This window comes from Acinetobacter sp. ANC 3929, from assembly GCF_000369405.1.
Taxonomy (GTDB): Bacteria; Pseudomonadota; Gammaproteobacteria; order Pseudomonadales; family Moraxellaceae; genus Acinetobacter.
Genome location: NZ_KB849998.1, coordinates 57,672 through 115,342 on the forward strand (window position 1 = coordinate 57,672; position 57,671 = coordinate 115,342).

General features: G+C 41.1%; 66 protein-coding genes and 1 pseudogene (2 of these 67 cut by a window edge). 52 read left to right on the forward strand and 15 right to left on the reverse strand.

The window, feature by feature from the left end; genetic code table 11:
* The 7 genes from F909_RS16000 to F909_RS15970 all read left to right on the forward strand — a co-directional run.
* Positions 1–537, forward strand: the 3' portion of a protein-coding gene (locus F909_RS16000) for a GacS-like sensor histidine kinase (RefSeq protein ID WP_005146604.1). The gene continues 2,268 nt to the left of window position 1, outside the view; only the last 537 of its 2,805 coding nucleotides appear in the window; the start codon falls outside the window, past its left edge; it ends in the stop codon at positions 535–537.
* A gap of 128 nt (positions 538–665) precedes the next feature.
* Positions 666–1,454 carry a crotonase/enoyl-CoA hydratase family protein gene (locus tag F909_RS15995; protein WP_005146605.1) on the forward strand — a complete coding sequence of 263 codons (789 nt, stop codon included), beginning with the start codon at positions 666–668 and terminating at the stop codon, positions 1,452–1,454.
* Positions 1,455–1,475: 21 nt separating this feature from the next.
* Positions 1,476–2,342, forward strand: a complete 867-nt coding sequence (locus F909_RS15990) for an NAD(P)-dependent oxidoreductase (RefSeq protein WP_032877667.1) — start codon at positions 1,476–1,478, stop codon at positions 2,340–2,342.
* Positions 2,343–2,372: 30 nt separating this feature from the next.
* Complete coding sequence (locus tag F909_RS15985; RefSeq protein WP_005146608.1) at positions 2,373–3,167, forward strand: hydroxypyruvate isomerase family protein; 795 nt, start codon at positions 2,373–2,375, stop codon at positions 3,165–3,167.
* Positions 3,168–3,248: 81 nt separating this feature from the next.
* Positions 3,249–3,647: a ribosome silencing factor gene (gene rsfS, locus F909_RS15980; RefSeq protein ID WP_004655709.1), complete on the forward strand. Its 399-nt coding sequence runs from the start codon at positions 3,249–3,251 to the stop codon at positions 3,645–3,647.
* A gap of 177 nt (positions 3,648–3,824) precedes the next feature.
* Entirely contained in the window at positions 3,825–4,445 is a 621-nt protein-coding gene (locus tag F909_RS15975) for an NUDIX hydrolase (RefSeq protein WP_032877739.1), read from the forward strand.
* Positions 4,446–4,628: 183 nt separating this feature from the next.
* Positions 4,629–5,450: an SDR family NAD(P)-dependent oxidoreductase gene (locus F909_RS15970; RefSeq protein ID WP_005146614.1), complete on the forward strand. Its 822-nt coding sequence runs from the start codon at positions 4,629–4,631 to the stop codon at positions 5,448–5,450.
* Positions 5,451–5,509: 59 nt separating this feature from the next.
* On the opposite strand, the gene F909_RS15965 is transcribed toward F909_RS15970, so the two are convergent.
* The 3 genes from F909_RS15965 to F909_RS15955 are packed head-to-tail and all read right to left on the reverse strand — an operon-like array spanning position 5,510 to position 8,431.
* Positions 5,510–6,964 (reverse strand): NAD(P)(+) transhydrogenase (Re/Si-specific) subunit beta, encoded by a 1,455-nt coding sequence (locus tag F909_RS15965; RefSeq protein ID WP_005146617.1) that lies wholly within the window; start codon positions 6,962–6,964, stop codon positions 5,510–5,512.
* 3 nt (positions 6,965–6,967) lie between these two features.
* On the reverse strand, positions 6,968–7,291 hold the full coding sequence (locus F909_RS15960) for a proton-translocating transhydrogenase family protein (RefSeq protein WP_004655717.1): 324 nt from the start codon (positions 7,289–7,291) through the stop codon (positions 6,968–6,970).
* A gap of 12 nt (positions 7,292–7,303) precedes the next feature.
* A complete protein-coding gene (locus F909_RS15955; protein WP_005146619.1) occupies positions 7,304–8,431 on the reverse strand; it encodes a Re/Si-specific NAD(P)(+) transhydrogenase subunit alpha in 1,128 nt (375 codons plus the stop codon).
* Positions 8,432–9,297: 866 nt separating this feature from the next.
* On the opposite strand from F909_RS15955, the gene F909_RS15950 reads away from it, so the two are divergent.
* Positions 9,298–9,717, forward strand: coding sequence for a RidA family protein (locus F909_RS15950; protein ID WP_032877670.1), 420 nt, complete (start codon positions 9,298–9,300; stop codon positions 9,715–9,717).
* A gap of 19 nt (positions 9,718–9,736) precedes the next feature.
* On the forward strand, positions 9,737–10,930 hold the full coding sequence (locus tag F909_RS15945) for an MFS transporter (protein ID WP_005146622.1): 1,194 nt from the start codon (positions 9,737–9,739) through the stop codon (positions 10,928–10,930).
* Between the two features lie 290 nt (positions 10,931–11,220).
* Here the strand turns inward: F909_RS15945 and F909_RS15940 are convergent, their stop codons facing one another.
* The 7 genes from F909_RS15940 to F909_RS15905 form a co-directional block, all read right to left on the reverse strand.
* Positions 11,221–11,505: a hypothetical protein gene (locus F909_RS15940; RefSeq protein ID WP_005146625.1), complete on the reverse strand. Its 285-nt coding sequence runs from the start codon at positions 11,503–11,505 to the stop codon at positions 11,221–11,223.
* A gap of 768 nt (positions 11,506–12,273) precedes the next feature.
* Positions 12,274–15,879, reverse strand: a complete 3,606-nt coding sequence (locus F909_RS15930; protein ID WP_005146628.1) for a transporter substrate-binding domain-containing protein — start codon at positions 15,877–15,879, stop codon at positions 12,274–12,276.
* An 8-nt stretch (positions 15,880–15,887) separates the two neighbouring features.
* On the reverse strand, positions 15,888–16,523 hold the full coding sequence (locus tag F909_RS15925) for a response regulator (protein WP_005146630.1): 636 nt from the start codon (positions 16,521–16,523) through the stop codon (positions 15,888–15,890).
* A 1,110-nt stretch (positions 16,524–17,633) separates the two neighbouring features.
* Positions 17,634–17,861 (reverse strand): hypothetical protein, encoded by a 228-nt coding sequence (locus F909_RS15920; RefSeq protein ID WP_005146633.1) that lies wholly within the window; start codon positions 17,859–17,861, stop codon positions 17,634–17,636.
* A 728-nt stretch (positions 17,862–18,589) separates the two neighbouring features.
* Positions 18,590–19,096: a hypothetical protein gene (locus F909_RS15915; protein WP_005146636.1), complete on the reverse strand. Its 507-nt coding sequence runs from the start codon at positions 19,094–19,096 to the stop codon at positions 18,590–18,592.
* A complete protein-coding gene (locus F909_RS15910; protein ID WP_005146638.1) occupies positions 19,096–20,091 on the reverse strand; it encodes a phage portal protein in 996 nt (331 codons plus the stop codon). Before F909_RS15910 ends, F909_RS15915 begins: the two co-directional genes overlap by 1 nt.
* A complete protein-coding gene (locus F909_RS15905; RefSeq protein ID WP_032877741.1) occupies positions 20,091–21,878 on the reverse strand; it encodes a terminase large subunit domain-containing protein in 1,788 nt (595 codons plus the stop codon). The genes F909_RS15910 and F909_RS15905 overlap by 1 nt, the downstream gene beginning before the upstream one ends.
* Positions 21,879–22,036: 158 nt before the next feature.
* Between F909_RS15905 and F909_RS15900 the strand changes: the two genes are divergently transcribed.
* From F909_RS15900 to F909_RS15775, 28 genes are all read left to right on the forward strand, one after another.
* Positions 22,037–22,864, forward strand: coding sequence for a GPO family capsid scaffolding protein (locus F909_RS15900; RefSeq protein ID WP_005146643.1), 828 nt, complete (start codon positions 22,037–22,039; stop codon positions 22,862–22,864).
* Positions 22,865–22,911: 47 nt separating this feature from the next.
* On the forward strand, positions 22,912–23,922 hold the full coding sequence (locus F909_RS15895) for a phage major capsid protein, P2 family (protein ID WP_005146646.1): 1,011 nt from the start codon (positions 22,912–22,914) through the stop codon (positions 23,920–23,922).
* Between the two features lie 11 nt (positions 23,923–23,933).
* Complete coding sequence (gene gpM, locus F909_RS15890; protein ID WP_005146648.1) at positions 23,934–24,680, forward strand: phage terminase small subunit; 747 nt, start codon at positions 23,934–23,936, stop codon at positions 24,678–24,680.
* 103 nt (positions 24,681–24,783) lie between these two features.
* The gene (locus tag F909_RS15885) at positions 24,784–25,248 is read left to right on the forward strand and encodes a head completion/stabilization protein (RefSeq protein ID WP_005146650.1); all 465 of its coding nucleotides are present in this window, start codon (positions 24,784–24,786) and stop codon (positions 25,246–25,248) included.
* Entirely contained in the window at positions 25,249–25,458 is a 210-nt protein-coding gene (locus F909_RS15880) for a tail protein X (protein ID WP_005146652.1), read from the forward strand.
* Between the two features lie 10 nt (positions 25,459–25,468).
* Positions 25,469–25,861, forward strand: a complete 393-nt coding sequence (locus tag F909_RS15875) for a putative holin (protein WP_005146654.1) — start codon at positions 25,469–25,471, stop codon at positions 25,859–25,861.
* The gene (locus F909_RS15870) at positions 25,858–26,151 is read left to right on the forward strand and encodes a phage holin family protein (RefSeq protein ID WP_005146656.1); all 294 of its coding nucleotides are present in this window, start codon (positions 25,858–25,860) and stop codon (positions 26,149–26,151) included. The genes F909_RS15875 and F909_RS15870 overlap by 4 nt, the downstream gene beginning before the upstream one ends.
* On the forward strand, positions 26,148–27,005 hold the full coding sequence (locus F909_RS15865) for an N-acetylmuramidase domain-containing protein (protein WP_005146657.1): 858 nt from the start codon (positions 26,148–26,150) through the stop codon (positions 27,003–27,005). The genes F909_RS15870 and F909_RS15865 overlap by 4 nt, the downstream gene beginning before the upstream one ends.
* Complete coding sequence (locus F909_RS15860; protein WP_005146660.1) at positions 27,002–27,529, forward strand: phage tail protein; 528 nt, start codon at positions 27,002–27,004, stop codon at positions 27,527–27,529. Before F909_RS15865 ends, F909_RS15860 begins: the two co-directional genes overlap by 4 nt.
* Positions 27,526–27,975 (forward strand): phage virion morphogenesis protein, encoded by a 450-nt coding sequence (locus F909_RS15855; RefSeq protein ID WP_005146662.1) that lies wholly within the window; start codon positions 27,526–27,528, stop codon positions 27,973–27,975. Before F909_RS15860 ends, F909_RS15855 begins: the two co-directional genes overlap by 4 nt.
* A 78-nt stretch (positions 27,976–28,053) precedes the next feature.
* Positions 28,054–28,704: a phage baseplate assembly protein V gene (locus F909_RS15850; protein ID WP_005146665.1), complete on the forward strand. Its 651-nt coding sequence runs from the start codon at positions 28,054–28,056 to the stop codon at positions 28,702–28,704.
* The gene (locus tag F909_RS15845; RefSeq protein WP_005146667.1) at positions 28,701–29,048 is read left to right on the forward strand and encodes a GPW/gp25 family protein; all 348 of its coding nucleotides are present in this window, start codon (positions 28,701–28,703) and stop codon (positions 29,046–29,048) included. Before F909_RS15850 ends, F909_RS15845 begins: the two co-directional genes overlap by 4 nt.
* Positions 29,049–29,059: 11 nt before the next feature.
* Entirely contained in the window at positions 29,060–29,974 is a 915-nt protein-coding gene (locus tag F909_RS15840) for a baseplate assembly protein (RefSeq protein ID WP_005146669.1), read from the forward strand.
* Positions 29,971–30,570, forward strand: a complete 600-nt coding sequence (locus F909_RS15835) for a phage tail protein I (protein WP_005146671.1) — start codon at positions 29,971–29,973, stop codon at positions 30,568–30,570. Before F909_RS15840 ends, F909_RS15835 begins: the two co-directional genes overlap by 4 nt.
* Positions 30,570–32,987, forward strand: a complete 2,418-nt coding sequence (locus F909_RS15830) for an SGNH/GDSL hydrolase family protein (RefSeq protein ID WP_005146673.1) — start codon at positions 30,570–30,572, stop codon at positions 32,985–32,987. The genes F909_RS15835 and F909_RS15830 overlap by 1 nt, the downstream gene beginning before the upstream one ends.
* Positions 32,988–32,998: 11 nt before the next feature.
* Positions 32,999–34,390 (forward strand): phage tail-collar fiber domain-containing protein, encoded by a 1,392-nt coding sequence (locus tag F909_RS15825; RefSeq protein WP_005146677.1) that lies wholly within the window; start codon positions 32,999–33,001, stop codon positions 34,388–34,390.
* A 10-nt stretch (positions 34,391–34,400) separates the two neighbouring features.
* On the forward strand, positions 34,401–34,685 hold the full coding sequence (locus F909_RS15820; protein WP_005146683.1) for a hypothetical protein: 285 nt from the start codon (positions 34,401–34,403) through the stop codon (positions 34,683–34,685).
* Between the two features lie 106 nt (positions 34,686–34,791).
* Positions 34,792–35,961 carry a phage tail sheath protein gene (locus F909_RS15815; RefSeq protein WP_005146685.1) on the forward strand — a complete coding sequence of 390 codons (1,170 nt, stop codon included), beginning with the start codon at positions 34,792–34,794 and terminating at the stop codon, positions 35,959–35,961.
* An 11-nt stretch (positions 35,962–35,972) separates the two neighbouring features.
* Entirely contained in the window at positions 35,973–36,488 is a 516-nt protein-coding gene (locus F909_RS15810; protein ID WP_005146686.1) for a phage major tail tube protein, read from the forward strand.
* Between the two features lie 71 nt (positions 36,489–36,559).
* On the forward strand, positions 36,560–36,931 hold the full coding sequence (locus tag F909_RS15805; RefSeq protein WP_005146687.1) for a phage tail assembly protein: 372 nt from the start codon (positions 36,560–36,562) through the stop codon (positions 36,929–36,931).
* Positions 36,932–36,966: 35 nt separating this feature from the next.
* Entirely contained in the window at positions 36,967–37,074 is a 108-nt protein-coding gene (locus tag F909_RS20705; RefSeq protein WP_228129391.1) for a GpE family phage tail protein, read from the forward strand.
* A 12-nt stretch (positions 37,075–37,086) separates the two neighbouring features.
* Positions 37,087–39,543, forward strand: coding sequence for a phage tail tape measure protein (locus F909_RS15800; protein ID WP_005146688.1), 2,457 nt, complete (start codon positions 37,087–37,089; stop codon positions 39,541–39,543).
* Between the two features lie 6 nt (positions 39,544–39,549).
* Positions 39,550–39,990 carry a phage tail protein gene (locus F909_RS15795; RefSeq protein WP_005146692.1) on the forward strand — a complete coding sequence of 147 codons (441 nt, stop codon included), beginning with the start codon at positions 39,550–39,552 and terminating at the stop codon, positions 39,988–39,990.
* Positions 39,990–41,306: a contractile injection system protein, VgrG/Pvc8 family gene (locus F909_RS15790; protein WP_005146693.1), complete on the forward strand. Its 1,317-nt coding sequence runs from the start codon at positions 39,990–39,992 to the stop codon at positions 41,304–41,306. Before F909_RS15795 ends, F909_RS15790 begins: the two co-directional genes overlap by 1 nt.
* A 145-nt stretch (positions 41,307–41,451) precedes the next feature.
* Complete coding sequence (locus tag F909_RS20710) at positions 41,452–41,697, forward strand: ogr/Delta-like zinc finger family protein (RefSeq protein WP_005146694.1); 246 nt, start codon at positions 41,452–41,454, stop codon at positions 41,695–41,697.
* Entirely contained in the window at positions 41,690–41,890 is a 201-nt protein-coding gene (locus F909_RS15785) for a TraR/DksA C4-type zinc finger protein (RefSeq protein WP_005146695.1), read from the forward strand. The genes F909_RS20710 and F909_RS15785 overlap by 8 nt, the downstream gene beginning before the upstream one ends.
* A gap of 57 nt (positions 41,891–41,947) precedes the next feature.
* Positions 41,948–42,328 carry a hypothetical protein gene (locus F909_RS15780; RefSeq protein WP_005146697.1) on the forward strand — a complete coding sequence of 127 codons (381 nt, stop codon included), beginning with the start codon at positions 41,948–41,950 and terminating at the stop codon, positions 42,326–42,328.
* Positions 42,329–42,544: 216 nt separating this feature from the next.
* Positions 42,545–42,874: a DUF2511 domain-containing protein gene (locus F909_RS15775; RefSeq protein WP_005146698.1), complete on the forward strand. Its 330-nt coding sequence runs from the start codon at positions 42,545–42,547 to the stop codon at positions 42,872–42,874.
* A gap of 25 nt (positions 42,875–42,899) precedes the next feature.
* Here the strand turns inward: F909_RS15775 and F909_RS15770 are convergent, their stop codons facing one another.
* On the reverse strand, positions 42,900–43,127 hold the full coding sequence (locus tag F909_RS15770; RefSeq protein WP_005146700.1) for a hypothetical protein: 228 nt from the start codon (positions 43,125–43,127) through the stop codon (positions 42,900–42,902).
* Positions 43,128–43,436: 309 nt separating this feature from the next.
* On the opposite strand from F909_RS15770, the gene F909_RS15765 reads away from it, so the two are divergent.
* From F909_RS15765 to F909_RS15755, 3 genes are all read left to right on the forward strand, one after another.
* A complete protein-coding gene (locus F909_RS15765; RefSeq protein ID WP_005146702.1) occupies positions 43,437–44,267 on the forward strand; it encodes a Rha family transcriptional regulator in 831 nt (276 codons plus the stop codon).
* Between the two features lie 112 nt (positions 44,268–44,379).
* Positions 44,380–44,577, forward strand: coding sequence for a hypothetical protein (locus F909_RS15760; protein WP_005146704.1), 198 nt, complete (start codon positions 44,380–44,382; stop codon positions 44,575–44,577).
* 145 nt (positions 44,578–44,722) lie between these two features.
* On the forward strand, positions 44,723–44,929 hold the full coding sequence (locus F909_RS15755) for a hypothetical protein (RefSeq protein WP_005146706.1): 207 nt from the start codon (positions 44,723–44,725) through the stop codon (positions 44,927–44,929).
* Between the two features lie 15 nt (positions 44,930–44,944).
* On the opposite strand, the gene F909_RS15750 is transcribed toward F909_RS15755, so the two are convergent.
* The gene (locus F909_RS15750) at positions 44,945–45,280 is read right to left on the reverse strand and encodes a transcriptional regulator (RefSeq protein WP_005146708.1); all 336 of its coding nucleotides are present in this window, start codon (positions 45,278–45,280) and stop codon (positions 44,945–44,947) included.
* Positions 45,281–45,377: 97 nt separating this feature from the next.
* Here F909_RS15750 and F909_RS15745 point away from each other — a divergent pair, with 97 nt between their 5' ends.
* The 10 genes and pseudogenes from F909_RS15745 to F909_RS15700 all read left to right on the forward strand — a co-directional run bounded on the left by F909_RS15745 (position 45,378) and on the right by F909_RS15700 (position 51,036).
* A complete protein-coding gene (locus tag F909_RS15745; RefSeq protein WP_004670204.1) occupies positions 45,378–45,569 on the forward strand; it encodes a hypothetical protein in 192 nt (63 codons plus the stop codon).
* Between the two features lie 50 nt (positions 45,570–45,619).
* Complete coding sequence (locus F909_RS15740) at positions 45,620–45,865, forward strand: hypothetical protein (protein ID WP_005146710.1); 246 nt, start codon at positions 45,620–45,622, stop codon at positions 45,863–45,865.
* Complete coding sequence (locus tag F909_RS15735) at positions 45,858–48,617, forward strand: toprim domain-containing protein (protein WP_005146711.1); 2,760 nt, start codon at positions 45,858–45,860, stop codon at positions 48,615–48,617. The genes F909_RS15740 and F909_RS15735 overlap by 8 nt, the downstream gene beginning before the upstream one ends.
* Positions 48,617–48,904 carry a hypothetical protein gene (locus F909_RS15730; RefSeq protein WP_005146712.1) on the forward strand — a complete coding sequence of 96 codons (288 nt, stop codon included), beginning with the start codon at positions 48,617–48,619 and terminating at the stop codon, positions 48,902–48,904. The genes F909_RS15735 and F909_RS15730 overlap by 1 nt, the downstream gene beginning before the upstream one ends.
* Positions 48,901–49,386 carry a hypothetical protein gene (locus F909_RS15725; RefSeq protein WP_005146713.1) on the forward strand — a complete coding sequence of 162 codons (486 nt, stop codon included), beginning with the start codon at positions 48,901–48,903 and terminating at the stop codon, positions 49,384–49,386. Before F909_RS15730 ends, F909_RS15725 begins: the two co-directional genes overlap by 4 nt.
* Positions 49,374–49,712: pseudogene (ssb, locus tag F909_RS15720) on the forward strand (single-stranded DNA-binding protein); the annotation flags it as partial. The gene F909_RS15725 and the pseudogene ssb, both read left to right, overlap by 13 nt.
* 26 nt (positions 49,713–49,738) lie before the next feature.
* Complete coding sequence (locus F909_RS15715; protein ID WP_005146717.1) at positions 49,739–50,005, forward strand: hypothetical protein; 267 nt, start codon at positions 49,739–49,741, stop codon at positions 50,003–50,005.
* A complete protein-coding gene (locus tag F909_RS15710; RefSeq protein ID WP_032877743.1) occupies positions 49,998–50,201 on the forward strand; it encodes a hypothetical protein in 204 nt (67 codons plus the stop codon). The genes F909_RS15715 and F909_RS15710 overlap by 8 nt, the downstream gene beginning before the upstream one ends.
* The gene (locus tag F909_RS15705) at positions 50,198–50,476 is read left to right on the forward strand and encodes a pyocin activator PrtN family protein (RefSeq protein ID WP_005146720.1); all 279 of its coding nucleotides are present in this window, start codon (positions 50,198–50,200) and stop codon (positions 50,474–50,476) included. The genes F909_RS15710 and F909_RS15705 overlap by 4 nt, the downstream gene beginning before the upstream one ends.
* A gap of 23 nt (positions 50,477–50,499) precedes the next feature.
* Positions 50,500–51,036 carry a helix-turn-helix domain-containing protein gene (locus tag F909_RS15700; RefSeq protein WP_005146721.1) on the forward strand — a complete coding sequence of 179 codons (537 nt, stop codon included), beginning with the start codon at positions 50,500–50,502 and terminating at the stop codon, positions 51,034–51,036.
* A gap of 93 nt (positions 51,037–51,129) precedes the next feature.
* Here the strand turns inward: F909_RS15700 and F909_RS15695 are convergent, their stop codons facing one another.
* Positions 51,130–52,275, reverse strand: coding sequence for a tyrosine-type recombinase/integrase (locus F909_RS15695; RefSeq protein ID WP_005146724.1), 1,146 nt, complete (start codon positions 52,273–52,275; stop codon positions 51,130–51,132).
* A 101-nt stretch (positions 52,276–52,376) separates the two neighbouring features.
* Here F909_RS15695 and dusA point away from each other — a divergent pair, with 101 nt between their 5' ends.
* Entirely contained in the window at positions 52,377–53,414 is a 1,038-nt protein-coding gene (dusA, locus tag F909_RS15690) for a tRNA dihydrouridine(20/20a) synthase DusA (RefSeq protein ID WP_005146726.1), read from the forward strand.
* Positions 53,415–53,674: 260 nt separating this feature from the next.
* Positions 53,675–54,154: a CHAP domain-containing protein gene (locus tag F909_RS15685; protein WP_005146727.1), complete on the forward strand. Its 480-nt coding sequence runs from the start codon at positions 53,675–53,677 to the stop codon at positions 54,152–54,154.
* A gap of 16 nt (positions 54,155–54,170) precedes the next feature.
* Here F909_RS15685 and F909_RS15680 read toward each other — a convergent pair whose 3' ends face one another.
* A complete protein-coding gene (locus F909_RS15680; RefSeq protein WP_005146728.1) occupies positions 54,171–54,935 on the reverse strand; it encodes a tRNA threonylcarbamoyladenosine dehydratase in 765 nt (254 codons plus the stop codon).
* 288 nt (positions 54,936–55,223) lie between these two features.
* Positions 55,224–57,671, reverse strand: partial view of an aconitate hydratase AcnA gene (acnA, locus tag F909_RS15675; protein ID WP_005146729.1) — the 3' portion only. The gene runs 309 nt beyond the window's last position; 2,448 of the gene's 2,757 nt are visible here — the last part of the coding sequence; its start codon lies off the right edge, out of view — the gene reads right to left on this strand; it ends in the stop codon at positions 55,224–55,226.

The following is a 57,671-nucleotide window of genomic DNA, read 5'->3' on the forward strand; positions in this document are numbered from 1 at the left end:
GATGAAAAGCAGAAACTGCTCAAAGTTGGTATGAATGATTATGTGACCAAACCGATTCAGATGGAGCAGATCATTCAAATTTTGACCCATTGGACCAAAAACAACTTCAGCACCCAACCCGCGAGCATCGAACCAAAGCGGCCAATTGAATCAATTGATCCTCAAATCCTGAACTGGCAACAAAGCGTGCAGCTTGCAGCCAACAAAGAAGATCTCGCACAAGATTTATTGAATATGCTGGTGGATAGTTTTGATACAGAACTGGCGGAAATGCAGCAATTGATTGAGATGGAAGATTTTCCACAACTCGAACATGTCTTACATCGCCTTTATGGTGCAACCCGTTATGTTGGTACGCCAAACTTACAGCAAGTGTCGGGTGAGTTTGAACAATTTGTCTCGACTTTACGCAAAGAACGCCGCAAAGCAGATGATGTGTTTATTCGTGAAACCACGCATCGTTTCAATGAACTCAGCACGGCGATTGAACAAGTGAGACAAGCAGCCAACTTAATCCTACATGCCCACGACTCGTAACACAGCAAGTTAGGACATGGGATAATCAATGATTAAAATACAGGCAGCTTTTTTGTGACTGCCCTGTCATGTTTCAACTTAAAGACTCATGCTATGCTGCCTCATCAAACACAATAAGAGTAAGGCAGATGACACTTTTACGCGTTGAAAAGAACAATGGAATCGCAACAGTTTTCCTAAACCGACCAGACAAACGCAATGCAATGAGTTTTGCATTATTGAAAGAATTGGTGGCAACTGCAAAAAAAATTGAAAAAGATCGTTCAATCCGTTGTGTCATCCTCACAGGTGAAGCACAGGTTTTTAGTGCTGGCATCGATCTTTCAGATTTAAACAATCCTAAAAATACGGCTTTTGCCGCATGGGAACTGATCAAACCAGGTCAAAGCCTGTTCCAAAAAGCCTTCTTGATTTGGCAGAACCTGCCGATCCCAGTCATTGCAGCAATCGAAGGCTATTGCTTCGGTGCAGGTATGCAGTTAGCACTCGCAGCGGATATTCGTATTGCGACACCAACAACCCAAATGTCAATCATGGAAAGTCGCTGGGGCTTAGTCCCAGATATGGGACTCACTCGCTCATTAAAAGGGCTGATTGGTGTTGATCTGGCCAAAGAGCTGACTTTGACCGCACGTATTTTTGATGCTGAATATGCAAAACAAATCGGTTTGGTAACCCATTTAGACAATGATCCTTTAGCGAAAGCAAACATCATTGCTGAGGAAATTTTACAACGTTCACCAGATGCCATCATGGCAGCCAAACGTGTCTTAGATGCGATGGAACACCAACCCGAAAAAGCATTACGTTTAGAAAAACTTTGGCAACTCAAGCTACTCTTAGGTAAAAATAGCAGTCTTGCGCGTAAGAAGGACAAGAATCCAGAGGTTCAATTCCTACCACGTCAATATAAATAATCACAATTTGGGTATATTCACATGCATGTTAATCAACAAATACCAATCGCATTTCTAGGGATGGGGTTAATGGGCACACGTATGGCCAGCCGATTATTACAAGCAGGTTATTCCGTCGCGGTATGGAACCGCAGCCCCCATGCATGTGAGCCACTCCTGCAACAAGGCGCAAGCTTATTAGCACTGAATGAAATTGCAAACTATCCAATCATTCTCACCTGCTTAGCTGATGATCAAGCCGTAGAAAATGTTTTTGACCAAATTCAACCTTATTTGAAAGCTAAACAGATCATCGTTGATTTCTCTAGCTTGTCTGTTTCTGCGACTCAACAATTGGCTTTATCAGCCCAACAGCAACAGGTTATTTGGATTGACTCTCCTGTATCAGGGGGAACTATAGGTGCTGAACAAGGAACCTTGGTCATTTTTGCTGGAGGGGATGCTGAGACCATAAGGCAACTGACCCCAATTTATAATGTTTTGTCGCAGCGCATTACCCGCATGGGTGAAACTGGCACGGGTCAAGCGACCAAAATTTGTAATCAATTAATTGTGGCAGCCAACAGCACACTGATTGCAGAAGCGGTCGCCCTTGCAGATCAAGCTGGGGTTGATACGACTTTACTTGCTCCTGCACTCGCAGGTGGTTTTGCTGACTCTAAACCCTTTCAAATTCTTGCTCCTCGTATGGCAACACATATTTTTGAGCCAATACAATGGAAGGTGCAAACCCTATCAAAAGATTTAAATAATGCGTTACATCTCGCACAAAGTTTTAACTTAAAGATACCTGTTGCACAAAAAGCTCTATTACAGTTACAAGCTCACCAAGAAAATGGCTTTGCTGAGAAGGATTTAGCGACTATCATCAAAATTATAGAACAATAAATAGGATCTATTGATTCAGGGAGTCCAAACATGAGCCATCTCGCAGTCAATTTATCAATGATTTTCACTGAAGTCCCTCTAATCGAGCGTTTTGCTTTAGCGCAAGCTCACGGTTTTCAGCATGTGGAAATTCAATTTCCTTATGAATTAGACATCATTGATATTCGGACCCAACTTGAACAATACAATTTATCCCTCTGCCTAATTAATGTTCCTGCGGGTGATTTAATGCAAGGCGGCAATGGGCTTGCGGGTGTACCTGGTCGCGAAGTTGAGTTTCATCAGGCACTTGAACTCGCCATTACCTATGCCAATGCTTTGAATGTTCCACGTGTGAACATTCTGGCAGGTAAACAGCCACTTGATGCTGATCTACTCCCTTGTCTTAATACCCTATCGAGCAATCTAAAACTGGCTTGTCATATGTTAACTGAACAAGGCATTCAACCAGTTTTGGAAATGATCAATGGCACCGATATGCCACGCTTTTTAGTTCAAAACATTGCTCAAGCGCAAGAAATGCTGGAAGCGGTTAACCATCCTGCGCTCAAAATGCAGTATGACTGTTATCACATGGCCATGATGGGTGAAGATGTATTAGCGGGATTACAGGAAAATATCGATCAGATTGGGCACATCCAATTTGCCGACTGTCCAGACCGCCATGAGCCCGATACTGGAAATATCGCTTATAAACAAATCTTTGACTGGTTACTACAAAGTGACTATCGAGGTCTTATTGCAGCAGAATACAGACCAAAAACCCAATCATATCAATCTTTTGCATGGAAAAAGAAATACTTCTCCAATGATGTGAATACATAAACTGTTACTGCTAAAATTTGAACTTTTTAGAGAAAAACGGTATATTTGATGATGAGTAATTGTCAGGAAAATATACCCTCTATGAATTTAGAACCATCGCCCAGCGCTTCTAATTCTCACGACCTAAAAATCAAAACAGCGAACAAAGATGTACAGGCTTGCCTAAACGTTGTACATGAAGCTCTCACTGATGTAAAAGCCAAAGATATTCTTGAACTTGACGTAAGTACGATCAGCAATGTTGCCGATGCAATTGTGATTGCAAGCGGTACTTCAACTCGTCATGTCAAAGCACTTGCAGACAATGTTGCTGATGAAGCACGTAAAGCAGGTTTCCGCCCAATCGGTGTCGAAGGTGAACGCGATGCTGAATGGATCTTAATCGACCTCGGTTTTGTTGTGGTACATGTCATGCTACCAACCGCGCGTAAGTTCTATGATTTAGAAAGCTTATGGCGTGCGCCAGAGTCTGTAGCGTAAAGCTCCTCAAAAAAGCGACCGAATAGGTCGCTTTTTTATTTAATATATTCAACTATAAAAAAGCGCTTCAATACAAAACCAATAATGCTTCAGCCAATCCAATTATCAGGCGACAAATTGTAAAATGCCACAATAATGCTAGTATTTAATCTACCCTTAGTTAGTCTAGTCAAAAAGATGAAAGATTCAGCTGAATGGATTGAAACACTCAATAAGATTACAGGATTAGCGCAATCAGGTTTGTACTACAGCAAAGACGTTTACGATAGAGAGCGTTATGAGCAACTACTTGATCACGTCCGCACCCTAATTGAATTAAAAGAAATTGATACAAGCAACTTTATTCCGAACGTTCTTCAAGATATTGGCTATGCAACACCTAAAATCGATGTGCGCGCTGTTGTATTTAAGGACAATAAACTTCTATTAGCCAAAGAGACACAGGATGGCTTATGGTCGATTCCTGGAGGTTGGGCCGATGTTGGGTATTCAGCAGCCGAGAATGCTGAAAAAGAAGTCCTTGAAGAAACAGGGTTAGAGGTGAAGGCGATTCAACTCCTCGCGCTCACAGATCGTAGAAAACATCCTCACCCAGCTATGTTCCTGCATGTTTATAAGGCATTTTTTTGGTGTGAGATTATAGGTGGGGACTTAAAGCCAAGCATTGAAACTTCTGAGGTAGGTTTCTTTGGTAAGAATGAGTTACCTCCGATTTCGACGGCGCGTGTTACAGAAGCACAAATCCATCATTTTTTTGAATTACGACACAGATTACCTGAGAATACTTATTTCGACTAATATCCAATTTTAAAAAAATTTATTAAAAACATACTCTCCAAAGAACAGTAGTTCTGCCATCTAAAGTTGAGCAAATACCAATCATCACTCAGCCTTAAATTTGACATGACAAATTGTCAAAACTACAGCACTATACAGATTCTTGAAATCCCACTAAGAAATAGCATAACTGGAGTACAGGAAGTGAAAATACTGATTACAGGTGCCAATACAGGCATTGGCTTTGCCACAGCAGAACAATTGGTTAAACAAGGGCAACATGTTATTCTAGCGTGCCGAAATCCACAAAAAGCACAACAAGCACAAAACAAATTACGTGCGCTCAATCAAGGGCAAGTCGATCTCATCTCCCTCGACCTCAACAGCCTTGAACTCACTCGAAAAGCAGCCGATGAAATTGCAGATCGCTATGGAAATCTTGATGTGCTCATTAATAATGCAGGCTTATTTGCCAAAACCAAACAACTGACTGCCGATGGTTTCGAACAACAATTTGGTGTCAATTATCTCGGTCATTTTTTATTGACACAAAAGTTGCTCCCTGTGTTACAACAATCTTCTCAAGCTCGTATTGTTCATTTAGCCTCGATTGCACACTGGGCTGGCTCAATCAAACCCAATAAATTCCGTGCAGAAGGTTTTTATAATCCGCTTTTCTATTATGGGCAATCCAAGCTTGCGAATTTACTGTTTAGCAATGCATTAGCAGAACAACTCGCAGATAGCTCAATCACCAACAATGCCTTACACCCTGGTGGAGTCGCCTCTGATATTTATCGCGACCTACCTAAACCTGTTTATGCAGCAATGAAAATCGGCTTGGTTCCAACCTCTGTTCCTGCAAATCTCATCACTAAAATGGCGATTGGAGATGAATGGGCAAAGCGTAATGGAGAATATGTCAGTGCCCATATGCCCGACTGGAAGTCTTCACATGCCAAAAATCAGCAATTGGCACGTGATCTGTATCAACAATCTCTTGAACTGGTCAAAAAGTTTCTTTAATAAAAAGCCAAATAAAAAGCCACCCAAGGGCGGCTTTTACAATCCTGATTAGGATCAGATTAGTGACCACCACCATTGATTGCTTTCGTCATATCTTCCACAACTTTCTTGGCATCACCAAAGATCATCATAGTTTTTTCATTGTAGAACAAGTCATTGTCTAGGCCAGCATAACCTGTTGCCATAGAACGCTTGATCACCATGATAGTACGTGCTTTGTGTGCTTCAAGGATCGGCATACCATAAATCGGTGACGTCGGATCATCTTTCGCCGCAGGGTTTACAACGTCGTTTGCACCAATGACAAGTACCACATCTGTTGCAGGGAAATCTGAGTTGATCTCATCCATTTCCAAGATGTCTTCATATGCAACATCTGCTTCTGCTAACAATACGTTCATGTGACCAGGCATACGACCTGCAACTGGGTGAATCGCGAAGCGAACTTTTACGCCCTGCTCCTTCAAGATTTCACACAATTCTTTCACCGCATTCTGTGCACGACCTTGCGCCATACCATAACCAGGTACAATCACAACGCTGTCTGCATTTGACATCAGGAAACCTGCGTCATCTGCTGAACCAGAACGGTGGTTACGCTGAACTTGCTCACCTTTATCTGCTGATGCAACTGCTGCACCGCCCATTGCACCACCAAACAAAACGTTGATGATTGAACGGTTCATCGCCTTACACATGATGTAAGAAAGAATCGCACCAGAAGAACCAACCAGTGAACCTGCAACGATTAACATATTGTTTTCAAGTGTGAAACCAATACCTGCCGCAGCCCAACCAGAGAAAGAGTTCAAAAGTGATACCACAACTGGCATATCACCACCACCCACTGGTGCAATCCATACCCAGCCAAATGCAAGTGCAAGTGCTGTCATTGCCCAGAACGCAGTCATGTTACCGGTAGTGAAGAAGTAGAAACCACATGCAAGCATTGCAATAAAAATCGTTGCTTGAACAGGCTTAACCCATGCACCAGAGATTGTTTTCGCCCATTTCTTTGCCGCTAATTTACCGTAAGCAAATACAGAAGCCGTAAATGTAATCGCACCAACGAAACAGCCTACAAACAATTCAAATAAATGAACTGAACTCATATGTGCATGTTGAACGCCAGCAGCGGTTAACGCAGCTTCATTTTGTTCAAATAATACATTGAGTTGGTTATTGTGCAGAATCGCAGCAATCGCAATCAATACCGCAGCCAAACCGACAAGAGAGTGCATCAACGCAACAGTCTCAGGCATTTGTGTCATTGGAACTGTTTTCGCACGCGCGATACCAACAACAGCACCTAATACCATTGCACCACCAATCATCCAAATCACTGGATGTTCAGCAACAAAGAAAGTAGTGACTACAGCAATCGCCATTGCGATCATACCGTAGCGGTTACCTGCAATTGCAGTCTTAGGACCAGACAAGCCACGTAATGTTAAGATAAAGAGGACAGCACCAATCAGGTAGAACCAATCCGCATAGTCTCGAATGAATTCCATTGCTTAGCCCTCTTTTTTCTTTTGCTTCGGCTTGAACATTTCAAGCATACGAGCAGTTACAGCAAAGCCACCGAAGATGTTGATACTTGCCAAGAACACAGCAATCGCACCTAGGATACTCACCACGTTTACACTTTGGAATGCAACGTTAGCATCTACACCAATCGCAGGCATACCAACTGTTTGGATCATCGCGCCAACAACAATAATTGAAGACAACGCATTCGTTACCGCCATTAATGGTGTATGTAATGCAGGTGTTACACCCCACACCACGTAATAACCAACGAAGATGGCAAGGACGAAAATTGTAATCGTTTCAACCATGAGAACTCTCCCTTAACCGCGCTTGAGCAGTACTTGACCGCCATGTGTTACAAGTAACGCTTTTTGGATTTCATCTTCTTGATTGATCGCAAAGGCTTTATCTTTGTCGAATAATGTCTCAAGGAAGTTAAAAACGTTACGTGCATACAATGCAGATGCTTCAGTTGCAACTGTGCCTGGAATGTTTGGAATACCCAAAATTTTCACGCCATTTTCAGTTGTTACCGTTTCGCCTTCTTTAGAACCTTCAACGTTACCACCCGTTTCAACTGCCATATCTAAAATGACAGAACCCGGTTTCATTTTGGCAACGGTTTCAGCTTTAATTAAACGCGGAGCATTACGACCTGGAATCAATGCAGTGGTGATGACGATGTCAGCATTTGATACGGCTTTATCGACAATCGCAGCTTGATCTTTGATGTATTGCTCACCCGGCTGCCAACCATAACCGCTTTTCGCAGCTTCAGCAGCACGTTGTTTTTCTTCATCGGACATTGGCACATCAAGCCATTTACCGCCTAAAGACTCAACCTGCTCTTTAGCTGTTGGACGTAAGTCAGTTGCTTCAACCACTGCACCCAAACGTTTTGCAGTCGCAATCGCTTGGAGACCCGCAACACCAACACCCATAATCACAACACGCGCAGGTTTCACAGTACCTGCAGCCGTCATTAACATTGGGAACATACGTTGATATTCAGCCGCAGCTAACAATACAGACTTATAACCCGCCAAGTTTGCTTGAGAAGAAAGTACATCCATATTTTGTGCACGTGAAAGTGTACGTGGAAGTAATTCTAGAGCAAAAGCAGACACTTGCTGATTAGCAAACTGCTCGAGTTCTGGATTGCGATAAGGGTCAAACATTGCTATTACAGTAGTATTCGCCGCAAGCTTTTGAATTTCATCGCCTTTAGGGGCACGTACCTTCAAAATAATTTGGCTGCCTGTATAAGCATCGTCCGTAATGGTTGCGCCAACTTGTTCATAAGCACTGTCAATATACGCAGCTTTAACACCAGCACCACGTTGAATGACAATACTATGACCTGCGTTAATCAACTTCTTAACTGTCTCTGGCGTTGCCGCTACGCGACTTTCACCGAGGATAGTTTCGGTTGGGATTCCGATCTGCATGAGCGTTCCTCAAGCTAGTTTTTCTTAAGTAAACATCGCAAATAGCAATGTTTCCCCCAGGAGTATTCTTTGTAGAAATTTGGATTCTAATGGAACTTTTTTAAAATTCCACCCAATATTTATTTAATAAATACCTATATTTTGAACTGATGATTCACATTCACATTTTTAGCTTGTATGATCCGCAGGTTTGCCTTTTGATCAGTCAAACCTTGTTTTCCTACTTTATGAATGTAAAAACTTGACCACTCTCGCTATCAATCCATCTATTTTTTATGCATTTCCCTTTCTGACATGAAAGATAAAAGCGGTATTCATTGAATAAATCGGCTCATCATCCCGATCATCGTCACAATTAGACTAAATCCGTTTCACCAGATTGGATCGCTTCTTTTAGCTTGTAACAATAGATCGGCTGAATCGGCATCATAATCATGCAGTTGCTGCGAAGGATTGGCTTCTCTGAACTTTTATTGGTCGTTTCGGCTACTTTTTATCAGCGAATTGGTAGGAAGTAATTGAATTAAGGTAATCCACAGTGATTTCGCCTTATCAATAAATCTGAATTGTATGCAGTGAATCATTCAGAAAAATCAAAAAGAGTTGAAAAAACTTGAATCGGCATTTTTTCAAGTGATATTTGTATGGTTTTGACTAGCAAAAGCTTCTTTATTGCACAATATTGGTGCAAAAATTAAACACCCTGAGCAATCCAAGTAACTTTTGATCTCCGCAAAAATTAAAATTCTAAAAAATCGTCTTTTTATTCCCATCAATCCCTGATTTAGATTCGAAATTCACTTGACCTAAAGCTAACTTGAGCTTTGATACTCAATAGTCTCAATCTCCAGCATGAAGTTATAGCGATGAATCTAATCAACACAGCTATATTTGAAATAATGAATCCAGATGAGCTTTATGACCCTCGTCCCAATGGCTATAGTCATATTACCGTTGTGCCACCGAATCTTCGCACCATTCATATTGCAGGCCAAGGTGGTGAAAATAAAAATGGTGAACTGTCAGAATATTTTGACCAACAGGTACAACAAGTCTTCTATAATATTCAACACGCCCTAGCTTCAGTCCATGCGCAAATTACGGATATCGCGGTTTTACGCATTCTTATTGTGAATCACAGTGCTGAAAAACATCAGGCTTTGATTCAAATCATGCAAAAGTTATGGAAAAAACACGCTTTCCCAGCATGTACCCTGATTCCTGTTCCTCGTTTGGCATTGGAAGGCATGCAAATCGAAGTTGAAGCAACTGCCTATACCGCATAAATCAGTGATCGAGAAAATTATGTCTGCCCCCCAAGATATTAGTCAGAATAGAACCTTATTATGGTTTATGGCTGCAGCATGTGGTTTATGTGCAGGTGCCAACTATTATAGTCAACCGCTGATTCATTCCATTCAGCAGTACTTTGCTGTGACCCAAGGTCAAGCTGCACTGACGGTGACCTTTGCTCAAGTGTCTTATGCATTAGGCTTATTGTTTATTGTGCCGATGGGTGACGTAGTTAATAAAACCAAGTTCATCCCTCTACTGATGGGATTATGCGCTGTAGGTTTATTTATCAGTGCATTCTCAGTCAATTTGCCAATGCTTTGGTTTGGAACCGTGATGGCCGGACTATTCTCAGTTGCAGCACAAGTTTTGATTCCACTTGCAACCATGACGGTAAAACCAGAAAAAACGGGAGAAGTAATTGGCTTCTTAATGAGTGGATTGCTAGTGGGTATTTTACTTTCAACCAGTCTGGCAGGTTTATTTTCGAATTTATTCCACTGGAAAGTTATTTATGTCGTCAGTGGCGTACTGATGCTGATCTTGGCCTACGCATTAAAAAGCCGTTTGCCATATGCTATGCGTATGAAAATGAATTATGGACAAGTCTTCGCCTCAATGGCGCAGTTGTTAAAGCAAGAGAAACGTTTGGTATTACGTGCGCTTGCGGGCGGTTTTGCTTTTGCTGCGGTCAGTATTTTATATTCTACTATTGCTTTACTACTCACCTCAGCACACCATCTTCAAGATCTTTTAATTGGTATGGTGCCTTTAGTTGGGATTTTTGGCGCGCTCTCAACACAGTACGTTGGTAAATATGCCGATCAAGGCTATACCAGCCAATTGACTTGGGTAGGCTGTGGCTTATTTATCGTGAGTTGGATTTGTTTCTATTTCGGACAAAGCGTCTTGTTCAGTTATATCCTAGGTTTTGCACTCATCCAGTTGGCACTAGCCTTAGTCCATACCAGTAATCAAAGTGTGATTTTCCGTTTACGCCCTGATGCGAAGTCTCGTATCAATGCGATTTATATGACGGCGTATTTCACTGGCGGTGCGTGTGGTTCGGCTCTAGGAATTTTTGCCTGGAATCACGGTGGATGGAGCATGACCTGTTTAGCAGGAATTAGCCTCGTTTTTGCATGTATGCTGTTTAGCCTACTTGATTACCTGCTGAATAAGAAAAATAGCATCCTAAGCACATGAATACTGATTCTCATCTCTAAAGACTCAAACTTTAGAGATGAGCGCTGTTTGTAAAATAGATCTAGAGATAATGTCTATTTAGTTCAATGATATTATAAGTAGAAGTCCTCAGACTTAGATCAGATACTCAGCTCCAATCTCAAGATTCAAATTATTATGATGTGTAACATAAAATCAGAAAGCAGTTCTACAACCACATGGAGCCACTCTAAGAGAATTTAAGGCTATGACGTATAACTTATAATGAATAGCAAAGATAAATTGGAAATATTTTTATTTAAAAAATCAAATCAGCATTCGCAAGTACCAAACATATTATAAATAAAATGCATTGGAGCACATTCAGGATAGACATCAACATTCAGCACTTTTGATACTTTTCCACTTGCTAATACTGTAATGAGATTGCCACGCTTACTTAAAACGACACCTCTAATAATATTGGTTTCAATATGTTCAAAAAATCGATTGATATGATTTTTATTTTTATAAAAATAAACCCGCTGCCCAGCTTTAATCTTTTTATGGTTAGCTCTTTGATATAAACCACATTCTTTACAAACCCACTTTTCCATTATTGCATCTCGAAATTTTAGCTATGAATTTCTGAACGGCACTAATGTGCGACCCGAAGTAATAGATGAGGTTTTTAGATCACACCTCCCCTATTTTGCTTAGAGCAAGATTATGAATAGGTTAAATAAGAGGGAATATCATCCAATGATATAAATCACGTAGTGCAATAACGATTTCACTGTAGGGGTTCGACTACAAAGCTGAAATATTCCTCAGTGATTAGAATGATCATTTTTTTTAATTTTAATTTGTCATCCATCCCCTACAAACATTTACGGCTTAGATTCAAAATAAAGACTTAAACCTGACAAATTAATTATCCACTTCCGATAAAGAAAACACCCTATTTCTACTACCATTCACTCCAAAATTGAAAGCCATAACCAATTGAGTTATTGACTCATTGGGTTGTTTATTTGGAAGTTTTATCATGCCCAGAATAGCACTCGCCCTTAGCTTAATATTATATTTTTTAATGACTTCATTTATCTTTGCAAGCTCTACAGGGGAGATTTATTTTCATGGTGCAGTTATCGAGGAATCTGATTGTCAGGTTTCGCAAATAAATCACAAAATGCAGTTAGATTGTTCAAGAACAGACCATACCATATCGGAATCTAAGGTTTTATCTGACTCAGAACTAAAATATCTAGATGAAGAGAACAATTTAGCGGTTATGTTCCTCACCTATCATTGAATGCGATCTCCATAAATGCATCGCCTAAATCGATTCAATCACCTAACTAAAGCAATATTTAAATCAGCTGTTAATCTGCTTTTCCATGGGCAATAAAATCTTCTATTGCATTGTTGAGCTGCATAACAAGCTCTAACACTTGACTAGATCTTTGACAAAGCAATTCAAAATCTGCCGTATTTTCAGCATAATTTTCAAGTTCACGACAATGTCTTTCAACACCTGATGCACCTAAAATCTGTGCCGCTCCAGCCATACGGTGAAAACAGTGAGCTAAACCAGCATTATCTTGCTTCTCAATCAGTAAACGCGCCTGTTGTATATCTTTCATATTTTCATTGTGAGTTGTTAGCAATAACTGATGCAACAGCTCAGTATTATCATTGACTAAATGACGTAAAGCACCCAAATCAACCAGACTCGCCAATTGCTTCTGTACTGGTTTATTTTGAACAACATGCCGAAATACTGTATTCAAAAGTGTTTCTAGTTGTGCGAGCTGTAATGGTTTAAATAGACAATCGTCCATCCCCGCAGCCAAATAACGCGCACGCTCTTCGGCTTGAGCATTTGCGGTGAGCCCAAAGATCGTCACTGGCCTGTTTCCTTCCTGACGTAACAACTGTGTCAAGGTCATTCCATCCATAACTGGCATATTGCAATCAGTAATTACTAAATCAAAATCATGTTTACGCCATAGCTGTAAGGCTTGCTCGCCATTCTCAGCTTCCATCACAAAATGTCCCAAGCGCGTGAGCTGAGATTTGAGTAATAATCGATTCGCAGGATGATCATCAACAGCAAGAATACTCAACGGTTGCATACGGTCTGCTATCGCTATAACGCTCTCAACTGATACGGGTTGAAATTGACGGTGTTCAACCGGAAGATGCACTGTAATATGCGTTCCTTTTCCTTGCTCGCTACTTAGCGTAATGACGCCACCCATCATTTTGACCAGTTGCATACATATTGCCAGCCCCAATCCTGTACCCACTTGCATTTTCCCAGCATCAGATTGCTTATAGGGCGTAAATATTTGCCCTTGATCTTCTTTTGCAATACCGACACCAGTATCGGAGACAACCAGCTCCAAAATCATATGTTGATCTTTCTTACGTAAGCATTTCATCCCGATCTCAATCGAGCCTTGCTCTGTAAATTTGATCGCATTGCTAATTAAATTAGAAAGCACCTGATGCAAACGCATCGGATCAATAAATATTTCATCTGGATGCCGGACATCAATATGACTAGATAAGGTCAAATTCTTTTGCCGTGCTAGTCCTTCAAATACGCGTACTATAGGCTGTACCAACTCATCAAAATCAGTCCATTTTGGCGCTAATTCGAGTTCTCCAGACTCAATTTTAGCCATATCTAAAATTTCACCAATTAAATCCATAAGTGATTTAGCTGACTCATAGGCAACTTGTACTGCTTCCATATCATTTTTAGTAAACGTTTTATTGGTCACTGTAAGTTCAAGTAAACCAATAATGGCACTGATTGGCGTACGGATCTCATGACTCATGGTCGCCAAAAATGTACTCTTAGCCCGACTTGCCTGTTCCGCCCTTTCTCGCGCAGACGACAGTTCGAGTAAAAGTGCCTCATGCTCAGTAATATCCTGCCAACTACAGATAAACCCAACAATTTCTCCATTTATCCCCATGTAGGGAACTGCCTGATGGATGATTACACTCATCTCATCACCATTCTTAATCGTATAACGATGTCTTAATAACGGTGATCCATACGTATCATTAAGCATCTCTTTTAGAGTCGAATATACGATCGCGAGCGGGTGCAAAGATGAGGTCAGTGCCAATGTGTCTAAATGCTTTTTGTCTAACTTAAAAAAATCCTCCCAAGCCTGATTGCGGCTTAGAATATTTCCATCTCGGTCAACCACATAAACTGGCACCAGCATACTATTGAATAATGTTTCTCTAAATTCGACCTGTTCCTTTAACTTCAATTGTGCTTTTTTACGTGTACTCATTTTTTTTCGTAAGTAGTAGTTCCAGCTCAACGAAATCAGGACTAAAGCAACAAAGATCCCTGCCAGCCAATAAAACTCCCGACGATATACGGTCCATGTATTCAACTTAACGGGAGGCGTTCCTTGCCACTTATACGCGATCATTGAAATATCTCGGGGTGAGATATCTGCTAAAGCCTTGTTGAGAATACTGTACAGTTCAGGTTCATCCCGTTGTACAGCAAAGGATATATGCGAAAGATTGTCTCCTATTCGAGTGGCGATCTTGAGCTCATGACGGAAATAATAATCAATCATATAATTGGCGCCAATCAGATTATGTACGGCTCCATCTACTTTTTTCTCTTTAACCCACTGCATTGCCAAACTGGCATTTTCAGCTTTTACCAATTTAATATGCGGATATTCTTTTTTTATCCATTCCCATAAGGAATTACCTGGTGTAATTGCCAAACTTTTAACATCCGATAATCCTTTCGGTGCTGTCGTACTATTTTTGACGATCAAGACAAAAGGAGGCTGAATGTAAGGACGAGTAAAGATGAGTTGTTTATCTCGTTCATCACTGTAACTCATTGCAGCAATGAGATCGCCTTCATTTTGGCTCACTTTCTGGAACATCTCTGCAACGCTATCGGCTTCAACTGCCTTAAAATGTATGCCTGTGCGTAAATGAATCAACCGCAGCACATCCGCACTAATCCCATAAAATTGTCCATTTGCATCCAGCATGGTAAATGGTGCATAGAGCGGATTGATAACAACATGTACTTCTCGATTTTGGTCTAACCAACGCTGTTCCCGTTCGGTCAGTGCTAAGCGTGATTGGAACTGCCATAAATCAGAGCCTGAGCTCCAATGATGTGAAATCGCTTTGCGCTGTGCTGTTGGAATAGCCGCCAAAACCGTATTGACTATATGTGGTAAAACCGTCTCATCGGTTCGAAATAAAAAATGTGGACCTGTTTCTTCAGTTGACAAGATTTTAGCGACTGATAACAAATTATCGTAATTGCGCTCAATCAGGTAACTCACCATAGCAAAGCTACCAATGAAATAATCATTATTCCCAAACGCCACAGAAGATAATGCTGTTGCAGGTGAAGCATACCGTACCGCCTTCGCCTGAGGATAATATTTTGCAACCCATTCATCAGACAAAGAATCATTCAGCAAAGCGATCCGTATATTCTGAGGTTTTTTTAAATTTTGTGTTAGAACTTCTTCTCTGCTGACCAGTGCAATCGCATCTGGTGTAAAAGGAACACTCGCCTTAAAATCTGTTTCATCCGTAATATCATTGGCATAGTCAATCAACATATCGACCTGCCCCTGATTCAACCCATCAATTGCAGCATCTCGATCTGGATAACGTAGAACCTTGACACGAACCCCTAAAGAATGGGCAATGAGCAAAGTATAATCAGCAGCGATTCCTTCAAAAATATCGGGCTCTAATAACAACGCAAAAGGGGGATTTTTCGGGTCATAGACGGCTACTTTTATTTCTTGTTTTTTCCCGAGCCAACGCCAGTCTTTATCATTTAATTCAAATTCAAGCTGAATCGGTGCTTCCCGACTGAAAACTTTCATCAGTTGCGGGGACTCTGCCCGTACAGCACCGCAAAACAGGCAGAACACTACACAACCAAGTATCCACAGTTTTGGCATATGATTCCTTAGACCAAATGATTACGCTGGGCAAAGTCATACAACTCCATCATATTTTTTAGCTCAAGCTTTTGCATCATGCGACTTTTATAAGTACTCACCGTTTTATCACTGATATGCATAAGTATACCGATATCAATCACCTTTTCGCCTTTGGCTAAATAAAGGAGTACCTGTAACTCTTTGGATGAAAGTTCAGCAATTTTATTCTTTTCAATATCAGGATCAGTTAAGGTCGCATCCGCAACATGAAGACGCGCAAGCGCGCGCGGAAAATAGCCATAGCCTCCGCGTAGTGCACGAATCGCATCATGAAGTTCAACCAATTGATTTTTCTTACTAATAAATCCATCGGCACCTGCACTCGCACAGCGTTTGATGTAATGATCATCATCTTTGCCACTGAGCATCAACATACCGCCTTGGTAACCGTTTTTACGCAAGCGCTGAACAACCTCAATACCATTCAAGGATGGCATATCAATGTCGATGACAACTAAATCAGGCCCAAGCTGCTTAATTAAAGAAACCGCATCCAAACCATCCCCCGTTTCTGCAAGTACGGTCATACCTTCTTTTTCTAAAAGCATTCGAACAGCCAACCGTGCAACGGGATGATCATCTACAATCAATGCGTTATGCATATCTTTCCTTTAATATTTATAGGTAGATCTTGTCAAAGTATAAATTTATGTAAAAAAAACCAATGAATTACGATGCTAATTTTACTACAGTGCTCGATACATAATTGTATTTCTTTTACTACATATCTATCCGCGTAAGGTCGCATCCCAGCGACCTTTGCTTAATCCCGACAAATACTTTCTCGAATAAAAAGCATGATTAAAATGGATATAAATCAAATATTTTTATAATTTTAAGGCTTAATTTTTTTGAAATTCGAAATATAGAAATAGCATCTCTTTTGATTATAAAACTTTGAGTCATGGCGATTAGATTGCTTAGAATTTACTCTATGCCATTTAGTTTTTATTTAAACATAATAATTTTAGACCAAGAACAATCAACATGCTGAGCACATATACACAAGAGAAAAATTTGACGCGTAATCAAAAAGATAGATTTAGGAATTCCACGTTAACTGCTGCACCATGAACACAGAAAATGTAATAAACATGATCAGCAGCAAGGCACCTGAATAACTTATTACGCCTACTAGCGCAAAAATAATTGATATCACTGTTATTGTAGTCGATAGAGTCAAGCCTAAACTTAATGTGCTCATTTGGAAATCCTCACATAGAAATAGAATATATAAAAGGGTCAGCATGACTCTGCTTTCATCTTTTTCGAGTGATGATCCGTCTAGAGCATTCAGACATTAGAAGTATGGTTTAATGCGGCTTAGATTGATGCCAAGCATGTTGGATTTTTTTGTAAGGTTGAAATTCTAATACTGTAGTCCAAGCCCTACATAAATAATATAGTGCCTAAAGTTAGATGCCCAAACCATCAAATATTGAAACACAACCGAAAAGGCTAAGCGCTTTAAGATTCAAGCCATACAGAGGATAATTGGTGAATTGATCACAAAACTCGTATAATGCTGCCCTTTCTTTGCTTGTCCACATCCGAGAACTGTTTATGCAACCACTTGAATCATTAAAGCCACGTATTTCCGTCGCGCCAATGATGGACTAGACAACATTTCAAAATTTATTCTTATTATCAGTGGTTTAATTCAATAATAAAAAGCACGGTGCAAATACGGTGCAAAATAACTATCGGTCCTATTATTCAGAGGACTCCATTTTTTCCTGAACAGCTCTATGCGTCTTCAAAAACATTTTTGGCAACTCTACATATCCCATCATTGCACCATTTGGTTCTTGAAGACCTAATGCTTCTGAAAAACGCTCACGCCAAAACATTTCTAAGTCACCACGTTGATAAAGTCTTGGTGGATGCATGTCTGGATCTAATAGTCTAAAAAACAGTTTAAATAATTCTTCGGTATGCATGACAGATCTCCAGTAACAGTACAGAAAATATATCAGATGTAGAGATCACACACATATATATGACAGCAATGGCCAACGTTGGGAAAAGGCTTTTTTAATGTGATTTTGAAGTTTTTGAAAATTTCGGGTGAGAAAAAAAAGAGGTTAGAAAAGTTAGAAAATTATAAAACAGTATTTAGATTATTGATTTATATAGATTAATTACAAATTTAAAAAGGTTAGAAAATGGTTAGATTATGGTTAGTTCTAACCTCTAAAAATGGTTAGAAGTTCTAACCTTTTATATTATTGTTTTATATATATATTTTAACTTTTATAACTTTTTTCTAACCGCTTCTAACCTTTATATGGTTAGAAATTAATTTAATAAATATCAGATACTTAAATATTAAAAACCTTTCATTTTACTGTTTCTAACCTTTTTTCAGCACTATTGTTTGAGTTGAAGAAACTTTTGATAAATCGAAAGTTGTAGGCATTCATAGAATTCCTGTTGAATTATGTAGAACTGTTTTTTTGGCATTCGGCTGTGTCATGCACCGCTACTGATGTGGCTTAGACAACCATCGGTCATGGTCACAAATCTGTTGAATATTCGACACATTTACTGGGCAGGTGAGGTGGGGGGTCAACCGCCCGGCTTGAACTGGATTCTGTACTTTTAGAAACTTTGGCCAAAAAAAAGCCCTCACACATGGAGGACTTTTATTTTCGTGAAAATACTGTGATCAGCTTTGTTTATCTGGCTTCACTTGCTGTGGCCATGCCTGGTCTAATCGTTCTGCATCAATTGCGTGTCCATCAGCTGCTGCTGCGATTGCTCCACCACGTTCTGCCATTGTTTGGAGTACGAAGTTGCAGGTCTTTCCATATTCAATGACGGCTTCATCGGTACCTGAGGACAAACGTTTGTTTGTATCACTGACCTGCTTTGACAACCGGTCAACAGCCAAAGCACTGTCACTGGCAGCAGCCAGCGCAACTTGTAAGTTTTTATTTGCATTTCGTTCTGACTCCAGAAGATCTTGTGACCATGCCTGCTCTACTTCATGCACTTCATTCGCATGTTGAGACGCAACCAAATCACGTTGGGTTTCGGCCAAAGTTTTTTGTGATTCAAGCAAATCAATTTGATGTGACTTACTTGCACAGCTGGTGACTGAAAATGCCAAAGCGATGGCCAAGGCAGCCATCACGATGAATTTCCAATTTTTAATTGCCAAAGCAATATTCATTATTGTTTTTCCTGTTTGAATTGAAGTTGATGAAACTCTTTGAAGCGGATGATCTGATCACCTGCCCATTCGTTCACTGTGTTAGCGAATAAATTTTGAAGTGGAACAATTTCGGAATACCAATAGGCTTCACGTGCTTCACTGATGGATCCGAAGCCACCTGCATTGGATGGAATGATTCCAAGAAGTTGTGGCGGTGTACGTTGGGATGCAAGAACGTCATCACGTGTGACGTTTTTAATATTTAAGAATTCATCTTTGGCAGCCAATTCACTGATTGGAATCAATTGCAAACCATCTTTTTTTCCACCAGGGGCATGAAGGAATAAATTGCGGAAGTTCCCTGGACCACGTGAATCTTTCATGGCCTGTTTTAGACCTTCCACGTCATCGTCATCAATGCCTGAATCAGTCATGTATAAGATGAAGCCGGCATGAGATCCATTGTTGTAATACTTGCGACGGAATAAAGTGGCTGATTCATTCAGCCAAACCGATTGAAGTGCAGCGATATATTCAGGCGTACCATAAATTTCTTGATCAACATCAATGCCCTTGATGTGGCAGACGGTACCAGGTTTAAAAATATGTTCTTCAAATCCATTCAGCAGCTGTAAAAATTCATCAGGATTTTTCATGCGTCTGGTGTACTTGGCCATGAGCCCATCATAGTGATGTGGTTCATTCAAACGATTGTCGATCCGTTGCAAGTAACCATTACCAAAAACCAAATAGTCAAAAGCAATGCGTTCAAACTCAGATGAACTGATCAATTTATTTGGCGTGAATGACGACACCAGTTGATTCTTTTTATAGAACACTGCAGTCGACAAATAAGGCATTGCCTTAAATGATTTTGCCAAAGCATTCATACTGATATGTGGTTCGTAATAATTGCCACACAGCCATGTTTCATAGAACTGTGATAAGTCACGGCCATTCATCACCGGTTCAGCATCACCAAATGTAAATGCCTGCACTTTGCTGTCGGACATTAGTAAATCTCCATAGAGGATTTTTTAGATTTTGTTTGGTCATCAAGGGTTAAAGGCTCATTGAATAAGGCGTGTAAAAGCGCCCATGCCAAATCACAGTGACCAACGTTTTCAGCACGTGATGCTTCAAATGTCATTTGTCTTTGTGAAGCCGTCAGTGTTTTTCTGATACCCATGAGTGAGACGGCAACGTCTGTGGATCCAGCATCAAATTCAAGACGACCTTTATTAATTACATCCATACCTTTCATAACCAGCTGATTTTTAATATCAACGCTATAATTGAATGTGGTTAGATTCGGGAAAAAGTCACGGACCAATTGCGCCACACCGGTACCCATACCAGTGGTATCAAGTCCGATATATTTGACGTTATATTTGGTCGTTAATTTTTTGATGTATTGTGCTTGGCTGGCAAAGTCCATGCCCTTGAACTGGTGATGTTCCAACAAACGGAACTTAGGATAATCAGGTTCAGGTGGTGCAATGACCACAAGCCCTGCACTGTCGCCACTTTCTGCTGGATCGTATCCAATCCATACCGGTTTATTACCAAATGGACGCAATGCCAATGGCTTAAAATCTTTGGACCATACTTCCCATGAATCGACCATGCACGGCTGAATGATCGACAGTGGAAAGACACTGTGACCATCATCAACAAATTCACACATATACAGATTGGCGAATTCTTCAGGACTGTTTTCTGCAATCAGTTCTTCAATATCGAATAGATCACAGCCTTGTCGTTCAGCATCTTGAATATTGACAATATGTCGCCACATCTTGTCGCCACACAAAGCACCGTCTCTTAAATTTGCATGACTGGTGTCGATCTCAATTCGATTTTCTTTGCTGCGACCTTTATTAAATGCGTCCCCTGTCCAGAAGGCATAGGCTTCATGGGTTTTGCTGGAAGGTGTACTGAAATAGGTCTTTTTATATTGTTTTTGGGCAGCCATTGCCGATGCCACTTTTTTCAAAGTTGCAAAGCCATGTACCCAAAAGAATTCGTCAAAATACAAATCGCCATGATATGACTGAGCTGTTTTTGCATTGGTACCCAAGAAAATCAGCTGAACGGTATTACCACAAGGCAATGTGATTGAAATTGGATCGCCTTGCAGATCCACTTCAATGGACTGCATGACAAAGTTTTTGATATACGTTTTAAAACCATGTGCCTGCGCTTTCGATGCAGACAAGAAAATCTGATTTCGACCAGTAGTAACCGCTTTGATCAATGCTTCACGTGCAAAGTAGAATGTTGCACCGATCTGACGTGATTTTAATAATGCACGGTTACGTTGTTCACGCGCACGGTACCAGACCTTTTGATATTCAAATAAGCCTTCATCAAAGTCTTCAAGAAGTTTTTCAACTTGTTCTTCAGTCAGTGCATTTGGCTGTTTTGGCTTACGTGGTCCAGCATTTCGATTTTTGAGTTTTGGATTCAGATCGGTTTCATTGCCACCGTCAGAATATTTATCGATTCTTGCCATGCGCTCCAGCTGACGCATGAGCAAATCAATTTCTTTGTAATCACCAGGTGTTTTTTTCTCAAGAATAATCAGTTTGATCAATTGAGCAGTTAAGGCTTCACCGACTCGACCAACAGGTGCATCTTTATCCCATTCATCACGTGTTTTCCAAGCATGAACATTTTTATCAGGTTCGTCGATGTGATCTGCAATCGAGCTGATTCGCCACCCCATCCAATACAAAAATTTTGCTAGAAGGCGTTTATCAAAGGTCAGATTTTGTGGGGTATTAAGTGCATTATCCATTGGCTCATTAAGCCAACACATGAGCTTTTATTCATTGCACTGATATTGTGAAATAGTGTTTATACAACCCACTTAGATTGAATGTTCTGGCTGTTCTTCCGATTCTGCTAACTACTTTAAATAGATTTTATCTATCGACATAGACACAGGATTCAGAAATGAAGAAATCCAAATTTTTCCGTGTTGCTGTTGCTGGATCCACGACTGATGGTCGCGTGATTGAAGCAACATGGATTCAACAAATGGCCAAAAATTACAATCCAGATACTTACACGGCATTGGGGAACCTAGAACATTTCCGCTCCATCAGCCCTGACAGCACATTTGGGTCGTATGCAAAAGTAATTGCATTAAAGGCCGAAGAAGTTGAAATCAATGGTGCTAAAAAATGGGCATTGTTTGCACAAGTTGATGCGTTTGATCAACTGATTGAATTGCATCAACGTGGTCAAAAGCTATTTACTTCTATCGAAGTGAATCCAAATTTTGCTGATACTGGTGAAGCATATTTGGTGGGTCTTGCATTTACAGATTCACCTGCGTCATTGGGTACTCAGATTATGGAGTTTGCATCAAAAAATCCTGAAGCAAACCCATTCGTCAGCAAAAAACAAGACAAAGACAATTTGTTCACAGCAGCTGAAGAAGCTGATCTCCAGTTTGAAGATGGCCAAGATGCACCAGCAAAAGGTCTATTTTCTAAAGTTTTGGATTGGTTGAAGCCACAACAAGAACAACAAGACAATAAAAATAAAGACCAATTCAAAGAAGTATCTGACTCACTTGAAGCAATTGCAAAAACCTTTGGTGAAAGTCAGACCAAATTGCAAAAGGTCAAAACTGAGTTTTCAGAACTTAAAACTAAGCATTCTAAATTGGAAACAGACTTCAATAATCTGAAAACCAAATTAGAAGGTGAAGAAAACCCAGGTACACCATCTGCACCTGAAAACACTGGCAACTTCTCTGAAAAAGTTGATTACTAAAATTCAAAACTTTTAAGTCAAATACTTAAAATAACTGGAAATTAAAGATGAAAAATACAACTCGTTTAAAGTACTCAGCACTTATGCTAAGTATCGCAACTGCCAACGGTGTTGCTGTTGCGTCTGACAAGTTTAATGTCGATCCTTCTATTGCTCAGAAGATGGTAGATGCACTTCAAGAGTCTTCAGCCTTTCTTCAACAAATTAATATGCAGCCAGTTGATGAGCTGGAAGGTGAAGCAATTGGCTTGACTCAAGGTTCAACCATCGCTGGTCGCTCAAACACTAAAGCTGGCACTAAACGTACACCAGTGGATCCAACTGGACTTAAGTCTAATCCATACAAATGCCACAAAACCGATTTTGACGTGGCTATTCGTTACGAAAAATTAGATGCGTGGGCTAAGTTCCCAGACTTTTACGCACGTTGGAAAAAATTTGTTGACCGTGCAATTGCTCTAGACATGATCATGATCGGCTGGAATGGTATAAGTGCTGCTGCCCAGACTGACCGCCAAGCAAATCCACTGCTTCAAGATGTAAACATTGGCTGGTTACAAAAAATCCGTACCAATGCACCTGAACGCTATATGCCTGAAGTTGTTGATGCATCAGGAAAAGTAAAAATCGGTGCAGCAGGTGATTATAAAAACTTAGATGCACTGGTTGTCGATGTTGTCAGCAACTTGATTGGTGAAATCCATCAAGATGATACGGATCTCGTTGTGATCTGTGGTCGTCAATTGCTGAATGACAAAAACTTCCCACTGGTGAATGATGCATCTGATAATACTGATACTTTGGCTGGCCAAGTATTAGTAAGTCAAAAACAAATTGGTGGTTTACCAGCAGTACGTGTTCCATTCTTCCCAGATGATGCACTACTGGTGACTTCACTAGATAACTTATCAATTTACTTCCAAGAAACTGGCAAACGTCGTCAAATTGTTGATAACTCATCACTGGATCAAGTCGAAGAATATCAATCTTCAAATGATGCGTATGTCATCGAAAACTACGAAAAAGTAGGTTTCGTGGAAAACATCGAAATTCTATAAATAGGTGAATTATGTTGAGTCCAGCTCGACGACACCTACTGAAAGCCAAGGCAGCGATTGAAGCTGCCAAGGCTGACGAATTTGGTGGTGTCCGTCCAGACGCAAGCGTCTACCAATTACAACTGACCGAACTGAAAAATGACATCCATGTTTTACGTTCAATCCAGTCTCAAGACAAACGCGCTGAAGCAAAAAAAGAATTGATTCCAAAGCTCATGCCTTATGTGTTGGGTGTCGTTCAGTCAGGCGCAAAAGTTGAACAGGATGAGGTGATCACCACCATCATGCTGTGGTGCTTTGACTGTGGCTTGTTCAATCAAGGATTAAGCCTTGCTGAATATGCTTTAGAACAGAACTTAAAAATGCCTGATTCATTTAGTCGCAGTACTGCAAGTATTGTTGCTGAAGAAATTGGCAATGCTGCTCACAAAACATATCAGGATGGCCAAGTATTTAAACTTGATGTTCTTGAAAAAGCGAACCAATTAACTGCAAATCATGATATGCACGACCAGATCCGCGCCAAATTATATTTGGCAATTGGTCGTACTTTCCTGCAGTTAGATCGTGGATCCGAAGCAGTAGCATTTATCAAAATGGCGATTGCCAAAAATGAAAATTGTGGTGGTAAAACAGATCTTAAAAAAGCTGAAAAGCTCTATAAAGAACAATTACAAAATTCACCTGAACCCATGCTGAATGCAGATGGTTCACAGGTCGTCGATGATCAAGGCAACTTGATGTTTCATCCGACGTAACGAGTGCCCCGCGCCAACCGAGGGGCAGAATTGACGATGTAATGACATTTTTATGTGTAATTACAGACTCAATTCTCCACCCCTCAACTAATTGAGAATGACAATGACCGGACTAATTGCAAACGGCAACCGCAACAATGAAGATGTTGTCATCACCAGTGAAGCATTCTTTCCCGAAATTTCTTCAAAAGCCATTCGTGAAAAATTGCGCTTTGATAGCAGTGTCACCAATGCGCGTTTAATCCCTGCAATTGAATCAGCCATTATTGAAGTGAATGATCAACTCGAATCACTCACATCAAAAGCAGCCACACTTGCTGAACTCAGCACAAAAACCATTACTTCAGGCCCCACGACAAAACCGATCACTGAAGTTTTATATTTCCGTGCCGTTGCTGCAGCTGTTGGTGCTGAACTGAATGAGCAATATCGCGCCTATGACACCACAAACAACGGTGGCCAAAAGGCTGATGAATTGACACCAACAATTGACGACTACCGTCGAGATCTGCGCTTTGCCATTCGTGATTTAAAAAAAATTCGTCGTTTGAATGTGGAGCTGGTCTAAATGAAAACTGTTTATGCCCTTCAAGATGACACTGTTGATGCTATTTGTTGGCGCAATTATGGACATTCATCTGGCGTGGTCGAAGCAGTACTTGAAGCCAATCCACATCTGTCTGCATTTGGTCCATTTCTTCCGATGGGTACCAAGGTTCAGTTACCAGAAATTCAAACACAACAAAATAAAACGCAAAGCATTCAGCTTTGGGACTGAGAACAAAAATATGGCTGAACCAACCACATCAACCACTGTCGCAATTACCGCTTCTGCAGGATTGGTATCACTCCTTCCATTCGTGAATGGTGATGCACTGTTTGGTGCCGTAATTGGTGCGGCATTTTTAGCATTTACCCAAGAATCACTGAGCTATGGAAAACGTATTTTTTCGCTCATGTTATCCGTTGCCCTAGGCTATGCCTTGGCACCTGAAATTTCAAATCGTACAGGTATAAACAGTCACACGGTGATCGCTTGTTTCACCAGTATGTTTGCTTTACCGGTATTGGTCAAAGTCATGACGTGGGTAAATAAATCCACCTTGCATGAAATTTTCACCACAACATCGAAATTCTTTTCGGCCCTATCCAACACCTTTGGAAAGGAGAATAAAAAATGATGCAACTCATGTTGTCGCCATTGGCGCAAACTATTTTTTCAATCATTGCCGTGCTGTGTTATGTGGCATGTGCATTCCGTATTTTATGCTTTGATCGCCTTCATCTGCAGTCTTGTTCATTGCGATTATTCGCAACTGTCTTGATAGGTGCTTTCTTAGCGCAAAGCATTCACATCATTTTCATTAAGGATCCAGTCACGGTATGGGATTCCATCCTTGCTGTATTCCTATTGATCTTTATTTTTCGCAGTAAAGGTAATGTTGTTTCAATGTTACGGAGTACGCCATGAGTATTTTAAAAATCGGTTCCAAAGGTCTTGCCGTCATTGAATTGCAAAAATTGCTTACTAAAGCCGGAATGACAGGCAAAAATAAAAAGCCTTTATCTGCTGATGGTGATTTTGGCGAAAACACTGAATATGCCGTCATTCAATTTCAGAAATTAAAAAACTTGAAAGTGGATGGTTTAGTTGGTGATTACACATTAAAAGCACTGCGCGGTGAAGACACCAGTAAACTTTTAAAAGAAAGTGACTTGATCGCAGGTGCTAAACGTCTAGGTGTACCGGTCATTGTGATCAAAGCGATTGCTGAAGTTGAAACCTTGGGTGAAGGTTATTTGGCAAATGGCAAGCCGAAAATCTTATTTGAACGTCATCGCATGTATTTCTATTTGAATCAGAAATTTGGCAAAACCAAAGCCAATGCTTTGATGGCCAAACATCCAAATATTGTGAACACCAAAACAGGTGGTTATCACGGTGGATCGGCTGAGTACACACGTTTAAGTCAAGCCAAACATCTTGATGAATCATGTGCATTGCAGTCTGCATCATGGGGACGTTTTCAGCTGATGGGTGAAAACTGGAAAGACCTTGGCTATAAATCTGTGCAAGATTTTGTGGCTCAACATGAACAAAGTGAAAGCCTGCAGTTTGAAGCCTTCCTTCGTTACTGTGAAACCAAGTCTGGTGAAGTGGATGACAAACGCTGGAAGCTGATCGATGCATTGCGTCAAGAAAATTGGCATGTAGTTTTTACCCTATACAACGGTAAAAACTATAAAAAACTAGGCTATGACAGCAAGTTTTTACGTGTGATGAATCGCCTCGATCCCAACTATAAGAGTGCTAAAGCAGCATGAAAAAGCCAAATCATTTAAGAGAATATTTGCTCAAGTCGATTCCTGATCTAAGCCCAGATCAGGATCGCTTACTGATTTTTGCGAATCAAGGCAGCCTGCGAAGCACAATGTCAGGTGGCTTTAGTTTTGAGCAGTCATATACGCTCGATGTCATCATCACAGATTATGCTGGTGATATTGATGTGATCGGTGTTGTGCTGTTCACATGGATTGCAGAACATCAATCTGAGCTCATGGCCAATCATGAAAAAGGCAAACAAGCCATAACATTTGAAGCAGAACTCATTGATAACAGCAAATACGATATCAACTTCCAAATCCCACTGACTGAACGTGTCGTTGTGAAAAAGAATGCCGAAGGAAAACTTGAAATGAGTTATCCATCTGAACCGCAATACACACAATTTGAACAGCCAACCAACGTCACACTGACCGACCCATCTGGTCATGAATTGGCATCATGGACCACAACTGAAAAAGAAGGTTGGTCAATGGCATTTGCACCACCAGGTAAAAATCCATGAGTAGCAATGTGCTTGACTTGGCCAATTATCTTCAGCCGTTTTTAGAACGGCTGTCGGTGGGCGAACGTGCAAGACTTTCCAAACAAATTGGACGTGATTTAAGAAAAAGTCAGGGCAAGCGTATTTCTGAACAGAAAAATCCTGATGGTTCAAGTTATACGCCACGACGTAAACGCCTACGTGAACAAAAAGGCAAAATCAAAAGAAAAATGTTCACCAAACTAAAGAACACCAGCAATTTAAAAGTACTCAGTACTGCTGATTCTATTGCCATAGGCTTTGTCGGTCGTATTGCTCGAATTGCACGTGTTCACCAGGAAGGTTTAAAAGATCGTGCAGAAAAAGGTGCACCAGATGTGGTCTATCCAAAACGTGAATTATTGGGTTTTACCGACCAAGAAATTAAATTGGTTGAAGACTTATTTCTAAAACATATCAAACTTTAAATTCTTTCATCTTGTGAAAATAGGTTTATACAACTTTACTCAGCTGAAATGTAGAAACCTATACAGCAAAGTGTTGGCATGAGCGCTGACCTTAATCGTCGTCTTGAAAATCTAATTCGTTTTGGAACCATCAAGACCATCAATCCGTCTAAACCAATTCCACGAGTCATTGTCAATCTTGGCGATATCGACACGCCTGAAATTCGCTGTCTGAATGTCCGTTCAGGTGCAGATTCCACGTGGGATATGCCATCTGAGTCAGAAGAATGTGTTGTGGTATCGCCATGCGGTGAAATTGGTCCAACAAGTTTTGTCTTGTACGGATTTTATAACGATGACCACCCTGCACCATTAGACGATCTCAATCAAAAAATCCGTATGTTTGCCGATGGCTGTGTCATTGCTTATGACGTGTCAGCCCATCATCTGTCTGCAATTTTACCAAGTGGCGGTACTGCTGTTCTGACTGCTGACGGTGGTGTCACTGTGAATGGAAATACCACCATCAATGGTGATTTAACCCTGAACGGCAATCAGACCACAAATGGCAGCACAGTCATCAGTGGCAATCACACTGTGGGTGGAAGTCAGTTGGTGCAAGGATCCAGTCATTCATCGGGTCATTTCAGCACTGAAGATGATGTCACTGCTGGTGACATTAGTCTGAAAAACCATAAAACCTCAGGTGTTCAACCTGGTTCTGGAACTTCTGGAGGACCAATTCCATGATGTCACGTGATCAAGGCGCAATGGTTGCCGATGAGTTAGATCAAATCCGTCAGTCTATCCACGATATTTTGACCACGCCAATTGGCTCACGTGTCATGCGTCGTGAATATGGTTCACTGATTCCACAACTGATTGACGCACCATTTAATGAAATTACGGCATTACAGCTTAAAGCTGCCACCGCAAATGCCATTTTGCAGTGGGAACCACGTGTCATGCCAAATTCAATTTCTTTATATGAATCTGAAGGTGGTCGTCATGTTCTTGATTTAGACCTGACCATGACTTCAAACAATCAAAACCAATCTTTAAAAATCCCATTGGACCTTGGTGCAACTTTATAAGTGATCAGTAAATGGCAAATTCAAATTTAACCGCAATTGATTTATCACAGCTGAATCCACCTGATGTGGTGCGTCAGATTGATTTTGAGACCATTTTAAAAGATGGTCTTGAAGACTTTTATCAGCGTATGGAAGACGTTCAGCCGAACTTTCCGCGTTATCTTGAGTCAGATCCAGCCATGAAGTTGGCAGAAGCATTTGCTTATCGTGAAATGTTGATTCGTAAAGAAGCCAATGAACAAGCATTGGCAGTACTGCTGGCATTTGCGAAAGACAATGATCTGGATCACAAGGCAGCTGAACGAAATTTACAACGTCGAATCATCAGCCCAGCAACAGAAAACTCACCTGAAGTGAAAGAGTCTAACGATTCTTTGCGTAAACGTGTGCAATTAGCACCCGAAGGTCAGACCACAGCCGGAAGTGAAGGTTCATATATTTTTCACGGCTTAAATGCTGATCCACGTGTCAAAGACATTTACCCTTATGCTCCTCTAGATGAAACCGGTAATCCAACTGGTATTTGCAATATTTATGTGCTTTCAAATGAAAGTGATGGTACTGCTCCAGAAGACTTACTTAATGTTGTTAGTGCTGCTTTAAATGCAAAATCAGTAAGACCTTTGACAGATAAACCCATCATTTATTCAGCTTCAATTTTAAATTACAGCATCAATGCTGAGATCTTTATTGATGAAGGTCCAGATGAAAATATTGTCTTAGACAGTTGTTATAAGGCAGCTCAAGAATATACGAAAAAAAGCCATTCATTTAATGACGGCATTTCATTATCAGGGATTTATCAAGCATTGCATCAACCTGGTGTCAGTCGTGTCAATCTGATTTCACCTGCAGGTAACATCGACACATCAATTGGCCAAGTGGCTTTCTGCACTGGCATCAATATTGTGATGGCAACTGCATGAATAAGCTTTTGCCCCCAAACTCCACCAAATTTGAAATGAATTTTGAAGCAGCATTTGCGCGTGTTTCAAATGTTGAAATCAATATTCGCAGTTTCAATGATCCAATGAATGCACCAGTTGAAGTGCTTCCTTGGTTGGCATGGGAACGTTCAGTTGATGTGTGGAATAAAAACTGGTCGGATGCACAGAAACGTCAAGTGATTAAAACATCACTATATAACCATTCGATCAAAGGAACAGTTGAATCGCTTGAAGTCGCTTTAAATTCTTTAGGCTTCCCAGTGATTGTCCAGGAATGGTTCAACATGGTTCCAGCTGGAAAACCATATACGTTCAAGCTTTATATTCAAACCAGCCAAGACAGCGTTTCAGTCACGGATTACAAAGAATTATTAAAAGTCGTTCGTGCTTATAAAAACTTACGCTCGCACCTCGTTGACACCACCGTCATGTTAGAAAGCCCATCCAATTTACAAGTCAATGCCATGACTCAAGCTGGCCATGAATCTGAATTTGTGAAGTCAGCTGGTGGTCTGCATTTAGACGGAACTTGGGCACTAGACGGTACTAAAAAATTGAATGGAGTAGATATGTAATGCCAAATATCCAAGGTCAAAAAAAGTGGTCAGAAATACGTTTGCTTGAAACGCATGAACTTGCGCGTGGTGGTATTAATGGTAACTTAAACGAACAAGCTATTGCCCTTGCTGATCGAACTGAATTTTTAAATCAGGAAAAAGCGAACAAGTCTGAAATTGTGCAAGGTGTTTTTGAATTTGCTACTTATGCTGAATTTAATTCTACTAAAGCGAATTTACCATTGAACTGTACAGTTGTTATTGGTGAAGAAAACACGACTGGTACTGGTACCTGGGGTGTTGGAAATAACAGATGGAATGGATCAACACTAACAAAAAGCAGTTTTGATCCCGTCGAACAAGCGAAGTTATATCCGAACTCAAACCCCTTGTTTAAGTCAAAATCACTCACGAATACTGATGATTTAAATAATATTCTGACTGCTGGATATTACACAGCATTTGGAAACGGTAATACACCAAGTTTAGAAAAGCATTATCCAACAACTCGACCTGGCCATTTACGAATGGATTGGGTTGCAACTGGTTCAACAGGGACAATTGGTTTTCAGTGGTACCAATCAGATTTAGGGGAAATTTATTGGCGCAATACGAATACAATAGGTTCGGCTTGGCTAGCATGGCAGCAGATTCTTAAAAAAAGTGATTTAGATTCAACCGCAATGGTTAAAACTATCGCTGATGGTACTGATTTAAATACGTTAAAGGTTCGTGGGCAATATGATATTTCTCAGGCCAAAGCATCGACGTTTCTGAACTTACCACCTCAAATGATTGAGCAAGAAAATGCCAATGGCGGTGGGACGCTAACTGTTATTAAGAATCCCAACACTTATATAACGCATCAATATTTTGATGGTTATGCGGAGTTCGGCAGTTATTTCCGTTCAATGCTGGGCAATGGCACTTGGACACCATGGATTCAATTGGGTCGTAAAGTTACAAAATATAATTACAAAGACTTAAACAACTTGTTAACTGTTGGTATTCATTCATGCGCTACTAACGTTTTGGATATATACACACATAATTACCCAGCTGCGGATCAATTTCTTGTTGAAGTCATGGTAACTGGTAATATTTATCGTCAAGTTGCTTATCAACGTGCAAACAATACAATTTGGACGCGTAGCTATTGGGGCTCAAACGGCTGGCAACCCTGGGTTAAAATTGCAAGCCAGTCAGACCTGGACTTATTAAATTCCAAAATAGATGCGAATGCAGCCAAAATTGATACAGCTCGCGCTTCCCTAATTTTAGTTGAAGCAATCCGTGCAGACATGGCGAATCCATTAAAGCCAACACGTATTAAATTGATTGGTGACTCGATCACGTGGGGGATGGGTAGTTCGGCTGGGAGCCCAATTGAACCTCGTTATGGCGACCTTTCGGATGTACGAAATACCATCGATACGTCAGTGTCAAAAACGTGGGCAAATTTACTGCGCTCGTGGATAGCAAAAGTGTATGGTGATGGTACGGTGACATCAGATTCAGCAGGCAGTGGTTATACAGTTGTACCTTCGTATACGAAATGGTCTGAAATATATAAAGATGTAAAAATGACGGCTAAAGATGGATCTATTTCATCTGAAGCATCAAAACTTAGCTTTATCTCTTATGCAGGGGTTGCTCAGTTTAACGGCTCATCAATGAATCTTTTAGGACTGAATTACAATAGTTTACGGCCTGTTGAAATGGAATTTACAGTAACATCCGATCATGCCTACATTTGTTATTCTAAACATGCAATCGGGAATGTTGGTGATTCAATAGACGTGTATGTTGATGACGTCTTCCACAGTAATTTCGTGTATTACGATGCGGTTACAGATCACAATGCTCAGTACAAAGTAAATTTTAATACTTTCGGCACGCATAAAGTTAAAATCCGGAATGTGTCTACAGGTACGTTGTCGTATGCAGTCATTTGGGGATTGCGTGTAGATAAACGTATCTATGTTGTAAACGATGGAATAATTGGTTCAACAACCAAGTCTTGGCTTGATAAAAATCTATTTGATGCATCTGTGACATCAGCAGATGATTTTGTATTCATGATGCTTGGCACCAATGATCGTGCAGCGATTGGTGGTCCGGATGGTTATTATAAAAGACTCGGTGAATGTTTAGCGAAAATCAAGGCATTGGCTCCAAGATCGCATGTAATCATTATGAGCTCAACTTTTGCTGCAAATGAAAACACTGGCACTTACAAATTTAATATGCGTGATGTTGATTCATTGTCTAGAAAATTTGCTTTCGCTAATAACCTAAAGTTTATTAGTCATTACACTTATTGCGCTCAAAAACTACTTGATGCTGAATCAATCTGGTCCGATGGATTACATCTAAATGACACCGGAAACCGACTTTATTTTGAAAATATTATTAACAACTTATTCAATAATTAATCGGTGAGAAAATGAACTACAAAACCATTTACACAGCCACTGGCCTTGCCCTCGTTTCTCAGGCCGTCAGCCAGCAACGCACCATCGAACTCACCCACTTCGCTGTGGGTGATGGCCGTGGCAACACCATTGAACCAGTCGAGTCTATGACTCAACTGGTGCGTGAAAAATATCGCGCAACCATTAACCGCATTTATCAAGACCCTGAAAACGAAAATAAATACACCGCTGAAATGATTATTCCAGTGACAGTTGAAGGCTTCGTTGTTCGTGAAATCGCATTATTTGATCGTAATGGCAATATGGTGCTGGTCGGCAATACACCTGAAGTCCATAAACCGACACTTGCAGAAGGTGTCACACAAGATTCGGTTTATCGAATTCCATTTGTCATTTCAAACCCTGAAGTACTTGAACTAAACTTTGACCCGAATGTGATCATTGCTACGCATCAATGGATCCTGAATACGCTGACACCTGCAACCATGTTTCCTGGTGGAACAAATGGTCAGGTACTCAAGAAAAAATCCAATGCCGATGGTGATACTGAATGGGCAGATGCTGGATCAGCTGAAGTATTCGTCAACACCATTGAAGAAGAACAGTCACTTGTGGCTGATCAACTCATTGTCGATCTCAGTACAACCACAACCACTGGTGCTGCTGTTTATATCAATGGCGACCGTATTACCAACAAAGCCGGTGCAGATGGCTGGCTTGCAACCACACCCACACGCATTACTTTAGGCAAAGCTTATCCTGGTGCAAAAATCCTAATCGTTCAGAATGAGCCGCTAGGTGCTGCACCCTACCCATTGGCACAGAAAAACAACTTATCAGATGTACTGAATAAACCTTTGGCACGTCAAAACTTAGGTGTTATGAGTGCAGATGAAGCCAAATTTAATGACTGTCCACCAGGCACAGTTGTCACATTGGCTTCGCAAAATATTCCGACTGGCTATCGTTTATTAAAATGTAACGGTGCAGCATATTCGCGTACTGCTTATGCGGATTTATTTGCAGCAATTGGCACATCTTATGGGGCAGGAGATGGCGTAAATACATTTAACGTGCCTGATGCACGTGGTGAATTTCCACGTTTTGCCGATGACGGTCGTGGTGTTGATGCTGGGCGTGTCGTCGGAAGTAAACAATCACAGCAAGTACTGAAGCATAAACATCACTCTTTGGGTGAAAACTATGTAAACAGCATGTGGCATTTTGGACGCTCTGCTAAAAATGGCTATTTAGGCTCAAATGGTGGTTTAGACCGAGACAACTATCTTTACTACACCAGCGATGGCACTGAATACGATGGCGACAATCCAAACCCAACTGGCACAGTGGGTAATGAAAACCGTCCACGTAACATCGCACTACTTGCCTGCATTCGATATTAAGGAATAGATAATGAATCAGATGACCGTGTATCAAACCAATTATTCTGGGCTGTTTGTCGGTGAAACGGTGGCAGATGAATCGCCACTTGAACCGGGTGTATTTGCCATCCCTGCAGGCTGTGTCGAAACTGCACCACCATCGACGTGGCCAGACGACCAATGGCCACGCTGGAACGGTTTTAAATGGGAACTCATCCAAAAGCCTGAAGTTCAGCAAGCGGTATCACCAGAAGAAAAGCTGGCTGAGTTTTTGGCACAAAATCCCGATGTCATGTCTTTAATTAACGCCAAATAGTTTGTAATTGTATAAACCTAGTTTCACAATTTCCGAAACTTAACACTGCCTTAAACTAATGCAAGCCTGTCTATTGAATTAAAACCTCCAATAACAGGCTTTTTTTATGGCAGATTATCATCACGGTCTGCGTGTCTTAGAAATTAATGAAGGCACCCGACCAATCCGAACCATTGCAACTGCTGTTCAGGGCTTAGTTGCGACTGCAGAAGATGCAGATCCACTTGTATTCCCACTGGATACACCAGTACTACTCACCAACATTCAAGCTGCTGTGGCCAAAGCTGGCACATCAGGCACATTAAAAACTGCACTTCAAGCGATGGCCAATCAAACCAACTCACTTTGTGTGGTGGTTCGTGTGGCAGCTGCTGCAGAAGAAGCTGCCCAAACTGCAAATGTCGTGGGTACAGTGACTGCACAAGGCAAATACACTGGCTTAAAAGCATTACTCACAGCCAAAACCAAGTTGGGTGTTCAGCCACGTATCATTGGCGCACCTGGTCTTGATACTCAAGCGGTAGCCACTGAACTTGCTGTCATTGCACCAAAACTTCGTGCATTTGCTTATGCCTATGCATGGGGATGTCAAACCAAAGAAGAAGTGGTGGCATATCGTGATGCATTTGCTTCACGCGAACTTATGATCATTTGGCCAAACTTTGTGGCGTTTAATGTCGATACAGCACAAACCGAAACCGTTCCAGCGGTGGCATGTGCAATGGGCTTACGTGCCAAGATCGACAATGAAATTGGCTGGCACAAAACCTTATCCAACGTTGCTGTTCAAGGTGTCACTGGTATCGATGCCGATGTCACTTGGGATCTGCAAGACCCTGCGACTGATGCTGGTTATCTCAACAGCAATCAAATCACCACGCTGATTCAACAAGATGGCTTCCGTTTCTGGGGATCACGTACTTGTTCTGACGATCCTTTATTCCCATTCGAGAACTACACACGTACTGCACAAATCATGGCAGATACGATTGCTGAAGCGCATATGTGGGCAATCGATAAACCAATGCATCCGTCATTGGTCACAGACATGATTGAAGGGATCAAGTCAAAACAGCGTGAATGGACACGTCTTGGTTATCTCATGGGTGGCGATTCTTGGTATGACCCTGAGTCAAACAGCAAAGAAACGCTGAAAGATGGTCAGCTCAATATTGACTATGACTATACGCCAGTGCCACCGCTTGAAGATCTTCGTTTCCGTCAGCGCATCACAGACAGCTATTTGGCTGATTTCGCTGCTTCGATTACAGCATAAGGAATTAACGCATGGGATTACCTAGCAAACTCAAGAACATGAACCTTTTCAATGAAGGTGAAAGTTATTTAGGTGAAATCAAAACCGTGGTTTTACCCAAATTAGGTCGTAAAACTGAAGATTACCGTGGTGGCGGTATGAATGGCACAGTCAAAACAGACATGGGTATGTCTGATGATGGCTTGGTGCTTGAATCCACATTCGGTGGTTTAGACCTGCTCACATTACGCCAGTACGGTATGGAAAAGATCGATGGCGTGTACATGCGTTTTACTGGTGCTTATCAGCGTGATGACACTGGTGAAGTCGATGCAGTCGAAGTCGTGGTTCGTGGTCGTCATGAGGAAATTGATGGCGGTGATTCTGAACCAGGTGAAGACACTGAACATAAAGTCGTGACCAACTGTGTTTATTACAAACTGACTGTAAACGGCAAAGTTGAGGTCGAAATTGACATTCTAGGCTTCAAAGAAGTGATTGACGGTGTTGATCGCTTAGCGAAGCAACGTAACGCATTAGGCATTTAAGTTTTCCTACCCTTGCATGAACAACGTTTTGTGCAAGGTTTTTTTAATTTGTCACTTTTTAGGAATGCAGCATGAATACTCAAGACCAAGACAACGTTCAAACCTTGACTGAAGATCAAGCATTGAATCAAAAAGCCATTCAAAATCCAAATGAAGAAACCGTTCAGCTCGAACAGTTCATTCAGTTTGGCGGTACCACAATTACAGAAATCAAAATTCGCAAACCGAATGTCAAAGCACTCAGCGGTGTCAGCCTGCAGGCAATCTATCAACATGATGTCAATGCATTAATCAAAGTACTTCCGCGTGTCACCACACCAGCACTAACAGCACAGCAAGTCCTTGAACTTGATCCAGTCGACTTTGCACAGCTTGGAGGTCACTTGGTCACTTTTTTGTACCCGAAGGATCTGCAGAAAGCGATCAAAGAGGAACAACAATAAAACTGGTCGATGAAGTAGATGAAGCAATTGCAAATATTGCCTGCATCTTTCATTGGCCACCCAGCGCATACGATGACATGGACATTATCGAATTGAGTAAATGGCATCACCTTGCGCTGAAGCGTCACCAAACCAACGTGTAAACGAGTCCACCAATGTCAAAACTAAAATTAGAAGTCCTATTCAACGCTACTGACAAAGTATCTGGACCCATCAAAACAATCATTGGTGGCTCAAAATCTATGGCAGCTGCCTTAAAAAAAACCAATACGGAATTAAAAGATTTAGAGTCACAGCAACGTAAGATTTCAGGCTTTCGTCAACTCACCTCTCAGTCAGAAAAGACAGCACAGTCACTGGCCAAAAACAAAGAGACGATTGCTGAATTAAAACAAGCCTTAAAAATTAATCCTGAAGCACAGGAAACCGTGACTGCTTTGGCACGTGCTGAAGCTGCACATAAACGCCTGATGGCAGTACAAAAAAGCCAAAGTAAAGAACTGACTGGCATGGCACAGGAGTTCAACAAAGCTGGCATTCAGATGGATCGGCTCAATGAAGAAGAATCGGATCTCAAAAATAAGATTCATCTGACCACCATGGAGCTGAACAAACAAAAAGAAGCCTTAGGCAAACATGAAGAAGCCCAGAAGAAATACGAAAAGATGCAGGCACGAATGGGCAAAGCCAATGAAATGGCAAAAAAAGGTCTGATGATTGCCGGTGCTGGTGCTGCATCACTAGCAGTACCAGTCAAAATTGCCATCGATTATGAGTCAGCCATGGCAGACGTGGCCAAAGTCGTGGACGGTTTAAAAGATGAAGCCGGCAAAATCACACCAGCTTATACAACCATGTCCAATCAGATCCTTGAAATGACCACACGTCTACCGATGGCAGCCAAAGACATTGCAGCCATTGTTGCTGCTGGTGCTCAGTCAGGTATTGCTAAAAATGAATTACTTGGCTTTGCTGAATCGGCTGTAAAAATGGGTGTGGCCTTTGATATTACGGCAGATCAAGCTGGTCAAAGCATGGCAGAAATGCGTGCAGCATTCAGAATGAATCAACCTGAAGTGGTTGCATTGGCAGATAAAATCAATTTATTAGGAAATACAAATAACCAGAATGCACCAAAAATTATGGAAGTCGTTCAGCGGATCGGTGCACTGGGTGAAGTTGGTGGTTTTGCTGCAAGTTCAGTTGCTGCCATGGCTGCATCTTTGACCGCTGTTGAGCCAGAAGTAGCGGCAACAGGGATCAAGAATATGATCCTTGCCTTGACCAAAGGTGAATCAGCCACCAAAGGTCAATCAGCTGCATTTAAAAAGCTTGGTCTGGATAGTGTTCAAGTATCTAAAGACATGCAAAAAAATGCCGAAGCAACTGTGGCCAAGGTCATCGAGGGCATTCAAAAACTCGAAAAACATGAACAGGTGGCGATTACCAATGAACTGTTTGGCTCTGAAGCTTTGCCTATTGTGATGCAGTATTCGCAAGGTTTGGAACTACTAAAAACCAATCTTGATGCAGTATCAAATGCCAGTAAATATGCTGGATCGATGGAAGCTGAATATGCATCACGTGCTGCAACAACAGCCAACAATATTCAATTGGCCAAGAACCACATGGCAGCCTTAGGCATCACCATTGGTAATGTTCTATTACCTGGTGTGAATTCTATGATTGGCAGCTTTAATGGTGTCATGAGTGCCGTTCAAAAATGGTCACAGGCGAACCCTGGTCTGTCATCTGGTTTAGTCAAAATTGCGATTGGTGCCATTGCCATTGTGGGTGGTCTGTCTGCCCTATCGATTGGCTTAATTGCTGTTTTTGGTCCAATGATGATGGTCGGTCGCGCATTTGGTGTAGTCGCTATGGCAGCACGTGCCATGAGCATGGCTTTACTCACCAACCCAATTACATGGATTGTACTTGCCATTGCCGGTGCTGCATTCCTGATTTATAAGAACTGGGCACCCATTTCAGCATTCTTTGTTGGCATCTGGACAACTATCAAAACAGCATTCAATGGTGGCATTCGTGGCATTTCTGCACTGATTGTCAACTGGTCCCCAATTGGTCTGTTTTACATGGCATTTGCAAAAGTACTGTCATGGTTCGGTGTAGATCTGCCTGCCAAGTTCACCGGCTTTGGTGCCATGATTTTGGAAGGACTCAAAAACGGTATTTTATCCAAGGTCAATGCCGTCAAAGATGCCATCACCGGTGCTGTCAGTGGTGTCATTGATAAAGCCAAGGGCATTCTAGGCATTCATTCTCCTTCACGTGTCTTTATGGGTATTGGTGGCTATACCATGCAAGGTATGGCCAACGGTATTGCCAATGCAAACAACTTACCAGTGGCAGCAACCACCACCGCCACGCAAGGTGTAGTCGACACAGCCGTCAAAACAAAACCAGTCAAACCAATCTCAATGGGTGGCGGATCTGCAAAGTCATTCGTCAGCAATGACACGATTAATATCACTATCCAAGCCAAAGATGGTTCTTTCGTGAAAGGTACAGCTGAAGCCTTGCGTCAAGAATTACAACGTGTAGTTCAAGAAGAACAAAACGCAAAACGTAAATTTTTAACAGACACGGAGTAAAGACACATGATGATGGCTTTGGGCATGTTCGTGTTTTCACTACGCACAGCCTCATATCAAGAATTAAAACGTGTCACCAACTGGCGACATCCGTCCAATAGTCGTGTTGGTGCTGCACCTGCTTATCAGTTTGTGGGCAAGGGTGAAGATACCATCACCCTGCAAGGGGTGATTTATCACGAGATCACCGGCAGTCGAAACACTTTGGACATCGTGCGTCAAATGGGTGACACCGGTAAAGCCTATACCCTCATTGAAGGCACAGGCAAAATTTATGGCTTGGTCATCATCAATGACCTAGAAGAAGGTAAAACTTTTTTCTTCAAAGATGGTGCAGCACGTAAAACAGAATTCACCATCAAACTGACCATCGTTCGCGACTGGCAACCGAGCATTCTGGGCACACTGGTTGGCATGGGCATTGGTGCATTGAATAGGATCTTGTAATGCTGAATCAGGTTTTGAATGTCGCAAATAACGCCATCAATGCGTACGATAAATTAACTGAATACCCAACGCCCATTTTTCGTGTTGAAGTGGATGGTGTCGATATCTCACCGCAAATGGCCACACGTTTAATGTCGCTGACAGTTAAAGATAATCGTGGCTTAGTTGTTGACACTGTAGACATTGAACTCAGTGATACCGACGGCATGTTATCTATCCCACCGAAAGGTGCAAAAATTCAGGTGTGGTTAGGTTGGTCCAATACCGGTTTATTTGATAAAGGCGTGTATAAGGTTGAATCGACTTCACATCGTGGTGCACCAGACGTGCTGTCCATTTCTGCCATGGCCAATGACGTATCTGAAGGTTTAAAACAGAAGCGTGAACGCAGCTGGAATAATCAAACCATTCAACAAATCTTTGACAAGATCGGTGATGAATATGAACTCAAAGTCATAGTTCATGAAAAATTTGCATCCAAAGTCATCAAGTACATTGCTCAGAATGAATCTGATGCCAATCTCATTACTCGAATTGCCGATGAACAGGATGCAATTGCGACAGTGAAAAATGGTCATTTGATTTTATTGCCACGTGGTGCCAGCCAAACGGTTTCAGGTTTAGCTTTGCCACGCAAAATCATCACCCGGGATAAAGGCGATCAGCACAACTATACCAATGGTACCGGTACCGACAACATCACTGGTGTCAAAGCCTATTACTATGCAGACAACAAAGCCAAAAAACTGCATGTCTTTGTAGGTGACAGTGAAGACAACTTAAAAGAAATTCGCTATGTGCATCGGGACAAGACCACTGCAGAATTGGCAGCCAATGCCGAATACAACCGCTGCAAACGTACTGCACAAAAGCTGACTTATGCTTTAGCCAAAGGAGATCCAACGCTTATCCCAGAACAGGAATTTGAGTTCAATGGATTAAAACCTGAAATTGATGACATCGTTTGGTTAGGGACCAACATCACTCATACATTAAATGACAGTGGCTTGACCACTTCGGTTGAATTAGAAGTGCAGCTGCCCGATGCAGATGACGTGTCGACCTTGTTTGAAGGCAGGGAAGAAAAAACGGAAGAAGAAAAGCAAGCCAAAAAGAAAAAACGCACAGGTAAAAATTATGCCGAATATACCGGTGTAATCGCGTATTACAGTGAAGGTGGCAAGTCCATCAAACTGACCTCTGGTGATCAGTCTAAACCTTTAAAACTTACGCATATTTATAAATCTAAAAAGACTGCGACCAATGCCTTAAAACGTGAACAGGCAAAAATTGATAAATATAAAAAATCAAAATAAAAAAAATCCCGACTCTGGGGTGAAGTCAGGATGAAATGGGTCTAATTAAAATAACGATATTCAATAACATTTACAACATAAACTTTCGATATATCGTAATTTTGTTGTATATTCGTATGAATAAATTTTGATCCAAAGGTGCAATATGTCTAGACCTTCACGTACTAAATGCCCCCATTGCGGTTCAAGTTTTCCCATCCGAAACAGTGTCGAATTAAATCCACTTTTACGACGTTTTCATGCTCAGTGTTCAAATGTTGAATGTGGCTTTACAGCACAAGGTTTTTTTCAGATTGAATTTGAACTTTCACCCTCTGGTATACCTAATCCAGAAATAAACCTCCCCCCTTCTCCACATAAAAATAAAAATTCACAGGTCTCACGTGTCTAAAAAATTCGATATCGCCCAACAAAATCAATTGGATCAAGTTCACGTGGTACCACGTGACTACAGCACACCATCACTATCTGAATGTGAACAATGCGGTAATGACATTCCACCAGAACGCCAGAAGCTGGGTGGTGTCACGCTATGTATTGAATGCAAGACCAAAGAAGAACATCATGCCAATCGTTATCGCTGATTCATCAGATCCAATCGAATGCCCCTGCCCTGAATGCACATCACAGGATTAAAAAAAATGGATAAAACAAAAATTGAGATCAACAATATAACAATTCAACATGCCAAGAAAATTATCCTGGCACACTCTAAAAAAGGCGAACGCTATATTTTGGACAATATTCAGGGATATCTCAGTGCTCACTGGGAACACACACCGACACATCAACAAATCATCGCACGTGTTTGGGATCTTGAGTTGATCAAAAGTAATTTAATCAATCAAGGTGCATATATAGACTGGGAAAATTACCAGTATGTACTTAACCACTTTGCTGAACTAAATAAAGACAATCGATCTATTTCACAAATACTCAGTCAAGGCATGAAACAAGTCGTGACAAGTTGGACAGATGCTTTTCAAGCATTAGCCGATGCATTAAAAAAGTTCGGAATTTAAGGATAAAACTATGTGGCTCTATCCATTTTTAGTTGGTGCCCTACTTGGCGTAATGTTCAGTGCTTTATTATTTCTACACACAGTAGGATGGTTTTAAAAAAACGGTTATAATAACAACAGGATGACAGCATATTGCTGGGTGTACAGGCTTGATACATTTTCAGACATCCTTTAAAGGCCCCACATGGGGCTTTTAATTTATATAGAGGGCATCCCATGAAAAAATTTATAAGTGCATTATGTGCAGCATTTCTATCTGCATGCAGCAGTACACCAGAATATAAAACAGTGGAAGTCACAGCAGATCAGTTTGGGGATAAATGGCCACTGACTGTGGATAAAGGCACCCTACACTGTGAACCACCAACGCGCATTGTATTTACCGCACCTGATGGTCAGAAGTATGGTGTTAATGGAACAGCTTCACTAGACTATGTCACGATTCTTGAAATTACCAAAGATACAGAAAATATGGGATACAAATTCAAAATGAGTCCAAATATCCTCATTGATGAAGGTATGAAGCTTTGTGAGTCAGCGAAATAATAAAAAGCCCCTTTGGGGCCTTTTATTAATCAATTAAAATATATTTACCTCTGAACAAGGGTTCTACTTTTTCAATTATTTCTTGGGCTAAAATTATTCTTTCCGGATTATTAAGCAAGTCATCTGCATAAAAAACAAAAATATGTCCTTCTTGCTTAACATCACTAATCACCAGGGTTTCATCATCTTCAATAAGCTTATCTACTTCTGCATTTACCAGTTCCAGTAATTGTTTCTTAGTTATAGCTTGCATCCTTTTACCTCTCATTTTTTATAAAGTCACTTGACGCATAAACTGATTCACTGATACAGTTTCAATACTACAGCAAAATCTGTAGTCAGGCCTAGGAAACCTGAAATATTTGATCTAAGGCGCAAATAAAGTCGCGCAAGCGGCTGTTTTTTTGCGTAAAATTCGGCTATGCCTTTTATGGCAGGCTGGATTGGGCAGCTTCGCGCTGGCCGTTACTTAGATCACGGTTTTCCTAGCCTTGTCCAGTCTGTCACCATTACCCTAGGAAAGTGATGGTTTCAGGTTTAAAACTTGATCTAAGGAAAAGCCATGACTTCATTCGCTTTAACAGCATCCCCTACCCTGAATTTAGATTGGGTTAATGTCATCAATAACCAGGTGATGACCACTTCTCATAAAGTCGCACAGGCATTTAATAAAAATCACCGCGACGTACTTCGTAAAATCTCAAACCTTGATTGTTCACCTGAATTTACATCAGCGAACTTTTGCGCTCATGTTCAAGACATCACTATTGGTAATGGTGCAAAGCGTGAATCTAAATACTACGAAATGACCAAAGATGGCTTTATGTTCCTGGTCATGGGTTTCACTGGTAAAGAAGCTGCACGCATCAAAGAAAGCTATATTAATGTCTTTAATCAAATGGCCCAGCTGCTCCAGCAACAGCAAAATACTTATCAGCCGGACATTTTGGATATGGCAGAACGTATGACCATTCCAGAAATGGCGCGCGTCACTCAACTGGATCGCATGACCATTACCCAGTTTCTGGCTCAAAACTATCAGTTAAAGGCCCAGCATTCATTAACTGAAGATGTCATGCAAACATTGCAGCAATTCTGGCTAGCAGTAAAAATCATTTCTGGGATTGTCCAGGTCAATCACAGCAGTATAGAAAATGAAATTGCTTTGAACCTGAAACATCTGTATCGGGTCGCGTCCCAACTAAAACATAAGTTACCACCCAAACAGTTTATGTTTAAAATCCTACGACTTTCAGTCAATCCATTATTTATCAAAATCCAGACTATTCATCGGTCATCAATATTTCATAAGCCTACTAAGGTATGGCGATTTAGACAGCAAATAAGCTCACCGACTGTTTCTTATTTAAATTCACCATCAAGTAAAAAATAGTGGTGTGTTTGGATTAGAAAACGTACAAAAATCCACTTTTAGACAAGTACAGCCGTTGTAGGCTTTTAAACATTCAGATTAAATAACCATAAGGCCCATAGCTGGAGGGAATATGAATACACAATCCAATAACGATGTTCACGAAGAAATTTTGATTAACCTGATTGAGTTAGATCATCGTTTAAGCTTTTTAAGCAAAGTTGAAGTTTCCAGTGGGGAAGTTTTAAAACGCGAAGAATTAAACGCTTTGTTTGGTTCATTTAGCAGGGATATGAAAAAAATTATCGATTCTTTTCAAAGTATCGTTTAAAAGAAAGCCCTCATTTTGAGGGCTTTTTTATAATTTTACGATTATTTTTTGACTAGAAGACATAATCTGTCGCACTAGGTATCTTGATGACCTTCCTCTTTTCTATCTTTTCAATACAATGTTTAGTGTTACCAAAGGAGGATAAATGTCGAACAATACCGTACACAACAATGATGACCAAAACGAAGAGACGCTAATTGAATTAATTCACTTAAAAAACTGTCTAGGTTTGATGAGTAAAATGAAAGTCCAGGAAGGTGAACAGATTGACGCAGCAGAGATCAATTCACTATTCACCACAATGCATGACCAAGTAAATAAAATAATTAAAAAATTTGAAATGTCATTGTAAAAAAAATGCCACCGGTTAGGTGGCATTTTGTGTTGCATAGGCTTTGGCCATTCCGACAAAGCCTGTTTTCGCTGTATCTGTTAAGGATCGATAAGCAGAAATTACCTGGTGTTCGTCTTCACTCAGTTCCGTAAATCTCACACCAAACGTTACATAGAACGTATCAAATCCAGCCTCCTGCAGAACCATAAGTTGATTCTGATTCAACGGATCACCTTGCTTTTCATAACGAACGATAGAACCCACTGCCACGTCCAGCAACTCTGCCACGCTTGGCTGAGTCAGTTTTAAACGTTTTCGTTCAGCTTTCAAACGTGCCCCACGCTCTAAAAACTTATCATTAATCGACATTTTTACCCACCAAAGTATTGAAACTTTCGATTTATCGTAATATTATTCAGTAATACAGTGATTCACTGATGCTCTATCAACATTTTAAGGACTTGCCATGAGTAATGTCGAAAGCAGAACAAAAGCAATCATCACACATACCACCCCGAACCGTCATCAGTTCCTGAGAGTTTGTGCAGCTGAAGCAGGAATGACGATTTCTAGCTTTACAGAAAAACTCATTTCTGAAGCTCTATCGAAAGTTGAGAAATCAGACAACCCATTTTCTGAAGCCAAAAATAAACAATAAGCCCCTGAAAAGCTTATTAGTTTACTGAAATCAAGCCAAAGGTAAACAAAATGACAACATTACAAGAACTTTGTATAAACCGAAAGAATCAACTCCAAAATCGTAATGGTACAGAAGCCTTAAGAAAACGTATAGACCATTTAAAAACTTTGTCTGGTGAAGAACGTCAACGCTTTGCTGAAAAATTAAAAGGCTATATCGAAGCCTTATTTGAACACCAAATCATTACATTCCAAGACGCAAAGGATTGGGAATGGATTGTTGAAAGCAACGTAAAGGACTTCACTAATGTCTGAAATTAAACATCGCATCATTGACCGTCTTGAAAACATGTTCAGCTTCAAGACACGTGGCGAATGGTTCCGTGAAGGGATCTGCCCACAATGCGGTAAAAAAGAACTTTATACCCATGCCCACAATCCACGTATCGTGAAATGTGGTCGTCTGGTCAAATGTGGTTATGAAGAACACGTCAAAGATATCTGTGAAGACTTATTTAAAGACTGGTCTGAATACCATCCGCAAACCGATACAAATCCAAATGCTGCAGCAGATGCATTTTTATCAGAAGGTCGTGGTTTCGATCTTAAAAACTTAATTGGTAAATACACCCAGCAGTTCTATACAGATAAAGACAGTAAAGAATCATCTGCAACTGTTCGCTTTATGCTAGATGAAAAAAACTATTGGGAACGTCTTATTGACCGACCAGAACGTTTTGGCAATAAAAAAGCACGCTTTAACTATGGCTTTAAAAATGCAGGTCAAGCATGGTCAGTACATGAACTAGATGAAATCTGCAAACTCGGTGCAACGGGTGAAGCCGTGTGGATCACCGAAGGAATCTTTGATGCCATTGCATTGAGTCAATCAGGCGTAAAAGCCATGTCATGCCTGTCATGTGTCAACTACCCTTCTCAAATGCTACAAGCCATTGCAGACCGTTGCCATGAACTAAAAATTGACAAGCCACGTTTACGCTGGTCATTTGACAATGATTCAGCAGGTAGAGGTTATACAGTTAAATGGCATGAACGTTCACGTGCCGAAGGTTGGTCATCGACTGCTGCACAGCCACCGGCAAATGGCGGTAAAAAACTCGACTGGAATGATCTGTTCCAGTGGGACAAACTCAATCCTGATCAATTCCCAAAATACAAACATTATGGTGAATTGCTCATTGCTGAAACCGCTGAAGAAGCAGGTCTTCTGATTTATAACTTTTATGAAGGTCGTCGTCACACGTTCTATTACAACCACAAATTCCGTTTGTACTGGTGGGAACTCGACTATGACAAATTCAATAAAGCAGTTCAGCACCTGGAAGACCGCAACAATGAAGCAGCTGAAAATGGTGGTCAGATTCTTACTGATAAAGAAATCCGTGCCAGTGCATTGAAGAACTGTTCAGCAGCCAAAGAAATTTGCAATGCTCAAATTGAACCGTTGTACTTCCAACGCAATGAAATCACCGATGAATCTTGGTACTACTTCAAGTTGCAAAGCCCATGGTCAGAAGCGAAAACTACATTTACTGCTGATCATATGTCGTCACGTTCTAAGTTCAAACCACGTGTTATGTCTGTGATGTCTGGTGCAATGTGGACAGGCACAGATCAGCAATTGGAAACATTCATCAAACGTGAAACTGAACGTTTACGTGAAGTCAAAACCATTGATTACATTGGTTATAGCCGTGAGTACCAAACTTATATCTTTGAAAAATATGCCGTGCATAAGGGCCAAATCATTGCCATCAATGAGCATGACTTTTTCAAAGTAAAACGTCAGGAAATTAAAACACTGGCAAGTTCACCTGCAATCACCTTAAACCCGAAAAAACAGTTTGATTCATCTTGGTGGAATGACTTCCATAGAGTCCGTGGCGCAAAAGGTATCATCGCGCTTGCATGGTGGATGGGTTCATATTTTGCTGAACAAATCCGTGCCATGCACAGCTCGTACCCATTCATGGAAATTGTCGGTGAAGCTGGTGCAGGTAAATCACGCTTAATCGAAATGATGTGGAAGTTATCTGGTCGTAAAGACTATGAAGGCTTTGACGCAAACAAATCAACCAACGTGGCTGTATATCGTAACTTTGCCCAGATTGCCAATCTTCCAGTCGTACTGATCGAAGGCGACCGTAATGATGTGAACGGTAATTCAGTGCAAAAGTCCAAATTCAGTTGGGATGAATTGAAAGATGCGTTTAACGGTCGTGCCATCCGTTCTAAAGGTTTAAAGACTGCAGGTAATGAAACCTATGAACCACCGTTTCGTGGTGCCATTCTGATTTCACAGAACACTGCAATTCAGGCTTCAGAAGCAATTTTGACACGTACTTTGCACTTGTACTTTGACCGCAAAGGACAGTCACTGGAAACCAAACGTATTGTCGATGAACTGGATCGCATGGAACTTGAAGATGCATGCACGTTTATGACTCATTGTCTGCGTAATGAAGACAAAATTTTGGAAACCTATGCGTCAAAGTTACAGTCAATTGAAGATCACTATCATGAAATTGGCATTACCCATACACGTATTGCCTTATGTCATGCACAAGTGGCAGCACTGATTGAAGCAATGGCCAAACACGTTTTACCGATTGACCTTGAAGACATGCTTGAAGCACAAGAAATGCTTGAAGACATGGCGCGTGAACGTGTTGAACAGTTGAATGGTGATCATCCTGACGTGGAAAAATTCTGGGATGTTTACGAGTACTTGCAAGGCAACCGTTCACCAGAATGGGGACTCAACCATCATGACAACGATGCTCAAACCATCGCAATCAACTTAAACGAAATCTACAAAGTAGCTGCACGAAATTATCAGCAACTGCCCGAAATCAATGAAATGAAAAAACTGCTTCGCACTTCGCGCAAGTACAAATTCATTGAAAGCAACAAACAGGTGTATTCAGACCGCTTCCCTGCAGATGACGTGGCAGCGGTTTCAAAAAGTCGTGATGTACCAGGTAAAGCTTCACGCAATGTGAAGTGCTGGATCTTTACTAATCCAAATTTAGGGGCGAGAAAATAATGGAAGCGAATAAGTATTTTCAGAAAATAGGTATTACTGGTGTTAAAGAATATTTAGTTCTAAATGGTTGGAAAAACACACCCTTTATTATTCAGCTAAAACGCTTAGTTGAGTCGCATAAGTTGGTGGAGGTTCACGGCTTAGCGCAATCAAAAGAAATTGTTAAAAATGCACCAAGTGATGATCATTTTTATTCTTGGACTTTAGGAAACTCAGGTGTCAGAGATAAAACTGTAAATATTGGTGAACTACGCAAAGCCATCGAAGATATGGAGTCTTGCTCATGAATGCTCAAACAGATAAAAGCTATTTCACCATGATCGCTGAACATCAGGACATTGCTGCACGTGTACTTCGTCTGCATGCCGTTTTAAATCAGCATCCATGCATTCAGCACATGCCGACTGAAGCCTGCATTCTGATCAATGAAATGAAAAACATTGTTGAGACTGGCAAAGCACAACCTGGTGGACTGGAAACAGCCGAACTGGGTTTTGATTCTTCCTTGCCGTTTACAGATCCTGAAGTAGTAAGTGTGCATGATTTCAATGTAGGCGACATCGTTTGGATCCCTGATGAATTCGCACGTTACAAGTTCATTGTCAGCAGTCACCAGCGTTTTGAAGTGAAGCAGGTCGTCGGCACAGATCAACTTTATGTCTGCCATATCGAAAACCCGGACATTCCATTTACCAATAACAACAAATGCTTCACGGCTCATTTCAGCCATTTTGCCAAATTTGAAGGAGAAGCATCATGCGTGGCGTAAATAAAGTAATTCTGGTCGGCACACTGGGCGCCAATCCTGAAAGCAAAAGCTTTCCAAATGGCGGCTCACTCACACAGTTTTCAATCGCAACCTCTGAAAAATGGCAAAACAAACAGTCTGGTGAATGGATTGAACAAACCGAGTGGCATCGCATTGTGGTCAAAAACCGTTTAGGTGAAATTGCCCAGCAGTACCTAAAAAAAGGTTCAAAGGTTTATATCGAAGGCAAATTAAAAACACGTCAATGGACGGATCAGAACGGCATTGAACGCTACACCACAGAAATTCAGGCAGAACAGCTTCAGATGCTCGACTCTGCACCACAAGCAAATGGTTATTAAGGGGAAGGATGATGGAAAAGAAAAAATACCAGGTGCGTATTCGTAAAGATGTAACTCTTAGCCCTGAAATTCAAGAATCACTTGCATTGCTTGGTGGTGGAACTGCTACACAAATTCAAACACTGTATGGAAACTTTGAAAACATTCATGAGGCATTTGAAAAAATGGCCAGTATGCCAGAAATGGAAGAATACGAAATTATCTCGGTCATTTTGTATGACTCGGATAACAGTGATCAACTTGGTGAAGATTATGAATGGGATGATGAAAATGACTGAAATCACATCACCTGAAATTCGTGAACTACTTAAATCAGTTGAAATTATTGCAACTCGTCCAGCACAAGCCACAGCACGTGAATTACAGCTTGCACCTGCACTGTTCGCCAAACTAATGAATTGTCGTACAGGTGGAATGATCCAAATTAAAACCATGATTGACGGTAAAGAAATTAATTTTGAGGTGGTGCCATGAATGCTGCACTGAATCAATTTGATTCAAGTTTCTTATTGGCCATGAAGTACAAGTCTCCAGTGGTCCCACTGGAGCTGGTTGTAAAGGACTTTTTACCACATCTGAACATTGAAACAGCCAAGAAGCGTGCAGCCGTTCAAGACCTGCCCTTCCCAACGTTCAAGGCAGAAGAATCGAAAAAAGCACCTTACATGGTCAACATTACAGATGTGGCACTTTGGCTGAATAAACAAAGCCAAATTTCACAACAAGATTGGAAAAACATGCACGCCTAATCGCGTGCATATAGGGTAAATCCATGCAAAATGATATTAATTGGAAAGACATTCCTGATAACCCACAAATGTTTTGTCCTAGACAAAAAATGTTCTATAAGCTCTCAGTCGATAAAAAGCGTTTATATGTTTTTGATGATGATGGTATCTGGAAGCTATCAAAACATAAAGCTGATGATTTTTTTAAATATGAAGAACCTATTTATAGTGAAGAATTTCAAAAAGAACTAGAAAGTATTACTACGTCAAAACTGAATAAGCTTTGGCTTTGGTGCAAACTTGGATCTGGAAGAAGTAAAAGACTAGCTTCATTTATTGGCTGTTCACCAACTATGATCACAAATATTTGTAATGGTAAAAAAGAATTACCAATTCAAATGATTCAAAAAGTAAGTGATTATACTGGTATTGCTCCAGTTTATTTGCGTGAAGATATTGCTGAAATCTTTGGAGTTTCTATTGATAGTCAATTACAGTCAGTTCCAATTAAGAAGCTTCGATACATGGAACGTTTATTAGAAGTGTATGGAGATAAAAAATATATTTTAGAAAGCACATAAAAATAAGCCCCTATTAAGGGGCTTCTCTAATTAATGAACAATAACAATATAATCATATATTTATTTAATTTTGCAGCTGCTCATTAAAATGGTTTAAATACTATTTTTTGCCACTTTCATGGCTTCCATAAAATCCAAACGCTCACGACGGCTTTTCAAATTCACATAACGTCTCAGACTTTCCCAAGATTCATGCAAACTGATCTGCTGCAGCTGGGGAATGGTCAAACCATCTTCAGCCAATCGGGTAATCCCTTCATGACGCAAATCATGAAAACGTAAATCTTCAATGCCGGTCATCTTGATCGCTTCACGCCAACGTGATGCAAATGATTTTGCATTCAGTGGCAACAGCACGGATGGATCTGCAGAATCTAAACGAAGCATCTGATCACGCACTTCAGGCTTCATCAATTCTTTGATGACACGTTCAGCCTGTTCAGTCACCTTAAAACTTTTATGATTGCCGGCACTGCCATTCGGATTTTTTAAATCAAAAACTTTCCATTCATGATGCACCTGGTCAAACTCATGCAGAAAAAGTCGCGTCAATTCATCTTCACGCCTGCAGGTATAGATGGCCAACCACATAATCAGATGCAAAGGCATAGACGTTTTACTGGTTTTCCAACGTTTATAGAAATAATTGGTCAGCAATTGCAGCTCATTTGATGTCGGTAAACGGTCACGTTTCTTGGATTTCGTGATCACACGTGCATTGCGAAGACCTTTCATCGCCTGTTCCAGCTCAAAAAGATTCACTTTTTCACCCCAAACCAAATCGGCATGGGTCAAAACTACCTTTAAATATTGCAAATCTTGCAGTGCAGTACTGGATTCAATCGGATCTGCACCTATCGTTGGATAACCATTGCGCCTTAAATAAGTATGATCAGTGAAATCTTTCCTGGTTAAATCTGAAATTTTGACCTGTCCGATTGGCCAATTCTTTAAAAAACGCAGTCCCATGCGTTTGGATCTGCCAAAACCCTCAACTTCATTCAAATATTTTTCCAAGGCTTCAGCCAAGGTCATACCCTTTGAAATATTGGCAGAAATCATCAGTTCAGGATTCAATTCGAGTTCATATTCTCGTTTTTTAATCCATGCATCAGCCAAGGACCTTTTACTAAACGTCTTAGACTCTGTAAAATTCGGCAGCCCTTGTCGCTTCACGCGCACCTGTGCCCTGTATTTTTTCACACCAGTGGACAGAACTCTTTCTGTAACTGTACCCATAAATTTGCACCCTGACCCAAAACCCATTTCACGGTGCAAATATGGTGCACCGAAATACTGAAATATGGGGAAATATGAGTAAAAATGCGAGTAAATGCAATATGCAAAATGTAGATAAAGCCTTGAAAAATCCACAACTTATTGATAACTCAATAAAACCTCGTATTTCCGTGGCACCGATGATGGATTGGACAACAAAAGATTATCGTTATTTTGCGCGCCTGTTTAATCCAAATGTCGTGCTCTATACCGAAATGGTCACCACAGGTGCGATTATCTATGGTGGTGCAAATCGCCATTTAGACTTCAACCAACAAGAACATCCTATTGTTTTACAACTTGGTGGCTCCAATCCGCAAGAGTTGGCGACCTGTAGCAAAATGGCGGAAGATTGGGGCTATAACGAAGTCAATTTAAATGTTGGCTGCCCAAGTGACCGTGTGCAAAATAATAAAATTGGTGCCTGTCTCATGGCAGAGCCAAATCTGGTTGCCGAATGCATTCATAGCATGCAAAAAGCAGTTTCAATTCCTGTGACCGTGAAACATCGTATCGGGATTGATGATATGCAGTCTTATGAAGAAATGCTGCATTTTGTAGATACGGTTGCTGCAACAGGTTGTACTCATTTTATCGTGCATGCGCGTATTGCGATTTTGCAAGGCTTATCACCTAAAGAAAACCGTGATGTTCCACCTTTACGTTATGACGATGTCTATCGTTTGAAGCAAGAACGCCCACACCTCACCATCGAAATTAACGGCGGCATCAAAACTTTCGAAGAAACACAGCAACATTTACAGCATATTGATGGTGTCATGATTGGTCGTGAAGCCTATCACAATCCATATCTTTTGGCCGAAATGGGACAACTGTGGAATCTGGAAGCACCTGATCGTTTCGAGATCATGCAACAGATGATGCCGTATATTCATCAACGGGTTGCTGAAGGTGCGCCCTTATCAATTATCACCCGACATATCTTGGGCCTATTCCAAAACTTGCCTGGTGCAAGGAAATGGCGTCAAGCGCTCAGCGGTGGCAATGCCAAAACGATTGCTGATATTGAAAATGCAATTCAAAATATTCAAACAGCAATGCAAAGAACCGAAGATTATCTAAAAGAGCATCAATCTTAATTGATGCTCCAAAATTGCCAACTTCATCACGGTGTGAAATATCATTTTACAAATATGAAAGATTTCTTTAAAGAGAACTTAAACCTTTTATAATTAAGATGATCTTCAAGAAATCTTCATTCAAAATTCATTATAATTCGATTAATTTGTTATATTATTACATTACATTTTAGTTTTTTTAAGATTTATCGCTTACCATGTGCTCCGTTAGAGATTCTGGCACACGTTCAGTTGTTTTGAAAATGCGGTAGAGATTCACAATGATTTATGATGTACCTTCAGTAGACCACAGTATGATTCACCCACCCTCGCAACAGGTGGTTATTCCTTATCGAGAGATGCCAAAACTGCCATCGACTTCTGAAATTGATGTGAGTAAGTTCTCTCAGAAGTTGACCAAACGTGCGTCGTATCGTAGCTCATCTCAATGTGCTAAATTCGTCAGAATCGCTTTACAATCTGCTGGTGCAAATATCGTTCAACATCCTGTTGCAGCATCAGACTGGGGACGTACCTTACAACAAATTGGTTATCAGAAAATCACCCCTGAATTTAACAACCCGCAACCAGGCGATATCTATATTATCCACCGCACCAAGAAGCACCGTTACGGACATATTGCAGGCTTTACAGGTTCACAATGGGTTTCTGACTATAAGCAAACCAGCTATGACGTCTATAAAGATCCAAATGTGACTTATAGCTATTACCGCTTAGCACCGCAATATCCTCAGGCTTAATCCATCCAACGTTTATTTAAGCTCTGATTTTATCCAATTTCTTTAAGACTTCAGCCACTGCAACCATTGCAAAGCTTGAAGTCACAACCACTGCCGAACCATATCCCCCACAGCGTAGACCAGCGCTTGGGCAAACTTCTGCGCTTGAAAATGGATTATCAATCGAATACACGCAAGTGATGCCGAATTTCTCTTTTGGCTTTTTACAAATTCCTTTCGAACGTAGTTGTGTACGTAGCTTTGCCAACATCGGATCTTGTTCTGTTTTGGATAAGTCTGCGACCCGAATCTTAAGCGGATCCAGCTTTCCACCTGCGCCACCTGAGACAATCAACGGGATTTTGTTAAAGCGACAATGCAGCATCAAAGCAAATTTGGCTTTGACATCATCAATGCAGTCTAAAATGATCGTCGGAACAGGGTTTAAAATTTCTTTGAGATTTTCAGGCGTAAGGTAGTCATCAATCACATTCACTTTCATACGTGGATTAATTTGACGGCAACGCTCAGCCATAATTTCAATTTTTTCTTGTCCTAACGTCGAGCTCATTGCTGGCAGTTGACGGTTAACATTCGATGCCGCCACCACATCCATATCAACCAAAGTGAGTTCACCAACACCCGTGCGAGCTAATGCCTCCACAGCCCAGCTCCCCACACCGCCAATACCAATCACCATGACATGGCTTTGCTCATAATGTGCAAACGCATTTTCGCCATAAATTTTTGCAACACCAGCAAAACGGCGCTCATATTCATCATTTACAGGCACATCAGTCATAACAGGGCGATCTATAGCTTTCGATTAAAGCCGTATTTTAACGTGTTTAAACCCGTTTAGGTTAGCTTGATGAAACTTTGCTTGATGCTTGACCTTGGCGACTTAAAATCAGCAACAACGGCAATTAAATAAAATGCCTACGCAGCCGAGAATAAACATAGCGAGGTACCTGATTCAAAGCCTTTATCCAATTTAATTAGGCTCGACAACCTTAACGCTGAGTGCTTGAAATTTAAACAAAAAAAGATGAAAGACTCACTTTCATCTTTTTTTGAAGTGACCTATCACTCAGGCAGCAATCAGATTTCGCAATACATAATGCAAGATACCACCTGCTTTAAAGTATTCCACCTCATTCAAGGTATCAATGCGGCATAACACTTTGAACTGGTCTTGACTGCCATCTTCTCGTTGTACCTGAATATCCAAAGTCTGATGCGGTTGGATATCATCGGAGAGTCCATGAATCGAGAGCACCTCTCGACCTGTCAGATTTAAAGATTGACGTGTTTGTCCATCTACAAACTGCAATGGTAATACGCCCATCCCCACCAAATTAGAACGGTGAATTCGCTCAAAGCTTTCAGCAATGACTGCTTTTACACCCAACAGGTTCGTACCTTTTGCGGCCCAATCTCGTGATGAACCAGTCCCATATTCTTTACCAGCAATAATCACCAACGGCGTTTTCTGCTGCTGATAAAGCATGGAAGCATCATAAATGGCAAGTTTTTCTCCCGTTGGAATGAAAATGGTATTCCCACCTTCTTCACCACCGAGCATTTCATTCTTAATCCGAATATTGGCAAAAGTCCCCCGCATCATCACTTCGTGATTGCCACGTCGAGAACCATAAGAATTGAAATCTTTAGGTTCAACCCCTTGCTGCTGTAAATAACGTCCTGCTGGACTGTCTTTCTTGATATTGCCTGCCGGAGAGATATGGTCAGTGGTGACGGAATCTCCCAAAACTGCCAAGATACGTGCCTGCTCAATATTGGTAATGGCTTTCGGAGGCTGATTAATTTCCTCAAAAAATGGCGGATGTCGAATATAGGTCGAGTTATCCTGCCAAGCATAAGTCTGACTTTGTGGAATCCGGATCGCTTGCCAAGTTGCATCACCATCAAACACAGCTGCATATTCCTTATGGAACATGTCAGTATTCACTTTTTGCAGTACTTGATCGATTTCAAATTGGCTCGGCCAAATGTCTTTGAGATAAACATCCTGCCCATCTTTGCCTTGGCCAATCGGCTGCGTAGTTAAATCTGTACGAATATTTCCTGCCAAACCATAGGCAACCACCAATGGAGGAGAAGCCAACCAGTTGGTTTTGACCAATGGATGAACTCGTCCTTCAAAGTTACGGTTTCCTGAAAGTACCGAAGCAACATTTAAGTCATGGCATTGGATCGCCTCTTCGATCGGTTCTGGTAAAGGTCCAGAGTTACCAATACAGGTGGTACAGCCATAACCGACCAAGTTATAGCCTAACGCATCCAAATAAGGCGTTACGCCAGCCGCAGCTAAATAATCAGTAACCACTTTAGAGCCAGGCGCCAATGAGCTTTTCACCCATGGTTTTCGTTGTAACCCTTTCTCAATTGCTTTTTTCGCCAGCAATCCCGCAGCCAGCATCACACTTGGATTGGAGGTATTGGTACAGGAGGTAATCGCTGAAATCACCACGTCACCATCGGTCAATGGATATGATTTTCCATCAATGGTGCATGCGGGTTCTTCATGGGCTAAATTTGCTTTCTTGGCTTCAACCGCAGTCCCTCCGCCGCCTTCATTTTCCAAACGTTCTTTGGCTTCTTTGGCGGGTTTGAGATTCAACTCCATCAAGGCATTAAAGGTCTTTGGAACATCTGACAGCAAAACACGATCTTGTGGACGTTTGGGTCCTGCCAAACTTGCCTGAACCGTTCCCATATCCAAGCTCAATGTATCGGTAAAGATCGGCTCATCACCCGTATGACGCCACAAGCCCTGCGCTTTACTATAGGCTTCAACTAAATCAATCCGCTCTTGCTTGCGACCTGTCAGCGATAAATACCCCAATGTCACCTCATCAACAGGGAAGAAACCACAGGTTGCGCCGTATTCAGGTGCCATATTGGCAATAGTGGCGCGATCCGCTAAGGGTAAATCAGCTAAACCATCGCCATAGAATTCAACAAATTTTCCCACCACCCCTTTTTGACGCAGCATTTGCGTAATGGTAAGAACTAAATCAGTCGCAGTAATCCCTTCGTTCAACTTGCCTGTGAGTTTGAATCCGATCACTTCTGGAATCAACATAGATACGGGCTGTCCTAACATCGCGGCTTCTGCTTCAATCCCACCCACACCCCAACCTAAAACCCCCAATCCATTGATCATGGTGGTGTGTGAATCTGTTCCAACGAGCGTATCTGGAAAAGCAAAAACTTGACCTTCATCATCACCTAACCACACGGCCTGTGCCAAATACTCCAAATTGACTTGGTGGCAAATCCCAGTCCCAGGCGGCACCACACTAAAGTTATTAAACGCAGATTGTCCCCAACGCAGGAATTGATAACGCTCACCATTACGTTGCATTTCAATTTCAACATTCTCGGCAAAGGCATTTTCATCAGCAAAATGGTCGACCATAACAGAATGGTCAATGACCAAATCTACCGGTGATAAGGGATTGATGAGATTAGGATCACCGCCTGCTTGAGACATTGCAGCGCGCATTGCCGC

Bases quoted from the DNA above. Each gene is read 5' to 3' on its own strand.
- F909_RS15930 (WP_005146628.1), bottom strand. From the start codon at position 15,879: ATGCCAAAACTGTGGATACTTGGTTGTGTAGTGTTCTGCCTGTTTTGC.
- F909_RS15815 (WP_005146685.1), top strand. From the start codon at position 34,792: ATGGCAGATTATCATCACGGTCTGCGTGTCTTAGAAATTAATGAAGGC.
- rsfS (WP_004655709.1), top strand. From the start codon at position 3,249: ATGAATTTAGAACCATCGCCCAGCGCTTCTAATTCTCACGACCTAAAA.
- F909_RS15900 (WP_005146643.1), top strand. From the start codon at position 22,037: ATGAAGAAATCCAAATTTTTCCGTGTTGCTGTTGCTGGATCCACGACT.
- F909_RS15810 (WP_005146686.1), top strand. From the start codon at position 35,973: ATGGGATTACCTAGCAAACTCAAGAACATGAACCTTTTCAATGAAGGT.
- F909_RS15870 (WP_005146656.1), top strand. From the start codon at position 25,858: ATGATGCAACTCATGTTGTCGCCATTGGCGCAAACTATTTTTTCAATC.
- F909_RS15740 (WP_005146710.1), top strand. From the start codon at position 45,620: ATGACAACATTACAAGAACTTTGTATAAACCGAAAGAATCAACTCCAA.
- F909_RS15895 (WP_005146646.1), top strand. From the start codon at position 22,912: ATGAAAAATACAACTCGTTTAAAGTACTCAGCACTTATGCTAAGTATC.
- F909_RS15850 (WP_005146665.1), top strand. From the start codon at position 28,054: ATGAGCGCTGACCTTAATCGTCGTCTTGAAAATCTAATTCGTTTTGGA.
- F909_RS15950 (WP_032877670.1), top strand. From the start codon at position 9,298: ATGAATCTAATCAACACAGCTATATTTGAAATAATGAATCCAGATGAG.
- gpM (WP_005146648.1), top strand. From the start codon at position 23,934: ATGTTGAGTCCAGCTCGACGACACCTACTGAAAGCCAAGGCAGCGATT.
- F909_RS15920 (WP_005146633.1), bottom strand. From the start codon at position 17,861: ATGCATACCGAAGAATTATTTAAACTGTTTTTTAGACTATTAGATCCA.
- F909_RS15910 (WP_005146638.1), bottom strand. From the start codon at position 20,091: ATGTCCGACAGCAAAGTGCAGGCATTTACATTTGGTGATGCTGAACCG.
- F909_RS15975 (WP_032877739.1), top strand. From the start codon at position 3,825: ATGAAAGATTCAGCTGAATGGATTGAAACACTCAATAAGATTACAGGA.
- F909_RS15825 (WP_005146677.1), top strand. From the start codon at position 32,999: ATGAACTACAAAACCATTTACACAGCCACTGGCCTTGCCCTCGTTTCT.
- F909_RS15705 (WP_005146720.1), top strand. From the start codon at position 50,198: ATGAATGCTGCACTGAATCAATTTGATTCAAGTTTCTTATTGGCCATG.
- F909_RS15735 (WP_005146711.1), top strand. From the start codon at position 45,858: ATGTCTGAAATTAAACATCGCATCATTGACCGTCTTGAAAACATGTTC.
- F909_RS15805 (WP_005146687.1), top strand. From the start codon at position 36,560: ATGAATACTCAAGACCAAGACAACGTTCAAACCTTGACTGAAGATCAA.
- F909_RS15835 (WP_005146671.1), top strand. From the start codon at position 29,971: ATGAATAAGCTTTTGCCCCCAAACTCCACCAAATTTGAAATGAATTTT.
- F909_RS15765 (WP_005146702.1), top strand. From the start codon at position 43,437: ATGACTTCATTCGCTTTAACAGCATCCCCTACCCTGAATTTAGATTGG.
- F909_RS15755 (WP_005146706.1), top strand. From the start codon at position 44,723: ATGTCGAACAATACCGTACACAACAATGATGACCAAAACGAAGAGACG.
- F909_RS15780 (WP_005146697.1), top strand. From the start codon at position 41,948: ATGGATAAAACAAAAATTGAGATCAACAATATAACAATTCAACATGCC.
- F909_RS15730 (WP_005146712.1), top strand. From the start codon at position 48,617: ATGGAAGCGAATAAGTATTTTCAGAAAATAGGTATTACTGGTGTTAAA.
- F909_RS15965 (WP_005146617.1), bottom strand. From the start codon at position 6,964: ATGGAATTCATTCGAGACTATGCGGATTGGTTCTACCTGATTGGTGCT.
- F909_RS15855 (WP_005146662.1), top strand. From the start codon at position 27,526: ATGAGTAGCAATGTGCTTGACTTGGCCAATTATCTTCAGCCGTTTTTA.
- F909_RS15715 (WP_005146717.1), top strand. From the start codon at position 49,739: ATGGAAAAGAAAAAATACCAGGTGCGTATTCGTAAAGATGTAACTCTT.
- F909_RS15905 (WP_032877741.1), bottom strand. From the start codon at position 21,878: ATGGATAATGCACTTAATACCCCACAAAATCTGACCTTTGATAAACGC.
- F909_RS15840 (WP_005146669.1), top strand. From the start codon at position 29,060: ATGGCAAATTCAAATTTAACCGCAATTGATTTATCACAGCTGAATCCA.
- F909_RS15710 (WP_032877743.1), top strand. From the start codon at position 49,998: ATGACTGAAATCACATCACCTGAAATTCGTGAACTACTTAAATCAGTT.
- F909_RS15725 (WP_005146713.1), top strand. From the start codon at position 48,901: ATGAATGCTCAAACAGATAAAAGCTATTTCACCATGATCGCTGAACAT.
- F909_RS15685 (WP_005146727.1), top strand. From the start codon at position 53,675: ATGATTTATGATGTACCTTCAGTAGACCACAGTATGATTCACCCACCC.
- F909_RS15985 (WP_005146608.1), top strand. From the start codon at position 2,373: ATGAGCCATCTCGCAGTCAATTTATCAATGATTTTCACTGAAGTCCCT.
- F909_RS15770 (WP_005146700.1), bottom strand. From the start codon at position 43,127: ATGCAAGCTATAACTAAGAAACAATTACTGGAACTGGTAAATGCAGAA.
- F909_RS15860 (WP_005146660.1), top strand. From the start codon at position 27,002: ATGAAAAAGCCAAATCATTTAAGAGAATATTTGCTCAAGTCGATTCCT.
- F909_RS15995 (WP_005146605.1), top strand. From the start codon at position 666: ATGACACTTTTACGCGTTGAAAAGAACAATGGAATCGCAACAGTTTTC.
- F909_RS15925 (WP_005146630.1), bottom strand. From the start codon at position 16,523: ATGCATAACGCATTGATTGTAGATGATCATCCCGTTGCACGGTTGGCT.
- dusA (WP_005146726.1), top strand. From the start codon at position 52,377: ATGCAAAATGTAGATAAAGCCTTGAAAAATCCACAACTTATTGATAAC.
- F909_RS15885 (WP_005146650.1), top strand. From the start codon at position 24,784: ATGACCGGACTAATTGCAAACGGCAACCGCAACAATGAAGATGTTGTC.
- F909_RS15875 (WP_005146654.1), top strand. From the start codon at position 25,469: ATGGCTGAACCAACCACATCAACCACTGTCGCAATTACCGCTTCTGCA.
- F909_RS20710 (WP_005146694.1), top strand. From the start codon at position 41,452: ATGTCTAGACCTTCACGTACTAAATGCCCCCATTGCGGTTCAAGTTTT.
- F909_RS15865 (WP_005146657.1), top strand. From the start codon at position 26,148: ATGAGTATTTTAAAAATCGGTTCCAAAGGTCTTGCCGTCATTGAATTG.
- F909_RS15750 (WP_005146708.1), bottom strand. From the start codon at position 45,280: ATGTCGATTAATGATAAGTTTTTAGAGCGTGGGGCACGTTTGAAAGCT.
- F909_RS15795 (WP_005146692.1), top strand. From the start codon at position 39,550: ATGATGATGGCTTTGGGCATGTTCGTGTTTTCACTACGCACAGCCTCA.
- F909_RS15945 (WP_005146622.1), top strand. From the start codon at position 9,737: ATGTCTGCCCCCCAAGATATTAGTCAGAATAGAACCTTATTATGGTTT.
- F909_RS15800 (WP_005146688.1), top strand. From the start codon at position 37,087: ATGTCAAAACTAAAATTAGAAGTCCTATTCAACGCTACTGACAAAGTA.
- F909_RS15695 (WP_005146724.1), bottom strand. From the start codon at position 52,275: ATGGGTACAGTTACAGAAAGAGTTCTGTCCACTGGTGTGAAAAAATAC.
- F909_RS15845 (WP_005146667.1), top strand. From the start codon at position 28,701: ATGATGTCACGTGATCAAGGCGCAATGGTTGCCGATGAGTTAGATCAA.
- F909_RS15680 (WP_005146728.1), bottom strand. From the start codon at position 54,935: ATGACTGATGTGCCTGTAAATGATGAATATGAGCGCCGTTTTGCTGGT.
- F909_RS15790 (WP_005146693.1), top strand. From the start codon at position 39,990: ATGCTGAATCAGGTTTTGAATGTCGCAAATAACGCCATCAATGCGTAC.
- F909_RS15700 (WP_005146721.1), top strand. From the start codon at position 50,500: ATGCAAAATGATATTAATTGGAAAGACATTCCTGATAACCCACAAATG.
- F909_RS15940 (WP_005146625.1), bottom strand. From the start codon at position 11,505: ATGGAAAAGTGGGTTTGTAAAGAATGTGGTTTATATCAAAGAGCTAAC.
- F909_RS15830 (WP_005146673.1), top strand. From the start codon at position 30,570: ATGCCAAATATCCAAGGTCAAAAAAAGTGGTCAGAAATACGTTTGCTT.
- F909_RS15745 (WP_004670204.1), top strand. From the start codon at position 45,378: ATGAGTAATGTCGAAAGCAGAACAAAAGCAATCATCACACATACCACC.
- F909_RS15820 (WP_005146683.1), top strand. From the start codon at position 34,401: ATGAATCAGATGACCGTGTATCAAACCAATTATTCTGGGCTGTTTGTC.
- F909_RS15955 (WP_005146619.1), bottom strand. From the start codon at position 8,431: ATGCAGATCGGAATCCCAACCGAAACTATCCTCGGTGAAAGTCGCGTA.
- F909_RS15915 (WP_005146636.1), bottom strand. From the start codon at position 19,096: ATGAATATTGCTTTGGCAATTAAAAATTGGAAATTCATCGTGATGGCT.
- F909_RS15990 (WP_032877667.1), top strand. From the start codon at position 1,476: ATGCATGTTAATCAACAAATACCAATCGCATTTCTAGGGATGGGGTTA.
- F909_RS15880 (WP_005146652.1), top strand. From the start codon at position 25,249: ATGAAAACTGTTTATGCCCTTCAAGATGACACTGTTGATGCTATTTGT.
- F909_RS15760 (WP_005146704.1), top strand. From the start codon at position 44,380: ATGAATACACAATCCAATAACGATGTTCACGAAGAAATTTTGATTAAC.
- F909_RS15960 (WP_004655717.1), bottom strand. From the start codon at position 7,291: ATGGTTGAAACGATTACAATTTTCGTCCTTGCCATCTTCGTTGGTTAT.
- F909_RS15775 (WP_005146698.1), top strand. From the start codon at position 42,545: ATGAAAAAATTTATAAGTGCATTATGTGCAGCATTTCTATCTGCATGC.